This window comes from Bradyrhizobium sp. WSM2793 (assembly GCF_000379585.1).
GTDB lineage: Bacteria > Pseudomonadota > Alphaproteobacteria > Rhizobiales > Xanthobacteraceae > Bradyrhizobium.
The window spans coordinates 165,033-220,820 of record NZ_KB902824.1; the positions used below are offsets into that span (position 1 = coordinate 165,033).

Annotated in this window: 54 protein-coding genes and 1 pseudogene (1 of these 55 cut by a window edge); 33 read left to right on the top strand and 22 right to left on the bottom strand. The window is 64.7% G+C overall.

The genetic code is table 11. The features are described 5' to 3' along the window. Positions 1-40, bottom strand: the start of a protein-coding gene (locus tag A3AS_RS0138325) for an SDR family NAD(P)-dependent oxidoreductase (protein WP_018322724.1). Its footprint begins 704 nt before the window's first position; only the first 40 of its 744 coding nucleotides appear in the window; the start codon lies at positions 38-40; the stop codon falls past the left edge of the window. 144 nt (positions 41-184) lie between these two features. Here A3AS_RS0138325 and A3AS_RS0138330 point away from each other — a divergent pair, with 144 nt between their 5' ends. The 5 genes and pseudogenes from A3AS_RS0138330 to A3AS_RS0138345 all read left to right on the top strand — a co-directional run bounded on the left by A3AS_RS0138330 (position 185) and on the right by A3AS_RS0138345 (position 6,453). After that, positions 185-955, top strand: coding sequence for a methyltransferase domain-containing protein (locus A3AS_RS0138330; protein WP_018322725.1), 771 nt, complete (start codon positions 185-187; stop codon positions 953-955). Between the two features lie 198 nt (positions 956-1,153). Then, the gene (locus A3AS_RS0138335; RefSeq protein ID WP_018322726.1) at positions 1,154-2,155 is read left to right on the top strand and encodes a DctP family TRAP transporter solute-binding subunit; all 1,002 of its coding nucleotides are present in this window, start codon (positions 1,154-1,156) and stop codon (positions 2,153-2,155) included. A 152-nt stretch (positions 2,156-2,307) separates the two neighbouring features. After that, a pseudogene (locus A3AS_RS50255) lies at positions 2,308-2,784 on the top strand (TRAP transporter small permease); the annotation flags it as partial. Positions 2,785-3,003: 219 nt separating this feature from the next. Continuing rightward, positions 3,004-4,284 carry a TRAP transporter large permease subunit gene (locus tag A3AS_RS50260; protein WP_245283392.1) on the top strand — a complete coding sequence of 427 codons (1,281 nt, stop codon included), beginning with the start codon at positions 3,004-3,006 and terminating at the stop codon, positions 4,282-4,284. 240 nt (positions 4,285-4,524) lie between these two features. Beyond that, complete coding sequence (locus tag A3AS_RS0138345; protein WP_018322728.1) at positions 4,525-6,453, top strand: alkyl/aryl-sulfatase; 1,929 nt, start codon at positions 4,525-4,527, stop codon at positions 6,451-6,453. A 103-nt stretch (positions 6,454-6,556) separates the two neighbouring features. Here A3AS_RS0138345 and A3AS_RS0138350 read toward each other — a convergent pair whose 3' ends face one another. Beyond that, positions 6,557-7,627 (bottom strand): glycosyltransferase family 4 protein, encoded by a 1,071-nt coding sequence (locus A3AS_RS0138350; RefSeq protein ID WP_018322729.1) that lies wholly within the window; start codon positions 7,625-7,627, stop codon positions 6,557-6,559. 273 nt (positions 7,628-7,900) lie between these two features. Between A3AS_RS0138350 and A3AS_RS0138355 the strand changes: the two genes are divergently transcribed. The 4 genes from A3AS_RS0138355 to A3AS_RS0138370 are packed head-to-tail and all read left to right on the top strand — an operon-like array spanning position 7,901 to position 13,776. Then, the gene (locus A3AS_RS0138355; RefSeq protein ID WP_018322730.1) at positions 7,901-9,664 is read left to right on the top strand and encodes an ABC transporter ATP-binding protein; all 1,764 of its coding nucleotides are present in this window, start codon (positions 7,901-7,903) and stop codon (positions 9,662-9,664) included. 58 nt (positions 9,665-9,722) lie between these two features. Next, entirely contained in the window at positions 9,723-11,927 is a 2,205-nt protein-coding gene (locus A3AS_RS0138360) for an amylo-alpha-1,6-glucosidase (protein WP_018322731.1), read from the top strand. Between the two features lie 20 nt (positions 11,928-11,947). Continuing rightward, positions 11,948-12,466, top strand: coding sequence for a PRC-barrel domain-containing protein (locus tag A3AS_RS0138365; protein WP_018322732.1), 519 nt, complete (start codon positions 11,948-11,950; stop codon positions 12,464-12,466). A gap of 23 nt (positions 12,467-12,489) precedes the next feature. Further along, complete coding sequence (locus tag A3AS_RS0138370) at positions 12,490-13,776, top strand: MFS transporter (protein WP_018322733.1); 1,287 nt, start codon at positions 12,490-12,492, stop codon at positions 13,774-13,776. 78 nt (positions 13,777-13,854) lie between these two features. Here A3AS_RS0138370 and A3AS_RS0138375 read toward each other — a convergent pair whose 3' ends face one another. From A3AS_RS0138375 to fixL, 4 genes are all read right to left on the bottom strand, one after another. Beyond that, positions 13,855-14,553, bottom strand: a complete 699-nt coding sequence (locus A3AS_RS0138375) for a helix-turn-helix domain-containing protein (protein WP_026202804.1) — start codon at positions 14,551-14,553, stop codon at positions 13,855-13,857. Between the two features lie 103 nt (positions 14,554-14,656). After that, entirely contained in the window at positions 14,657-15,073 is a 417-nt protein-coding gene (locus tag A3AS_RS0138380; RefSeq protein ID WP_018322735.1) for a response regulator transcription factor, read from the bottom strand. 73 nt (positions 15,074-15,146) lie between these two features. Then, positions 15,147-15,764: a response regulator FixJ gene (fixJ, locus tag A3AS_RS0138385; protein WP_018322736.1), complete on the bottom strand. Its 618-nt coding sequence runs from the start codon at positions 15,762-15,764 to the stop codon at positions 15,147-15,149. A gap of 17 nt (positions 15,765-15,781) precedes the next feature. Then, a complete protein-coding gene (fixL, locus tag A3AS_RS0138390; protein ID WP_018322737.1) occupies positions 15,782-17,299 on the bottom strand; it encodes a sensor protein FixL in 1,518 nt (505 codons plus the stop codon). 200 nt (positions 17,300-17,499) lie between these two features. Between fixL and A3AS_RS0138395 the strand changes: the two genes are divergently transcribed. From A3AS_RS0138395 to ccoS, 10 genes are all read left to right on the top strand, one after another. Beyond that, positions 17,500-18,333, top strand: a complete 834-nt coding sequence (locus A3AS_RS0138395) for a universal stress protein (RefSeq protein WP_018322738.1) — start codon at positions 17,500-17,502, stop codon at positions 18,331-18,333. Positions 18,334-18,367: 34 nt separating this feature from the next. Beyond that, positions 18,368-18,793: an HPP family protein gene (locus A3AS_RS0138400; RefSeq protein ID WP_018322739.1), complete on the top strand. Its 426-nt coding sequence runs from the start codon at positions 18,368-18,370 to the stop codon at positions 18,791-18,793. A 220-nt stretch (positions 18,794-19,013) separates the two neighbouring features. Next, on the top strand, positions 19,014-20,663 hold the full coding sequence (gene ccoN / locus A3AS_RS0138405; protein ID WP_018322740.1) for a cytochrome-c oxidase, cbb3-type subunit I: 1,650 nt from the start codon (positions 19,014-19,016) through the stop codon (positions 20,661-20,663). Positions 20,664-20,674: 11 nt separating this feature from the next. Further along, positions 20,675-21,409: a cytochrome-c oxidase, cbb3-type subunit II gene (gene ccoO, locus A3AS_RS0138410; RefSeq protein WP_018322741.1), complete on the top strand. Its 735-nt coding sequence runs from the start codon at positions 20,675-20,677 to the stop codon at positions 21,407-21,409. Positions 21,410-21,422: 13 nt separating this feature from the next. Continuing rightward, a complete protein-coding gene (locus tag A3AS_RS0138415; protein ID WP_018322742.1) occupies positions 21,423-21,587 on the top strand; it encodes a cbb3-type cytochrome c oxidase subunit 3 in 165 nt (54 codons plus the stop codon). Between the two features lie 6 nt (positions 21,588-21,593). After that, positions 21,594-22,469, top strand: coding sequence for a cytochrome-c oxidase, cbb3-type subunit III (gene ccoP, locus A3AS_RS0138420; RefSeq protein WP_018322743.1), 876 nt, complete (start codon positions 21,594-21,596; stop codon positions 22,467-22,469). Positions 22,470-22,581: 112 nt separating this feature from the next. After that, positions 22,582-24,048, top strand: coding sequence for a cytochrome c oxidase accessory protein CcoG (gene ccoG, locus A3AS_RS0138425; protein ID WP_018322744.1), 1,467 nt, complete (start codon positions 22,582-22,584; stop codon positions 24,046-24,048). Between the two features lie 15 nt (positions 24,049-24,063). Further along, positions 24,064-24,555, top strand: coding sequence for a FixH family protein (locus A3AS_RS0138430; protein ID WP_018322745.1), 492 nt, complete (start codon positions 24,064-24,066; stop codon positions 24,553-24,555). A gap of 11 nt (positions 24,556-24,566) precedes the next feature. After that, positions 24,567-26,756 (top strand): cation-translocating P-type ATPase, encoded by a 2,190-nt coding sequence (locus A3AS_RS0138435; protein WP_018322746.1) that lies wholly within the window; start codon positions 24,567-24,569, stop codon positions 26,754-26,756. Then, the gene (gene ccoS / locus A3AS_RS0138440; protein WP_018322747.1) at positions 26,756-26,923 is read left to right on the top strand and encodes a cbb3-type cytochrome oxidase assembly protein CcoS; all 168 of its coding nucleotides are present in this window, start codon (positions 26,756-26,758) and stop codon (positions 26,921-26,923) included. Before A3AS_RS0138435 ends, ccoS begins: the two co-directional genes overlap by 1 nt. Here the strand turns inward: ccoS and A3AS_RS0138445 are convergent. Together A3AS_RS0138445 and A3AS_RS0138450 are read right to left on the bottom strand one after the other, a co-directional pair. Next, positions 26,920-28,122 (bottom strand): MFS transporter, encoded by a 1,203-nt coding sequence (locus A3AS_RS0138445; protein ID WP_018322748.1) that lies wholly within the window; start codon positions 28,120-28,122, stop codon positions 26,920-26,922. The genes ccoS and A3AS_RS0138445 overlap by 4 nt on opposite strands. An 87-nt stretch (positions 28,123-28,209) precedes the next feature. Next, on the bottom strand, positions 28,210-28,692 hold the full coding sequence (locus tag A3AS_RS0138450) for a cupin domain-containing protein (protein ID WP_026202806.1): 483 nt from the start codon (positions 28,690-28,692) through the stop codon (positions 28,210-28,212). 238 nt (positions 28,693-28,930) lie between these two features. On the opposite strand from A3AS_RS0138450, the gene A3AS_RS0138455 reads away from it, so the two are divergent. Continuing rightward, complete coding sequence (locus A3AS_RS0138455) at positions 28,931-29,215, top strand: hypothetical protein (RefSeq protein ID WP_026202807.1); 285 nt, start codon at positions 28,931-28,933, stop codon at positions 29,213-29,215. A gap of 85 nt (positions 29,216-29,300) precedes the next feature. After that, positions 29,301-30,017 (top strand): peroxiredoxin-like family protein, encoded by a 717-nt coding sequence (locus tag A3AS_RS0138460; protein ID WP_018322751.1) that lies wholly within the window; start codon positions 29,301-29,303, stop codon positions 30,015-30,017. Between the two features lie 17 nt (positions 30,018-30,034). Here A3AS_RS0138460 and A3AS_RS0138465 read toward each other — a convergent pair whose 3' ends face one another. Continuing rightward, positions 30,035-30,916, bottom strand: coding sequence for a LysR family transcriptional regulator (locus tag A3AS_RS0138465; RefSeq protein ID WP_026202808.1), 882 nt, complete (start codon positions 30,914-30,916; stop codon positions 30,035-30,037). A 201-nt stretch (positions 30,917-31,117) separates the two neighbouring features. Between A3AS_RS0138465 and A3AS_RS0138470 the strand changes: the two genes are divergently transcribed. Both A3AS_RS0138470 and A3AS_RS0138475 read left to right on the top strand, forming a co-directional pair. After that, positions 31,118-32,254, top strand: a complete 1,137-nt coding sequence (locus A3AS_RS0138470) for a patatin-like phospholipase family protein (protein WP_018322753.1) — start codon at positions 31,118-31,120, stop codon at positions 32,252-32,254. Between the two features lie 91 nt (positions 32,255-32,345). After that, positions 32,346-33,296, top strand: a complete 951-nt coding sequence (locus A3AS_RS0138475) for an oxygenase MpaB family protein (protein ID WP_018322754.1) — start codon at positions 32,346-32,348, stop codon at positions 33,294-33,296. A 198-nt stretch (positions 33,297-33,494) separates the two neighbouring features. On the opposite strand, the gene glgA is transcribed toward A3AS_RS0138475, so the two are convergent. Further along, entirely contained in the window at positions 33,495-34,910 is a 1,416-nt protein-coding gene (glgA, locus tag A3AS_RS0138480; protein ID WP_018322755.1) for a glycogen synthase GlgA, read from the bottom strand. Between the two features lie 193 nt (positions 34,911-35,103). Between glgA and A3AS_RS0138485 the strand changes: the two genes are divergently transcribed. The 8 genes from A3AS_RS0138485 to A3AS_RS0138520 all read left to right on the top strand — a co-directional run bounded on the left by A3AS_RS0138485 (position 35,104) and on the right by A3AS_RS0138520 (position 44,107). Next, positions 35,104-36,300, top strand: coding sequence for a CaiB/BaiF CoA-transferase family protein (locus tag A3AS_RS0138485; RefSeq protein WP_018322756.1), 1,197 nt, complete (start codon positions 35,104-35,106; stop codon positions 36,298-36,300). A 131-nt stretch (positions 36,301-36,431) separates the two neighbouring features. Beyond that, a complete protein-coding gene (locus A3AS_RS0138490) occupies positions 36,432-37,976 on the top strand; it encodes an ABC transporter substrate-binding protein (RefSeq protein WP_018322757.1) in 1,545 nt (514 codons plus the stop codon). Positions 37,977-37,983: 7 nt separating this feature from the next. Next, positions 37,984-38,934 carry an ABC transporter permease gene (locus A3AS_RS0138495; protein WP_018322758.1) on the top strand — a complete coding sequence of 317 codons (951 nt, stop codon included), beginning with the start codon at positions 37,984-37,986 and terminating at the stop codon, positions 38,932-38,934. Beyond that, on the top strand, positions 38,921-39,793 hold the full coding sequence (locus A3AS_RS0138500; RefSeq protein WP_018322759.1) for an ABC transporter permease: 873 nt from the start codon (positions 38,921-38,923) through the stop codon (positions 39,791-39,793). Before A3AS_RS0138495 ends, A3AS_RS0138500 begins: the two co-directional genes overlap by 14 nt. Next, on the top strand, positions 39,790-40,782 hold the full coding sequence (locus tag A3AS_RS0138505) for an ABC transporter ATP-binding protein (protein ID WP_018322760.1): 993 nt from the start codon (positions 39,790-39,792) through the stop codon (positions 40,780-40,782). The genes A3AS_RS0138500 and A3AS_RS0138505 overlap by 4 nt, the downstream gene beginning before the upstream one ends. Next, positions 40,779-41,750 (top strand): ABC transporter ATP-binding protein, encoded by a 972-nt coding sequence (locus A3AS_RS0138510; protein ID WP_018322761.1) that lies wholly within the window; start codon positions 40,779-40,781, stop codon positions 41,748-41,750. The genes A3AS_RS0138505 and A3AS_RS0138510 overlap by 4 nt, the downstream gene beginning before the upstream one ends. Positions 41,751-41,825: 75 nt before the next feature. Then, the gene (locus A3AS_RS0138515) at positions 41,826-42,893 is read left to right on the top strand and encodes an alcohol dehydrogenase (protein ID WP_018322762.1); all 1,068 of its coding nucleotides are present in this window, start codon (positions 41,826-41,828) and stop codon (positions 42,891-42,893) included. 134 nt (positions 42,894-43,027) lie between these two features. After that, positions 43,028-44,107 (top strand): isocitrate/isopropylmalate dehydrogenase family protein, encoded by a 1,080-nt coding sequence (locus tag A3AS_RS0138520; RefSeq protein ID WP_018322763.1) that lies wholly within the window; start codon positions 43,028-43,030, stop codon positions 44,105-44,107. A gap of 66 nt (positions 44,108-44,173) precedes the next feature. Here the strand turns inward: A3AS_RS0138520 and A3AS_RS0138525 are convergent, their stop codons facing one another. The 4 genes from A3AS_RS0138525 to A3AS_RS0138540 all read right to left on the bottom strand — a co-directional run bounded on the left by A3AS_RS0138525 (position 44,174) and on the right by A3AS_RS0138540 (position 47,109). Next, positions 44,174-44,461 (bottom strand): hypothetical protein, encoded by a 288-nt coding sequence (locus A3AS_RS0138525; RefSeq protein ID WP_018322764.1) that lies wholly within the window; start codon positions 44,459-44,461, stop codon positions 44,174-44,176. Positions 44,462-44,564: 103 nt separating this feature from the next. Further along, a complete protein-coding gene (locus A3AS_RS0138530) occupies positions 44,565-45,386 on the bottom strand; it encodes an enoyl-CoA hydratase (protein ID WP_026202810.1) in 822 nt (273 codons plus the stop codon). Positions 45,387-45,658: 272 nt separating this feature from the next. After that, positions 45,659-46,030 (bottom strand): helix-turn-helix domain-containing protein, encoded by a 372-nt coding sequence (locus tag A3AS_RS0138535; RefSeq protein WP_020608151.1) that lies wholly within the window; start codon positions 46,028-46,030, stop codon positions 45,659-45,661. A gap of 29 nt (positions 46,031-46,059) precedes the next feature. Beyond that, entirely contained in the window at positions 46,060-47,109 is a 1,050-nt protein-coding gene (locus tag A3AS_RS0138540; RefSeq protein WP_018322767.1) for a LysR family transcriptional regulator, read from the bottom strand. A gap of 481 nt (positions 47,110-47,590) precedes the next feature. Between A3AS_RS0138540 and A3AS_RS0138545 the strand changes: the two genes are divergently transcribed. Both A3AS_RS0138545 and A3AS_RS0138550 read left to right on the top strand, forming a co-directional pair. Beyond that, positions 47,591-47,857 (top strand): hypothetical protein, encoded by a 267-nt coding sequence (locus tag A3AS_RS0138545; protein WP_018322768.1) that lies wholly within the window; start codon positions 47,591-47,593, stop codon positions 47,855-47,857. A gap of 206 nt (positions 47,858-48,063) precedes the next feature. Next, complete coding sequence (locus A3AS_RS0138550; protein WP_018322769.1) at positions 48,064-48,795, top strand: cytochrome c biogenesis CcdA family protein; 732 nt, start codon at positions 48,064-48,066, stop codon at positions 48,793-48,795. Positions 48,796-48,853: 58 nt separating this feature from the next. On the opposite strand, the gene A3AS_RS0138555 is transcribed toward A3AS_RS0138550, so the two are convergent. From A3AS_RS0138555 to A3AS_RS44410, 8 genes are all read right to left on the bottom strand, one after another. Next, entirely contained in the window at positions 48,854-49,909 is a 1,056-nt protein-coding gene (locus tag A3AS_RS0138555) for an ABC transporter substrate-binding protein (RefSeq protein ID WP_026202812.1), read from the bottom strand. Between the two features lie 4 nt (positions 49,910-49,913). Then, positions 49,914-50,246, bottom strand: a complete 333-nt coding sequence (locus A3AS_RS0138560; RefSeq protein ID WP_018322771.1) for a hypothetical protein — start codon at positions 50,244-50,246, stop codon at positions 49,914-49,916. Further along, positions 50,243-51,001 carry an ABC transporter ATP-binding protein gene (locus tag A3AS_RS0138565; protein ID WP_018322772.1) on the bottom strand — a complete coding sequence of 253 codons (759 nt, stop codon included), beginning with the start codon at positions 50,999-51,001 and terminating at the stop codon, positions 50,243-50,245. Before A3AS_RS0138565 ends, A3AS_RS0138560 begins: the two co-directional genes overlap by 4 nt. Beyond that, the gene (locus A3AS_RS0138570) at positions 50,998-51,804 is read right to left on the bottom strand and encodes an ABC transporter permease (protein ID WP_018322773.1); all 807 of its coding nucleotides are present in this window, start codon (positions 51,802-51,804) and stop codon (positions 50,998-51,000) included. The genes A3AS_RS0138565 and A3AS_RS0138570 overlap by 4 nt, the downstream gene beginning before the upstream one ends. Next, on the bottom strand, positions 51,801-52,622 hold the full coding sequence (locus A3AS_RS0138575) for an ABC transporter permease (protein WP_038947001.1): 822 nt from the start codon (positions 52,620-52,622) through the stop codon (positions 51,801-51,803). Before A3AS_RS0138575 ends, A3AS_RS0138570 begins: the two co-directional genes overlap by 4 nt. 151 nt (positions 52,623-52,773) lie before the next feature. After that, positions 52,774-53,595 carry a FadR/GntR family transcriptional regulator gene (locus A3AS_RS0138580; protein ID WP_018322775.1) on the bottom strand — a complete coding sequence of 274 codons (822 nt, stop codon included), beginning with the start codon at positions 53,593-53,595 and terminating at the stop codon, positions 52,774-52,776. A gap of 165 nt (positions 53,596-53,760) precedes the next feature. Next, positions 53,761-55,218 carry a sensor histidine kinase gene (locus tag A3AS_RS0138585; RefSeq protein WP_049815119.1) on the bottom strand — a complete coding sequence of 486 codons (1,458 nt, stop codon included), beginning with the start codon at positions 55,216-55,218 and terminating at the stop codon, positions 53,761-53,763. Positions 55,219-55,305: 87 nt separating this feature from the next. Further along, complete coding sequence (locus A3AS_RS44410; protein WP_018322777.1) at positions 55,306-55,665, bottom strand: DUF1236 domain-containing protein; 360 nt, start codon at positions 55,663-55,665, stop codon at positions 55,306-55,308. Between the last annotated feature and the right edge of the window lie 123 nt (positions 55,666-55,788).

The following is a 55,788-nucleotide window of genomic DNA, read 5'->3' on the forward strand; positions in this document are numbered from 1 at the left end:
CGGTGACGACTGCGGTTTTCGATCTGAGCCCGAGGTCCATGGTCACACGCTCTCTTGCTGGTTTTTGCTTATTGCTGTCCGCTTCCTGCCCGTCCCGCGGGCCTTGCGAATTGCCTGAGCGGGACGAGCAGTGGTAACCAAGAGCGACCTTGAAGGAAACACGAAAAAGAAAAGGCGTTGAGCGATGGCCTGGGATCCGCAGCAATACTTAAAATTCTCCGGCCATCGGCTCCGGCCCGCCGTGGACCTCTTGATGCGGATTCCGGATTTTGGCCCGCGCGAGATTGCCGATCTCGGCGCCGGCGCCGGCAACGTGACAAAACTCATCAAGGAGCGCTGGCCGGAGGCGAGCGTGACCGGCGTCGAGGGCTCCGCCGAGATGGTTGCCGCCGGCCGCAAGGCTGCACCCGATGTGGAATGGTCCCACGAGGACCTCGGCCAATGGCGCCCCGCCAGGCAATACGACTTGATCTACTCCAATGCCGCACTGCACTGGCTGCCCAATCATGCGGCGCTGTTTCCATCGGTCATGGAGAAGGTGAAGCCTAGCGGCATGCTTGCGGTGCAGATGCCGCGCAACTTTCTGGCGCCGTCGCATGTGCTGATCGGCGAGACCGCGCTCGATGGTCCGTGGCGATCCAAGCTCGAGCATCTCGTGACGCCGCCGCCGGTCGAGGGGCCGGCCTTCTATCACGATCTTCTTGCGCCGATGTCGGCCAACATCGACATCTGGGAGACCGAATATCTGCAGGTGCTCGAAGGCGAGAACCCCGTGAAGGAATGGACCAAGGGGACCTGGCTGACGCGCTATCTCGACGTGCTCGCAGGCGAGGAGAAGATCGCATTCGAAGCCGCCTATGGGATGCGGGTTGCGAAGGCCTATCCGAAGAATGCGGCGGGGCAAACCCTGTTCCCGTTCCGCCGCCTTTTCATGGTTGCGCAGCGCAAGAGCTGATGCTCTGCCGCAATGCGACATAAGCGCTCGTTCCCCTGGACAGAAGCAGGTGCCGGGTTGCGTAGACAGCGCTCGTCAAGATAGCTTGGCTGCGGCAAATTGGGCTTAGGTCTAGTTGTTCGGCCTGCGGATTGCTGCCACTACTCAAACCGGAAAACAAAAAAGCACCCGGTTTGTCGAGGTTGTTGGGAGGTCTTCATGCGCAAACTGCTTCTTGCGGTCGCGGCGGCCGCGCTGATTCTGGCCCCTGCCGCTGCGCTGGCCCAAACTCCGATCGTCATCAAGTTCAGCCACGTCGTCGCCAACGACACCCCGAAGGGGAAGGGCGCACTGAAGTTCAAGGAGCTCGCCGAGAAATACACCGACGGCAAGGTCAAGGTTGAAGTCTACCCGAACTCCACGCTCTACAAGGACAAGGAGGAGATCGAGGCGCTGCAGCTCGGCTCCGTGCACATGCTTGCCCCTTCGACCGCGAAATTCGCGCCGCTCGGCATCAAGGAGTTCGAGGCGCTCGACCTGCCCTGGCTGTTCAAGGACGAGCAGACCTATTCCAACGCGATGAAGGGCACCGTCGGCAAGTGGCTGTTCCAGAAGCTCGAGACCAAGGGCATCACCGGTCTCGCTTACTGGGACAATGGTTTCCACATGGTCTCTTCGAATCGCCCGCTGATGAAGCCGACTGACTTCCAGGGACTGAAGTTCCGCATCTCCGGATCGAAGGTTGCCGACCAATATTTTCGCCTCGTCGGCTCGATCCCGCAGATCATGGCGTTCTCCGAAGTTTACCAGGCGCTGCAGACCGGCGTGGTCGACGGCTGCGAGAACACCGCATCCAACTATCTGACGCAGAAGTTCTACGAGGTGCAGAAGGACATCACTGTCTCCTATCATGCACACCTGCAGTATGCTGTGATCGTCAACTCGAAGTTCTGGTCGGGCCTCCCGCCCGATATCCGCACCCAGCTCGACAAGGCGATGGCGGAGGCGACTGACTACACCAACTCGATCGCCCGCCAGGAGAACGAGGACGCGCTGGCCGAGATCAAGAAGACAGGTAAGACCAATCTGCATTACCTGACCGATGCCGATCGCAAGGCGTGGCAGGATGCGATGCAGCCGACTTATAAATGGGCAAAGGGCCGGGTCGGGCAGGAGGTGCTCGACCTCGTCGCCAAGGAACTCGACGTCAAGATGAACTGACGGCCGCGCCCTAACAAGAATAGCAACGGTCGGGGGTGATCGCACTCCCGGCCGTTTCGCTCTTGAATGGACGAGCCAATGCTGGGGGGACGAAGTTGCTGCGTGTTCTGAATCGTGTGCTCGATCATCTCGAGGAGTGGCTGATCGCGACGATGATCGCGGCTGCGACGTCGCTCATCTTCGTCGCCGTGCTGCACCGCTACGGCGCCGGGCTGTCGATCGATATCGCCAAATGGGCGGAAGCCCGCAATCTGACCTTCCTCGCCGTCCCGGCGCGCGCGGCATTCGTCTGGCTTGCCGCGCTCGATCTGTCCTGGGCGCAGGAACTCTGCATCTACATGTTCATCTGGATGGCGAAGTTCGGTGCCGCCTACGGCGTGCGGACCGGCATCCATGTCGGCGTCGACGTGCTGGTTAATATCCTGCCCGGCGGATCGCGCCGGCGCGTCATCACCTTCGGTCTGTTGTGCGGCGCCCTCTTCACCGCCATCGTCGCCTATTTCGGCGCCGCGTTCGTGGGACAGATGTGGCAGACCGGCCAGCAGTCCAACGATCTGGAAGCACCGATGTGGATGGTGTATCTCACCATCCCGCTCGGCTCCGGCCTGATGTGCTTCCGCTTCCTGCAGGTCGCCTGGTCGTTCCACCGCACCGGCGAGCTGCCGCATCACGACATGGCGGGCGTCGAGGGTGTCGAGGCGGATCCGGTGCATCCGGCGCCGGTCACGCATAGTCAGGTCGTCCGGGACGAGCGCAGCCCGCTCGGCTGGATCCTGATGCTGCTGCCGGTCCTGATCGTCGCGCTGTGCTTCGCGCATGCGGGTCACGTCATCACGCTGCCGCAGGGCCTGCGCGTCCTCATCGTGTTCGCGCTTCTGCTCTCCTTGATGCTGACGGGCATGCCGATCTCGATCGCGCTCGGTCTCACCGTGCTCAGCTTCATGTTCACACTGACCGACGTGCGAACGGAATCGGTGGCGCTGAAGCTGTTCACCGGCATCGAGAATTTCGAGATCATGGCGATCCCGTTCTTCATCCTCGCCGGCAACTTCCTGACCCACGGCGGGGTGGCGCGGCGGATGATCACCTTCGCGACCTCGCTGGTCGGCCATTGGTACGGCGGTCTCGCGCTGTCGGGGGTGGTCGCCTGCGCGCTATTTGCCGCCATTTCCGGCTCGTCGCCGGCGACCGTGGTGGCGATCGGCTCGGTGATCCTGCCGGCGATGGTCGCGCAAGGCTTCCCGAAGCGGTTCGGCGCGGGCGTGATCACGACGTCGGGCTCGCTCGGAATTCTGATTCCGCCGTCGATCCCGATGGTTCTCTACGCCGTCTCCACCAACAGCTCGGTCGGCAAGCTGTTCATTGCCGGCATCGTGCCGGGATTGGTCCTGGCCACGCTGCTCGGCGTCACCACATTTTACCGAGCCTGGCGCAACGACTATCCCCGGATGCCGAAGGCAACGCTGCGCGAGCGCTTCGATGCGTTTCGCAAGTCGATCTGGGGCATCCTGCTGATCGTGATCGTGATCGGCGGCATCTACAGCGGCCTGTTCACGCCGACCGAAGCTGCCGCCGTCAGTGCGGTCTACGCCTTCATCGTCGCGGTGTTCATCTACAAGGACCTGAAGCTGAGCGACGTGCCGCGGGTGCTGCTGTCGTCGGCGAATCTCTCGGCGATGCTGCTCTACATCATCACCAACGCCGTCCTGTTCTCGTTCCTGATGACCTACGAGAACGTGCCGCAAGCGCTGGCGCAATGGATGATCGACCAGGGCCTGGGGTGGATCGGCTTCCTGCTCCTCGTCAACTTGCTGCTGCTGCTGGCGGGCAACGTGATGGAGCCGTCCTCGATCATCCTGATCATGGCTCCGATCCTGTTCCCGGTCGCGATCAAGCTCGGCATCGACCCGATCCATTTCGGCATCCTGATGACAGTCAACATGGAGGTTGGCCTCTGCCATCCGCCTGTCGGCCTCAATCTCTACGTGGCGTCAGGCATCGCAAAGATGGGGATCACAGAGCTCACGGTCGCGGTGTGGCCATGGCTGCTGACGATGCTGGGATTCCTGGTGGTGGTGACGTACTGGCCGGGCCTGTCGTTGTGGCTGCCGCGATTGTTGGGGATGTAGCGACGAGTTCTGAATCCCTCTCCCCTTGGGGGAGAGGGTGGCTGTCGCGCAGCGGCGAGACGGGTGAGGGGTATCTATCCTCGCGGACGCTCTCGCGAGCGGAGAAATACCCCTCATCCGGCGCTTCGCGCCACCTTCTACCACAGGGGGAGAAGGGGACAGCATCCGTGTTGCCGCCGGCGATGGCAATCACCCGCCAGATGCGGTTAGATGCCGCGCAACCGGCGGGGAGGAGCAAGCATGACAGAACCCAGCAGCGAGCCAAAGGACGCGACGCCGTCCGTCATCGCCCAGCAAGCGGCGATGCTGAACGCGCTGCCGTTTTCCGACACGCGGGATTTCGACGACGCCGCGCGCGGCTTCCTCGGCACGATCGAGAATGCGACGATCACGAACCCGCAAGGGCGGACGGTCTGGAGTCTCGCGCCTTACGGCTTCCTGTCCACCGAAGAGGCGCCACCCACGGTCAATCCGAGCCTGTGGCGGCAGTCGCGTCTCAACATGCAGCACGGCCTGTTCGAGGTCGTGCCCGGTGTCTACCAGGTGCGCGGGCTCGACATCGCCAACATGACGCTGATCGAGGGCGACAGCGGCGTCATCATCGTCGACACGCTGACCTCGATCGAAGGTGCCCGCGCCGCGCTCGATCTCTATTTTAGGCATCGCGGCCTGAAGCCGGTCGCCGCCGTCATCTTCACCCACACCCACACCGATCACTGGGGCGGCGCGCGCGGCGTGCTGGAGGAAGACGCACTCGCTACTAGCCGCGTGCCGATCATCGCGCCGAACCTGTTCATGGAGCACGCCGTCTCCGAGAACATCATTGCCGGGCCGGCGATGCTGCGCCGGGCGCAGTACCAGTTCGGGCCGCTGCTCGCCAAGGGGACGCGGGGGCAGGTCGATTGCGGGCTCGGCAAGTCGATGGCGGCAGGCTCCGTCGCGCTGCTGCGCCCGACCGATTTGATCATGGCGACCGGCGACAGGCGCGTCATCGACGGCGTCGAATTCGAATTCCAGATGGCGCCGAACAGCGAAGCACCGGCGGAGATGCATTTCTTCATCCCACGCTACAAGCTGTTGAACCTCGCCGAGAACTGCACGCACAATTTCCACAATCTGCTGCCGTTCCGCGGTGCCGACGTGCGCGACGCGCTCGCCTGGTCAAAATATCTGGGCGAGGCCTTGCAGCTCTGGGACGGCAAGGCGGAGGCGATGTGCGGCCAGCATCATTGGCCGGTGTGGGGAGCTGAGCGCATCGGCACGATGATCCGGCAGCAGCGTGACCTCTACAAATTCGCGCACGACCAGACCATCCGCCTGATGAATCACGGCCTCACCGCGGCCGAGATCGCCGAGACGATCCAGCTGCCGAAGAGCCTGGAAGGCGCTTGGCACGGCCGCGGCTATTACGGCCACATCCGGCACAATGTGAAGGCGATCTACCAGAAATATCTCGGCTGGTACGATGCCAACCCGGTCAATCTCGATCCGCTGCCGCCGGTGGAGTCAGGCAGGAAATACGTCGAGTATATGGGCGGGGCGGATGCGATCCTGGCGCGGGCGCGTGCGGATTTCGACAAGGGGGAGTTTCGCTTCGTCGCTCAAGTGCTCGGCCATCTCGTCTTCGCCGAGCCTGACAATGCGGCGGCGCGCGCGTTGCTCGCCGACACGCTGGAGCAGCTCGGCTACGTCGCCGAGAGCGCGACCTGGCGCAACGCCTATCTGTTCGGTGCGCAGGAATTGCGCCAGGGCATGCCGAAGGTGCCGGCGCGCCCGCCGATGCCGCGCGAGACGCTGGCGGCGCTGCGCACCTCGCAGCTCTGGGACGTGCTCGGCATCCGCCTTAACGGCCCCAAGGCCGAGGGAAAGCACATCGTGCTGAACTGGAGTTTTTCCGATACCGGCGAGACCTTCGTGCTCAATCTGGAGAACTGCGCGCTGACCTACACCGAGGGCGTCCAAGTGGAGGGCGCCGATGCCAGCTTCACGCTGACGCGCGCAACGCTCGACGAGGTGATCGCCAAGCTGACGAGCTTTCCGGAAGCCGTCGCTGCAGGGAGGGTCAAGCTGTCGGGCAACCCGATGAAACTCGCCGAGCTGATGGACCTGATGGACGAATTCCCGCGCATGTTCGAGATCGTGGAGCCGAAGCGGGCGGTGGTGAGGTAGGGAAGGCCGTGTTGACGCGCTGAGGACGTCACACTCCGCTGTCGTCCCCGCGAACGCGGGGACGACACTGTTGATTGGTCTGCGACGCCGTTGGTTGGCTAGCTTACTCCGCGCTGCTCACCAGCTTGATCCGCGGCGACTGTTCCTCAGCGAGGCTACGGTAGGCGGCGAGGTAATCCAGCGCCATTCGCCGCGCCGTGAAGCGCGTCTCGAACTGTTTGCGAATCGCGGTGCGGTCGAGTTGCGGAAGGCGATTGACGACGCCGGCTGCGCTGAGGATGTCCTCGACGACGAAGCCGGTCAGCCCCTCGTCGATGATCTCCGGCACCGAGCCGCGGTTGAAGGCGACCACCGGCGTTCCGCAGGCCATGGCTTCGATCATCACGAGGCCGAACGGCTCCGGCCAGTCGATCGGCAGCAGAAGGCCGAGCGCGCCGCTCAAAAAGTCCGACTTCTCGTGATCGCTGATCTCGCCGATGAACTCCACCAGCGGATTGTTCTCGATCATCGGCCGGATCAGCTCGTCGTAGTAATCCTGGTCGGCACGATCGACCTTGGCCGCGATCTTCAGCGGAATGCCGCAATGGGTCGCGATCTTGATGGCGCGGTCGACGCCCTTCTCGGGCGCGATGCGGCCGAGCACGGCGAGATATTCCTGTTTCGCCGGCTTCGGCGTCAGCAAATTCTCCGGAAGACCGTGATGAATCGTCGTCACCCAGTTCGCCTGCGGCACCGGCCGTCGCTGCGCATTGGAGATCGAAATGACGGGCATCTTGGAGAAGGTGTTGAACACCGGCTGATGCTCCGGCAGGTCGAGCCGGCCGTGTAGCGTGGTCAGGAACGGCGTCGGCTGGCGGTGGAACAACGACCACGGATAATAGTCGAGATGGAAGTGGAGGAAGTCGAACTCCTCGTCGTCACATTTTTGCCGCACGCGCTCCAGCAGCACCATGTGCAGGGCGTTTGGATCGCGCACGGAACCGTCGAGACGGAGCGCCCTCGGCCACAGTGCATCCAGCTTGGCCGAGGTCTGTGAATCGCCGCTGGCGAACAAAGTCACGTCGTGCCCAAGGGCTACCAACTCTTCCGTCAACCAATGCACCACCCGCTCGGTGCCGCCATACAGCTTGGGTGGAACAGCCTCCGTCAACGGAGCTACCTGCGCGATGCGCATCTCACTATCTCCTTGCGATCATAAAGGTTGAAACCCCCCGCCAGTACGGCACCGGCATGCCAGACAAGGGAACGTTCCCGCACTTGCGAAGTTCCTTCCTCCGAACGTTACATCTTCGACACGTCCGCGGGTCGTCTCGATGCTGCCACGACATCTTCTCAGATCGTCCGCATCCGCATGTCGTGATCGCCCGGCCCGGGAACCGAGGCGACGAGGTCGATGTTCAGTCGATCAGTAACAAAACGAAAATCAGCATAACGGGGCGATAGCCATATGGATCATCTTTCTGGATACGCGCGCAGGCCATTTGCCTTTGTCTTGCGCTATCTTCGGATGCGAATCGCATCGCATCTGGTGATCCTGGCCGCGGTCGTTGCAGCGGTTGCCTGCTCCGTAGGCACCCAATACGGGGTCAAATCGCTCGTCGACGCCTTGTCAGCGGGTCCTTCGCAAGGCGGCGGCGTATGGCTGGCATTCATTTTACTCATGTCGCTGATCGCCGCCGACAACTTCCTGTGGCGGATCGCGAGCTGGACGGCGAGTTTCACCTTCGTTCGTGTCACGGGCGATTTACGGCGTGACATATTTCGTCATCTGACCGGACACGCGCCCAGCTACTTCTCGGACCGGATGCCCGGCATGCTGACGAGCCGCATCACCGCGACGTCGAACGCGGTGTTCACGGTCGAGAACATGTTCGTCTGGAACGTGTTGCCGCCTTGCATTGCCACAATTGCGGCAATCGCCCTGATTGGAACCGTCAGTCCTTACATGGCGCTTGGCCTGATCGTGATTGCCGGCGGCATGGTGGTTGCGATGTTCCGTCTCGCCGCCGCAGGCAAGCCGTTGCACGACGACTTCGCCGACAAGGCCGCCGTGGTCGACGGCGAGATGATCGACGTCATCAGCAACATGCCGCTGGTCCGTGCCTTCTGCGGTATCGGCCACGAGCACGAGCGGTTCGACGCGACGGTGAACCGGGAACTGACCGCGCGGAGCCGCAGCCTGCGTTATCTGGAAAAGCTGCGGCTGTTGCATGCCGCCGTGACCGTGCTTCTGACGATCGCGCTGATGGCCTGGGCAGTCACGCTCTGGCAGCAGGGCGAGGCGACGACCGGCGACGTGGTGCTGGTCTGTACGCTCGGTATCTCCATCCTGAGCGCGACGCGCGACCTTGCGGTGGCGCTGGTCGACGTCACCCAGCACGTTGCGCGACTGACCGAGGCGATCGCCACGCTGCTGGTGCCGCACGATCTGCGCGATCACCCCGACGCCGAGCCGCTGGTGAAGAGCGGCGCGGCGATCGCGTACAATAACGTTACCTTCGGCTATCCCGGCGGCGAGAAGATCTTCGAGCGCTTCAGCCTGCGGCTCCAGCCCGGCCAGCGCGTCGGCCTGGTTGGTCAATCCGGCGGCGGCAAGTCTACGTTGTTCACGCTGCTGCAGCGCTTCTACGACACCGATGAAGGCAGCATCACGATCGACGGACAGGACATTTCGAAGGTCACGCAGCTCAGCCTGCGCGAGGCGATCTCCGTGGTGCCCCAGGATATTTCCCTGTTCCACCGTTCCATCCGCGAGAACATCCGCTATGGTAGGCCGAACGCGACCGATGACGAGGTACTGCGCGCGGCGATCGCGGCGCGCTGCGATTTCGTCGAGAGCCTGCCTGATGGCCTCGACACCATGGTCGGCGACCGCGGCGTCAAGATGTCCGGCGGTCAGCGCCAGCGCATCGCCATCGCGCGCGCGTTTTTGAAGGATGCGCCGATCCTGCTGTTGGACGAGGCGACCGCCGCGCTCGACAGCGAATCGGAGGAGGCCATCCGCGAGGCGCTGTCCCGCCTGATGCGCGGCCGCACGGTGATCGCGATCGCGCATCGGCTGGCGACGCTGCGCAATTTCGATCGCGTGGTGGTGTTGAGGGCCGGCAAGATCATCGAGGACGGCGCGCCCGACCGACTGATGCAGGGTCACGGTCCCTACCGTGAGCTGGTGACGCAGGAGATGAGCCGGCTCGCGAAGTTCGCCGCGTAAACCCAACAGTCGCGTTCGCGTTGGTTGCGTTTCGAAACAAGGCGCAGGGGAGCAGCTCATGGCAGCCGAAGCCGTAACCAAGATCATCTCCGTATCGCAGACGGTGGAGGCCGTCGCGGAGCAGACGTTCTACATTCCGATGACGGGGCCCGCCGCGCGGCCGCGGCGGTCCCTGAAACATGACGACACCTTTATCGTGCTCGACAGCCATGGCGACATCGGCGCGTCGGCCGGCGGGCCGGACGGCCTGTTTCACTACGACACCCGCTATCTGGCGCGGCTGGAGCTCGTGCTCGACGACCTCCAGCCGCTGCTGCTCGGCTCCAACCTGCGCGACGACAATTCGGCGCTCACCGTCGATCTCACCAATCCCGACATCTACCGGCAGGGCCGCCTCGTCTTCCAGAAGGACCTGCTGCACATCGTGCGCACGATTTTCCTGTGGCGCGGCACGGCCTATCAGCGCATCGGCGTGCAGAACCACGGCGACGGCCGCGCCAGTTTCGAGCTGACGCTGCTGTTCGACAACGACTTTGCCGATCTGTTCGAGGTCCGCGGCGAGCGCCGTCCGCGCCGCGGGACCGGCACGAGCAAATTGCTCGGGCCGACCGACGTGCTGTTCGAATATCGCGGCCTCGACGACACCGAGCGCACTACGGGCCTGCATTTCGACCCGCGTCCGACGCGGCTGTCGGTGAATGCCGCGACCTGGCAGCTCGAGCTTGACCCTCATGAATCGAAATCGCTGTTCGTAGCCGTATCCTGCAACCGTCCGGTCGCCGAGAAGCCCGCACGCTTCTTCAGGGGCTTGCTCGCCCATCGCCGCGAGATGCGCCGGTCCACGATGGGCGCCGCCAGCATCGAGACCTCTAATAACATCTTCAACGAGGTGCTGTGCCAGGCCATGGCCGACCTCAACATGCTGATGACGGAGACGCCGCAGGGGCGTTATCCCTATGCCGGCATTCCCTGGTACTCGACGACGTTCGGCCGCGACGGCCTGATCACCGCGCTCCAGATGCTGTGGGTCGATCCGCGCATCGCCAAGGGCGTCTTGCGCCGGCTCGCGCATTTCCAGGCCAAGGCGACAGATCCGCTCGCCGATGCCGCGCCGGGCAAGATCCTGCATGAGATGCGCGGCGGCGAGATGGCGGCGCTGCGCGAGGTGCCGTTCGCGCAATATTACGGCAGCGTCGATTCGACCGCGCTGTTCGTCCTGCTCGCCGGGAGCTATTTCGAACGGACCGGCGACGAGAAGACCTTGATCGAATTATGGCCGGCGATCGAGGCGGGGCTGGCCTGGATCGACGGTCCCGGCGATCCCGACCAGGACGGCTTCGTCGAATACCAGCGCGCCACAGAGAAGGGACTCGCCAACCAGGGTTGGAAGGATTCCTACGACGCGATCTTCCATGCCGACGGCCAGCTTGCGGAAGGCAACATCGCGCTCGCCGAAGTCCAGGGCTACGTGTACGCCGCCAAGCTGCTCGCCGCGCGTTGCGCGCTGCGGCTCGGCAAGCCGGACCGCGTGCGCAAGCTCGAGGCCGAAGCCAGGACGCTGGCCGAGCGCTTCGAGAAGGCATTCTGGTGCGAGGAGCTCGGCACCTACGCGCTCGCCCTCGACGGCAGGAAGCGGCCCTGCAAGGTGCGGACTTCGAACGCCGGCCAGGTGCTGTTCAGCGGCATGATCCGCGAGGACCGTGCCCGCCTCGTCGCCGCCGATCTGATGCGGCCGCATTTCTTCTCGGGCTGGGGTATCCGCACCGTCGCGCAGGGCGAAGTGCGCTATAACCCGATGTCATATCATGACGGGTCGATTTGGCCGCACGACAACGCGCTGATCGCGCTCGGGCTCGCGCGCTACGGCCTGAAGCATTCGGTCGCGCATGTCTTCAAGGGGCTGTTCGACGCCGCCACTTATATGGACCTGCGCCGGTTGCCCGAATTGTTCTGCGGCTTCCGGCGCGAGAAGCGGCGCGGCCCGACGCTCTATCCGGTCGCCTGCGCGCCGCAGGCCTGGGCCAGCGCGACGCCGTTCACGCTGCTGGAGGCGGCGCTCGGCATCGAGTTCGACGTGGCGCGCAGCGAGATTCGCCTGCGCAACCCGCATCTGCCGGCGTTCCTCAACGAGGTGATCCTGCGCGATCTCAGGCTCGGCGATTCCAGCGTCGATCTTCGCGTCAGCCGCCACGGCGACGACGTGGCGCTGGAAGTCTTGCGCACGCGCGGCCAGATCCAGGTGTCGATCGTGCTGGCGCGCTAGCGGCGCGCGGGGAGAGTGTCATGCGTGCGATCGGAGCGTTGTTCCTTGGCATAGCCATCGTCGCGGGCCTGGCGGCGGCCACGTCGCGCGCTGCAGAGGAGCCGCCTGCAGGGCAGAGCGAGGCGAAAGCGCCGACGGCACCGTCGCCGACCTCGGCCGTCCCTGTCACGCCGAAGGACGCCGCGCCGCCGCCGTCGGTGACCATCATCGGTGCGAGCGAGGCCCATGGCGTGCTCGGCCGCGACGTGCGTAGCGCCGCGGATGAAGACATGGGCCGCATCGTCGACGTCATCGTCGACCGCGGCGGCCATGTCCGCGCCGCAGCCATCGATTTCGGCGGATTTCTCGGCGTCGGCAGCCGCAAGATCGTGGTGGATTGGAACGCATTGCGCTTCGGCAAGATTGCCAACAAGAAAGACAGCATCACGCTGGAACTGACCAAGGCGCAGGTCGCGGCCGCGCCCGAATACAAGGAAGACACGCCGATCGTCGTGCTCGGCGCATCCGGCAGCCTTCAACCGCTGCAAGCGATCCAGTGAGGTGCCGGGAGGGCTGACCGCCTGTGCTGTTGTCGAGGAAGCCGAACCATGCAGATCGTGACGGCCGCGCCGAGCAGGACAACGTCGCCGCGCCATCGGCCGCGGGCATTCCTGCGCCGTCGCGCCAGAGCCTGCGCGGCCTCGACTGGTTCATCTTCTTCCTCGCCGACGTGCAGACCGGATTCGGTCCCTTCATCGCGGTCTATCTGACGACCCAGAAATGGACCCAGGTCGAGATCGGCCTCGTGCTGTCGATCGGTGGTATCGTCGCGTTGATCGGGCAGATGCCGGGCGGGGCGATCATCGATGCCGCGAAATCGGAGCGACTGGTCGCCGCCCTCGCGATCGCGACCATCGGCGCTTGCGCGCTGGCCTATGCGGCGATGCCGATCTTTCCCGTGGTGGTGGCCGCGGCCACCTTGCACGCGGCGGCGAGCTGCGTGCTGGGGCCGGCGATTGCGGCGATCAGCCTTGGTCTGGTCGGCCCGTTCGCGATCGGCGAGCGGCTCGGCCGCAACGCGCGCTTTGCCTCCCTCGGTAATGGCGTTGCCGCGGCGGTGATGGGTACCGCGGGCTATCTGTTGTCGAGCCGCTCGGTCTTCCTGGTCACCTTCCTGCTCGCGATCCCCACCCTGATCGCGCTCTCGCGCATCCGTGAGAATGAGGTCGACATCGCCCGCTGTCATGGCGAGATGCCGCGCGAATCGGCGGATCGCGGCGACACCAACATCTGGCACCTGATCCGGCAGCGTCCGCTCATCGTCTTCGCGCTCAGCGTGCTGCTGCTGCAACTCGCGAATGCCGCGATGATGCCACTGATGGCGAGTGCAGTGACGGCGCGGTCCGCCCAATGGGCGACAGTGCTCGTCGCCTTTTGCATCGTCGTTCCGCAAGCGATCGTGGCGCTGCTGTCACCGACGGTCGGCCGCAAGGCGCAAGCGTGGGGCAGGCGGCCGCTGCTGCTGATCGGGTTCGGTGCGCTGGCGATTCGCGGCCTGTTGTTTGCGACCGTGCGCGATCCGTATCTGCTGGTCGCCGTGCAGGTGTTTGACGGCATCACCGCGGCGGTGTTCGCGGTGATGATTCCGCTGATCGTGGCCGACGTCGCCTTTGGCAGCGGCCATTTCAACCTGGCGCAGGGCATCGTCGGCACCGCAACCGGCATCGGCGCGTCGCTGAGCACGGTGCTCGGAGGCTATGTCAGCGACAAGTTCGGCAATGCGACCGCCTTCATCGGGCTGTCGGGTGTGGCCGCGACCGGGCTCTTGCTGATTCTCTTCGTGATGCCGGAGACGCGGCGCACGGCATGACTCGAGGCCCAAAGAAAAAGGCCGGCCGAAACGCGTTCGGCCGGCCAAGTGGGTAGGAGGAGGAAGATCAGGCGAAGCTCAAGCGTCGAGATGTTGCAGGCGCTGGCGGTTGCGCAGCACGATCTGGCGGGCGCCGGAGAAGCCCAGAATTCCCTGGGCGTGGAGCTGCGACAGCGCGCGCGACACGGTTTCGAGGGTGAGGCCGAGATAGTCGCCGATGTCGCGGCGGCACATCGGCAGCGCCATCATGCCGGCAACGGCGAGGCGGCGGTCCATTTCGAGCAGGAAGGTCGCAACGCGCTCCATCGCGGTCTTGCGGCCCAGCAGCAGCATGTGGTCCTCGGCATGGCGCAGCTCGGAGGCGGTCATGGCCCAGAGCTTGCGGGCGACCTGGACGTCGGTGCCTGCGGCCTTCTCGAGGCTGGCGCGCTTCACGAGACGCACGGTGGTGTCGATGATGGCTTCGGCAGCAAGGCGGTGAGCGGGACCGGATTCGAGGCCGAACACGTCGCCGGGAAGATGGAAGGCGCCGATCTGGCGGCGGCCGTCGGACAGGAGCTTGTAGCTGCTTACTGCGCCGGACACGACCTGGTAGACATATTCGGCCGGCTCGTCCTCGCCATAGATCTCCTCGTCCTTGCGGTAGGAGAACTCGGTGGCGACGAGGCCGACATGGCCGGTGATGGCGCCGAACTGGTCGGTGACGGGATGGCCGGGGGCGATCTTGCCAACAATCTGGGTGTTGATCGCCTGGGTGTTGAGGGTCTGGGTGAGCATCTGCGCCATCTCCGTTGTGATGACGCTTTGGTACGCGGTATCGGGGGCTTCGAAAATTTCGAGCGATATCTTAAGGGGGTCTACCTACGTAGAATCCCGTAGGTCACGCGCGGGGGCGGTCCTGAATGGCGCGGCGAATGCGCTTGATCAGGGTTTCGTCGAGAAGCGGCTTCAAAACCACGTCCTTGACGCCCGCCGCAGCCGCACGGGTCGAGATGTTCTCGTCCGGATAGCCGGTGATCAGGATCACGGGGGCGCCGCGGTCGGCCTCGCGCAGGCGGCCCGCAAGCTCGATGCCGTTGATGTCGGGCATCTTGTAGTCGATCACGTAGCAGTCCGCCCCGCGCGCGCCGCCGGCGTTGAGCAGCGCGGTGCCGCTCCTGAAGGTCCGCACGGCAAAGCCGTCGGTTTCCAGCAGGAACCGCAGAGAGCCCAGGACGGCGGCATCATCATCGACCACGTAGACGGTGGGGAGCGCTGAGGACGACGGCCGCTCGTGATGTGAACCGACCTCGATCATGCTGCTTGGCTAGCACGGCGCCGGGAAGGGGCCTTGACTTGGCTCAATCCCGTTTGCCCCTATCCGACGTGCCTCAATCGTTGAGCATGCCGGCGCGCATTGCGAGGCGGACCAGCTCCGACAGGCTGTTGGCTTGCATCTTGGTCATGACGTTGGCGCGGTAGACTTCGATGGTGCGCGGGCTGATGTCGTATTCGCGGGCGATCAGCTTGTTGGACAGGCCCGCGATCAGCCCCTCCATGACCTGGCGCTCCCGGGGGCTCAAGGAGGCGACGCGGGCGGCGATGTCCTGGGTGACGGCGTCGCTCTTGGCGGCGGGCTCGGCCTGGCGGATCGCCGATTCGATCATGGTGGTGAGGCGGTCGTCCTCGAACGGCTTTTCCAGGAAGTCGACCGCGCCCAGCTTCATCGCCTCGACCGCGAGCGGCACGTCGCCATGACCGGTCATGATCAGGATCGGAAACGGGCTCTGCTGCGCCTTCATCCGCTTGAGCAGCTCGATCCCGTCGAGTCCCGGCATGCGCACGTCGGAGACGACGCAGCCGAAGGCGAGGCCGGGCAGGGCGTCGATGAAGCTCTGCGCATTGTCGAACAGTGTGACGCCGAAGCCGGCCGAATCCAGCAGGAAGTTCAGCGAATCCCGCATCGCCGCATCGTCGTCGATGACGTAGATATGTCCCTTGGTGGTCATGAATTGGTTCTCGTCAGTCAGTTCTCGGCGGTCGCCGGCAAGGTGAAGCGGAATGTCGCGCCGCCCGATGCATTGCTCTCGGCCCACATGCGGCCGCCGTGAGCTTCGATGATCGAGCGGCTGATGGACAGTCCCACGCCCATGCCGGTTTCCTTGGTGGTGAAGAAGGTCTGAAACAGGTTTGGAATGACGTCGCCCTGGAAGCCGGAGCCGGTGTCGGAGACCTCCACCTCGATCATGTCGTCGGCGACGCGGGTGTTGGCGACGACGAGCTCGCGGCGCGACGACTGCGCCATCGCCTCCAGCGCGTTGCGGAACAGATTGACCAGCACCTGCTGGATCTGCACCCGGTCGGCGAGGACGAGATCGGCGTCGGGATCGAGGCTGAAGCGGAGCTGCACGTTCTGCTCGCGCGCGCCGGCGAGCCCGAGCGCGCCGGCCTCCTCGATCAGCTTGGACAGGCTCTCGACCCGCTTCTCCGACTCGCCGCGCGAGACGAAGTCGCGCAGGCGCCGGATGATCTGGCCGGCGCGCAAGGCCTGCTCCGCCGCGCGATCCAGCGCGCTTTCGATCTTCGGCGTGTTCGCGTCGGTGCTGCCGGCGAGCAGCCGCCGCGATCCCTTCATGTAATTGCTGATCGCGGCCAGCGGCTGATTGAGCTCGTGGGCTAGCGCGGAGGCCATTTCGCCCATCGCGGTCAGTCGCGAGACGTGGACCAGCTCGGATTGCAATTCCTGGAGCCGGGCCTGGGTCTGCTGGTGCTCGGTGAGGTCGCGGACGAATCCCGTGAAATAGGGCTCGCCGGCGGATTCCATCTCTCCGATCGACAGGTGCATCGGAAAGGTCGTGCCGTCGCGGCGCTTGCCGGTCACGATGCGGCCGATGCCGATGATGTGCGGATCGTTCGTGGAGCGGTAGCGGGCGATGTAGCCGTCATGGCGGGTGCGATCGGGCTCCGGCATCAGAATGCTGACGTTCTGACCGATTGCCTCGTGCTCGGACCAGCCGAACAGGCGCTCCGCAGCCGTGCTGAACAGCTGCATAATGCCGTGGCCGTCGATGACGATCATGGCGTCGGGAATAGTATGGAGAATCGAGCGGAGGTGGGTCTCGCGCGTGCGCAGCGCCTCCTCGACCTGCTTTTCCTCGTCGATGTCGAGAAAGATGCCGCTGAGATGACGCGCCGTGCCGGCTTCGTCCCGAATGAGTCCGGCCCGGGCGCGGATCCATTGCCCGTTGCCTGAGGTGTTCGCGACCTTGAAAGACACGTCGAAGCTGCCGCCACGCTCGGAAACGCGCTTGATTGCGCTCTCGACCCGCTCCCTGTCCGTCGGTTGAAGCCGCGACAGGAAGAGATCGTAGCTCGCCGGCTGACCCGGCTCGACGCCGAGCAGGGCTCTGGCGGTATCGGACCAATCCAATTCCCGTGTCGCGAGGTCGAGATCCCAGGTGCCGACGCCAAACCCTTCGATCCGAACGCGAAAACGTTCGCCCCCACCGTCGTCCTGCGAGTGCGTTACGCGGGTCGGCGACAAATGATGTTCCTCATCCTGATGCGGCGGCTCCGGACGCGGTTACCGCTCCCCTAATGTCGCCTAAGGCCGGGCCGGAGGCAAGTTCTGTCGGCTTGCCGATTGACGGCAAGTCGGGCGCCGGCGCCCTCCTTGATCTATCTCATCCCGATGTGCGGAGGCAGGCGTAAATTTTACCAAAGTCTTTGCACTGGAGAATACCGATGACATACGCGACGGTGATGGTCAGCCTGGCGCTCGACCAATCCAACGAAGCGCGCCTTCAGGTCGCGGGCGAACTCGCCGAACGATTCGAGGCCACGCTCGTCGGGGTTGCTGCAGCCCGGTTTACGCCGCCGCTTTATTTCACCGACGGTGCGGAGGCCCAGCGCCTGATCGATCAGGAGGAGGCCTCAGTCAAGCGGTGTCTGGGCGATCTGGAGGCGGAATTCCGCGCCGCGACCCGGACTCGCGGCGGGCGCGTGGAATGGCGCTGCGCCACGGATTTTCCCACGCGGTTCGTCCTGGCTCAGGCGCGCTGCGCCGACATCATCGTCAGCGGCGGGCAGAGTCCGGCCTTCTCCGATGCCTTTTCGCTCGCAAGCCCCAGGGACTTGGTGATGCAGGTCGGCCGACCGTTGCTGGTGGTGCCTGATCGAATCAACTGGCTCGATCTGCGGAATGTGCTGGTGGCGTGGAAGGACACGCCGGAGGCGCGGCGGGCGGTGGCCGATGCGCTTCCGATGCTGCGCAAGGCAAGAGACGTCACCATCGCCACAATTCCGGAACGCGACGACGACCGTTCGGTCGTGATGGCCGGCGTCACCGACGTTGCCGCCTGGCTCGCCCGCCACGGCGTCACCGCGGCCGCGCGGGTCTGCGAAGGCGCCCGGAACGAAACCGCCGCCGCGCAATTGGAGAAAGTCGCCGGCGACGTCGATGCCGGACTGATCGTTGCGGGTGCCTATGGTCATTCGAGGTTTCGTGAATTGATCCTGGGAGGCGTCACCCAATATCTGGTCACGCAGACCGCCCGCAGCGTGCTGCTGTCGCACTGACGGCCGGCCAGAATCGAATCGAGGAGGACGCGCCGTGTACAGATTTCTTGAACAGACCGTCGACGGCTACATGACACGCAACGTCAAGGCGGTGCAGCGCGACCGTGACCTGCTCGAGCTCAGCCAGATGTTCGAGACCGACGATTTCAACTCCTATCCGGTCGAGGACGACGGGCAGGTGGTCGGCATCGTCACCAAATTCGACATCCTGAAGTGCTTCGCCTTCACGCCGAGCCAGATGCTGCCGCGCTATCACGACCTGATGAGCCGCAAGATCGGCGACGTCATGACGCCCGAGTTCATCTATGTCAGCCCCGACACGCGGCTGACGCGCGTGCTCCAGATCATGGTGGAGCACCGCATCAGGAGCATCATCGTGCTCGATGGTGCGCAGAAGCTGGTCGGAATCATCGCCCGTGAGGATGTCATCGCGGCGCTGAAGGAGACGGCGCGCGACTGACGCACTATCCCTGATCGATTTCATTGTCGCCTCCGTGATCATACGGAGGTTATTCCCGCTTGCGGCGTCACGCCGGGCGGCCTGCTCGTGCGTCGAGATTTTGAAGGGAACCAGCGGGATCGCCTGCTCCGAAGAACTTAAATGCCGCTCTTGATTTCAATCAATTCCGAGTGAGGATGAATGTGGTTTCTGGCGCTGTGTTCTTTCAGAGAGAATCCGCATGAGCCAGCCCTCCATCTCCAAATCCATGACCATCGGTGAAAGCGGCCTGGCTGTCGTGTTCGCAGTCACCGCTTTCCTCTGCGTGGTCGCTTCGGCCAAGGCGCTCGATGCGCCGTTCGCCTTCCACGCCGCGCTCAGCGCGGCGGCGAGCCTTGCTGCGGTGTTCGTCATCGTCAACCGCTACCTCGACCGTCCGGTGGCGCTGCCGCCACAGGAGATCAACGGGCGCCCGAACTACAACATGGGCCCGATCAAATTCTCCTCCTTCATGGCGATGTTCTGGGGCATTGCCGGCTTCCTCGTCGGCCTCATCATCGCCTCGCAGCTGGCATGGCCTGCGCTGAACTTCGACCTGCCCTGGACCAGCTTCGGCCGCCTGCGGCCGCTGCACACCTCCGCCGTGATCTTCGCCTTCGGCGGCAACGTGCTGATCGCGACCTCCTTCTACGTGGTGCAGAAGTCCTGCCGCGCGCGCCTCGCCGGCGACCTCGCGCCGTGGTTCGTCGTGGTGGGCTACAATTTCTTCATTCTGATCGCCGGCACCGGCTATCTGCTCGGCGTCACTCAATCGAAGGAATATGCCGAGCCGGAATGGTATGCCGACCTGTGGCTGACCATCGTCTGGGTCGTCTATCTGCTCGTCTTCCTTGCCACCGTCATCAAGCGCAAGGAGCCGCACATCTTCGTCGCGAACTGGTTCTATCTCGCCTTCATCGTGACGATCGCGGTGCTGCATCTCGGCAACAACCCCGCGCTTCCCGTCTCGGTGTTCGGCTCGAAGTCCTACGTCGCCTGGGGCGGCATCCAGGACGCCATGTTCCAGTGGTGGTACGGCCACAACGCGGTCGGCTTCTTCCTGACCGCCGGCTTCCTCGCCATCATGTACTACTTCATCCCGAAGCGCGCCGAGCGGCCGATCTATTCTTACCGGCTGTCGATCATCCACTTCTGGGCGCTGATCTTCCTCTACATCTGGGCAGGTCCCCACCATCTGCACTACACGGCGCTGCCGGACTGGACGCAGACGTTGGGCATGACCTTCTCGATCATGCTGTGGATGCCCTCCTGGGGCGGCATGATCAACGGCCTGATGACGCTGTCGGGTGCCTGGGACAAGCTGCGCACCGATCCCGTGCTGCGCATGCTCGTGGTCTCCGTCGCCTTCTACGGCATGTCGACCTTCGAAGGCCCAATGATGTCGATCAAGGTGGTCAACTCGCTCAGCCACTACACCGACTGGACCATCGGCCACGTGCACTCCGGCGCGCTCGGCTGGGTCGGCTTCGTGTCCTTCGGCGCGCTCTACTGCCTGGTGCCGTGGGCCTGGAATCGCAAGGGACTCTACAGCCTGAAGCTCGTCAACTGGCACTTCTGGGTCGCGACCCTCGGCATCGTCCTCTACATCTCGGCGATGTGGGTGTCCGGCATCCTCCAGGGCCTGATGTGGCGCGCCTACACCTCGCTCGGCTTCCTCGAATATTCCTTCATCGAGACCGTCGAGGCGATGCATCCCTTCTACATCATCCGCGCCGCCGGCGGCGGGCTGTTCCTGATCGGCTCGTTGATCATGGCCTATAACCTCTGGATGACCGTTCGCGTCGGCGAGGCGGAAGTCCAGATGCCCGTCGCTCTTCAGCCGGCGGAATGAGGAGCTCCACCATGTCGTTCTGGACACGCCACCAAATCTTCGAAAAGAACTCGATCATCCTGATCGTCGGCATCCTGCTGGTGATCGCGATCGGCGGGCTCGTCGAGATCACCCCGCTGTTCTACCTCAAGAGCACGATCGAGAAGGTCGACGGGGTCAGGCCCTACACGCCGCTGGAGCTGGCGGGCCGCAACGTCTATGTCCGCGAGGGCTGCTATCTCTGCCACTCGCAGATGGTCCGCCCGCTGCGCGACGAGGTCGAGCGCTACGGCCACTTCTCGCTCGCCGCGGAGAGCATGTACGACCATCCGTTCCAGTGGGGCTCGAAGCGCACCGGTCCCGACCTCGCCCGCGTCGGCGCAAAGTATTCCGACGACTGGCACGTCACCCATCTGACCAACCCGCGCGCGATCGTGCCGCAGTCGGTGATGCCGGGCTATCCGTTCCTCAGCCAGACCGAGGTCGATCCGGACACGATCGCCGACCACATGCGCACGCTGAAGGCCGTCGGCACGCCTTATACGGACGACCAGATCGCCAACGCGGGCGCCGACATGAAGGCCCAGGCCGACCCGGACAATTCCGGCGGCGACGCCTTCAACAAGCGCTACGCCAAAGCCGTTGTGCGCAATTTCGACGGCAAGGCCGGCACGCCGACCGAGATGGACGCGCTGGTCGCATACCTGCAGATGCTCGGCACGCTGGTCGACTTCAAGATCTACAACGAGAAAGCCAATCTTCGCTGAGAAGGCATGAACGATGAAAGCTATCCTGTCAGTCCATAATCTAGCGTCCGAGCTCGTGACGACGATCTGGACCCCGGTGTTCGTCGCGATCTTTCTCGCGATCATCGCCTACGCATTTTGGCCCCGTAACAAGGCTGTCTTCGACGAAGCAGCGCACCTGCCGTTGCGGGAGGAGTGAGAGACCATGACCGATCATCATAGCGACATCGACTCCGTCTCCGGCAAGTCCACGACTGGACACGAGTGGGACGGTATCAAGGAGCTCAACACACCGCTGCCGCGCTGGTGGGTGATCTCGTTCTACCTCACCATCATCTGGTCGATCGGCTACTGGATCGTCTATCCGGCCTGGCCGCTGATCTCCAGCAATACCACGGGCATGTTCGGCTACTCCTCGCGCGCCGACGTCGCGGTCGAGCTCGCCAACCTCGAGAAGATCCGAGGTGACAAGATGGCGGCGCTGGGCGTCGCCTCGCTCGCCGACATCGAGAAGGACCCAGCCTTGCTGGCGCTCGCCCGCGCCAAGGGCAAGACCGTGTTCGGCGACAATTGCGCGCCTTGCCACGGCTCCGGCGCCGCCGGCGCCAAGGGCTATCCGAACCTGAACGACGACGACTGGCTGTGGGGCGGCACGCTCGACCAGATCATGCAGACCATCCAGTTCGGCGCGCGCTCCGGTCATGCCAAGACCCATGAGGGCCAGATGCTCGCCTTCGGCAAGGACGGCGTGCTGAAGGCCGACGAGATCGTCACGGTCGCCAATTACGTGCGGTCGCTGTCGGGCCTTTCGACCCGCAACGGCTTTGATGCCGCCAAGGGCGAGAAGATCTTTGCGGAGAATTGCGTCGCCTGCCACGGCGACGGCGGCAAGGGCAATTTGGAAATGGGCGCCCCGAACCTCACCGACAAGATCTGGCTCTACGGCTCCGACGAAGCGGCTCTGATCGAGACCATCAGCCAGGGCCGCGCCGGCGTGATGCCGGCCTGGGAAGGGCGGCTCGATCCCGCCACCATCAAGGCGATGGCTGTCTACGTCCACTCGCTGGGCGGTGGAAAATAGCAGATCTCGCTGCAGACGGGGGTGAACAAAAATGCCCCCGTTTGCGCTGGATCAACTGACGCGGCGGTGTCGGGTCTAGGTTCAATCGCACCTTTTCGAGAAGCTCCAGGCGATGAACAAGACCGTGAACCCCAAAGACCTCACATCGGAAGATGACGTCGGGCCACTCTACGCAGCCCACAAGAAGGTCTATCCCCAGAGCGTCTCCGGCACGTTCCGCCGGATCAAATGGAGCCTGATGGCGATCTGCCTCGGCGTCTATTATTTCCTGCCGTTCGTGCGCTGGAACCGCGGTCTCGGCGCCCCCAGCCAGGCGGTGCTGATCGATCTTCCCAATAGCCGCTTCTACTTCTTCTTCATCGAGCTGTGGCCGCAGGAGGTCTACTACTTTACCGGCCTGTTGATCGTGGCCGCGGTGGCGCTGTTCCTGATGAACTCGGTCGGTGGTCGCATCTGGTGCGGCTATCTCTGTCCGCAGACGGTCTGGACCGACTTGTTCTATGCCGTCGAACGCCTGGTCGAGGGTGACCGGCGCGAGCGGATGAAGAAGGACAAATCGTCCGACCCGTTGAAGCTCGAGCGGATCTCCGAGATCGTGCTCAAGCATTCGATCTGGCTCATGATCGCCTGGTGGACCGGCGGCGCCTGGGTGCTCTACTTCAACGACGCGCCAACCCTGGTGAAGGAGCTCGTCACCTTCCAGGGCCCGATGATTGCCTATGTCTGGATCGGAATCCTCACGGCGACGACCTATCTGCTCGCCGGCTACATGCGCGAGCAGGTCTGTACCTATATGTGCCCGTGGCCGCGCATCCAGGCCGCGCTCACCGACGAATGGGCGCTGAATGTCACCTACCGCTACGATCGCGGCGAGAAGCGCACCTCGGTCAAGAAGGCCGCCGAACTGCGCGCGCTCGGCGAGCAGGTTGGCGATTGCGTCGATTGCTACCAATGCGTCGCGGTTTGCCCGACCGGCATCGATATCCGCAACGGACCGCAGATGGAATGCATCCAGTGCGGCCTGTGCATCGACGCTTGCGACAACGTCATGACCAAGATCGGCCGGCCGAAGCGACTGATCGGTTACGACAACGACATCAACATCCATCGCCGCCAGGAGGGCAAGGCGCCGATCTACCGGATCGTCCGGCCCCGCACCATCGTCTACAGCGCGATCATCGCGGCCATCGGCGGCTTCATGGTCTACACGCTGGCGACGCGCCGCCTGCTCGACGTCAACGTGCTGCATGATCGCAATCCGGTTGCGGTCAAGCTCAGCGACGGCTCGATCCGCAACGCCTACACGGTGCGCCTGCTGAACAAGAGCGGCTACGACCGCGCTATCGCCATCGACGTGGAGGGGCCAGCCAACCCCACGATGCATGTCGTCGGCGTCGATTCGGTGACGCCGGACCGGCCGATCATCGTGATTCCGCGCGACTCCACCAGTGAGCTGCGGCTGCTCGTCACCGCGCCAGCCGAGAACAATCCGGAGAAGTCGATTCCCGTCCGCTTTCACGTCATGGACATCGGACTAGGCGTCGCCGCGAGCGCCGTCGACAATTTCGTCGCGCCGTAGATCCAGGAGACTATCATGGCATCCGCCCCGAAGCCGCTGACCGGAACCAAAGTCTTCCTGATGCTGGTCGCCTTTTTCGGCCTCGTGATCGGCGTCAACGTCACGATGATGAAGCTCGCGATCGCGACGCTGCCCGGCACCGAGGTCGACAGCCCCTATGCCGCGGGACTGACCTATGATCGCGAGATCTCGGCAGCGCAGGACCAGACCGCGCGCAAATGGAAGGTCAACGCCCATATCGAGCGCCGCAGCGACGGCGGTGCCTTGCTTCAGGTCGAAGCACGCGATGCCGGCGGCCAGCCGATCGCCGGACTTAAATTCGGCGGCCGGCTGGAGCGGCCGACCGACAAGCGCGCCGATCTCGCCGTCGAGCTCACCGAAACCGGCATCGGCCTCTATCGCGGCAATGCCGCCTCCGTCGCGCCCGGGCAATGGGATCTGGTGATCGAGGGCGAGGCGCGGGGGACGCGCGTGTTCCTGTCGCGTAATCGCGTGATCCTGAACTGAAGGATTTCGACATGCACGTCACGCGGGACTTTTCGCACTACGTCCGGGCTGCGGCCGAGGGCGTCCAGCACATCGATCTCGCGGTCGAAGGCGTTCATTGCGCCGGATGCATGGCCAAGATCGAACGCGGCCTGTCCGCCATTCCTGACGTCACGCTGGCTCGCGTCAACCTCACCGACCGCCGCGTCGCGCTGGAATGGAAGGCTGGCACGCTCGACCCAGGTCGGTTCATCGATCGCCTCGAGGAGCTCGGCTACAAGGCCTATCCGTTCGAGACCGAGAGCGCGGAGGCGTCCGAGGTCGCCGAATCGCGTTTCCTGCTGCGCTGCCTCGGCGTCGCCGCCTTTGCCACCATGAACGTGATGATGCTATCGATCCCGGTGTGGTCGGGCAACGTCTCGGACATGCTGCCCGAGCAGCGCGACTTCTTCCACTGGCTGTCGGCGCTGATCGCATTGCCGGCGGCGGCCTATGCCGGCCAGCCGTTCTTTCGCTCGGCCTGGCGTGCGCTGTCGGCGAAGGCGACCAACATGGACGTGCCGATCTCGATCGGCGTGATCCTCGCGCTCGGCATGTCCGTAGTCGAAACCATCCACCACGCCGAGCACGCCTATTTCGACGCGGCGATCATGCTGTTGACCTTCCTGCTCGTCGGCCGCTTCCTCGACCAGAACATGCGGCGGCGGACCCGCGCGGTCGCGGGCAATCTTGCCGCGCTGAAGGCGGAGACGGCCGCGAAGTTCGTCGGCTCCGACGAGATCTCGCAGGTGCCGGTGGCCGCGATCCATCCGGGCGACATCGTGCTGCTCAGGCCCGGCGAACGCTGTGCGGTCGACGGCACCGTGATCGAGGGCCGTTCGGAGATCGACCAGAGCCTGATCACCGGCGAGACGCTCTATGTCACGGCCGGGCAGGGCACGCCGGTCTATGCGGGCTCGATGAACATCTCCGGCACGTTGCGGGTGCGAGTCTCGGCGGCGTCCGAGGCGACGCTGCTCGCCGAGATCACGCGGCTGCTCGACAACGCGCTGCAGGCGCGCTCGCGCTACATGCGGCTTGCCGACCGTGCTTCGCGTCTCTACGCGCCGGTGGTGCATGCGACCGCGCTTCTGACCATCCTCGGTTGGGTCATCGCCGGCGCGTCCTGGCATGATGCGATCGTGACGGGCGTTGCCGTGCTGATCATCACCTGTCCCTGCGCGCTGGGGCTCGCCATTCCGACCGTGCAGACGGTCGCCTCCGGCGCGATGTTCAAGTCCGGGGTGTTGCTCAATTCCGGCGATGCGATCGAGCGGCTGGCCGAAGCCGATCATGTCATCTTCGACAAGACCGGCACGCTGACGCTGCCCGATCTCGAAGTGATGAATGCCGCTAACATCCCCGCCGACATCTTCGAGCTCGCCGGCCGGCTCGCGCTGTCGAGCCATCATCCGGTCGCCGCCGCGGTCGCGCAGGCGGCCGGCGCCAGATCGCCTGTTGTCGGTGCGGTCGAAGAGGCCGGGCAGGGCGTCCGTGCGACCGTGGAGGGCGTCGAGCTTCGCCTCGGCCGCCCCTCCTTCTGCGGCGCCGAGGCGTTGGTTGGAAGCGCCGTTGTCGATCCCGAAGCTTCCATCGTCGCTTTCAGCAAGGGCAGCGAAAGGTTCATCCTCTCGGTCCGCCAGGGCCTGCGTCCGGATGCGCAGGCCGTGATCGCGGCGCTGAAGGCGCGCAACATCGGCATCGAGATTCTATCCGGCGATCGGGAGCCGGCAGTGATCGCGGCGGCCCATGCGCTGGGGATCGCTGAATGGCGTGCCGGCGTCACGCCGGCCGACAAGATCGCGCGGATCGAGGAATTGAAGCGGCGCGGCGTCAAGGTGCTGATGGTCGGCGACGGCATGAACGACGCGCCTTCGCTGGCGGCAGCCCATGTTTCGATGTCGCCGATCTCGGCCGCGCATCTGAGCCAGGCCACCGCCGATCTCGTCTTCCTCGGCCGGCCGCTGGCGCCGGTGGTTGCCGCCATCGACGCCTCGCGCAAGGCGCTGCATCTGATGCGGCAGAATCTCTGGCTTGCGATCGGCTACAATGTGCTCGCGGTGCCGGTTGCGATCAGCGGCGTCGTGACGCCCCTGATCGCGGCGGCGGCCATGAGCGGATCGTCGATCCTGGTGATGCTGAATTCGCTGCGCGCGCGTAGCGCCTCGCGGGAGATCTTGTGATGGAGATCCTGGTCATCCTGGTCCCGCTGGCGCTGATGCTCGGCGGCGCCGGTCTCGTCGCCTTCCTGTGGTCACTCAGAAGCGGCCAGTACGACGATCTCGACGGCGCCGCCTGGCGCGCCATCGCCGACGACGAACCGCCGCAGGAAGTGCCGGCCAAGCGTTAGCGCTTCAAGTTCAGTGCGAGCAGGCCAGCGGCCGCAAGGGCTATGCCCACGCCAGTCACGCAAGCGTGCCAGCCAAAGGCATCGAACAGTCGGCCGAGCACGGCGGTGCCGACGAGCCCTCCACAGAAGTAGCACGCTAGATAGGTGCCACTGGCGACGCCGCGGTGCTCGGTCGCGGTCTGCCCGACGAAGCCGGTCGCTGCCGCCTGTGCAAAGAAGGTCCCGGCCGCGACCAGCACCATTCCGGTGAGCACTTCAGGCAGCCGCCCAGTCAGCATCAGCGGCAGGCCGATGCCGGCAACGGCGAGCGAGCCCCAGATCGTCGGGCGTGCTCCGATGCGTGAGGTAACCCGCCCCGCCAGCAAGGTCGTGACGACCGAGGGCAGGAACACCAGATAGACAAGGCCAAGATCCATCATGCCGAGCGACAGCGGCGGCCGGACCAGAACGAAATTGACGAAGGTGAAGGTGCCGATGAAGGCGAACAGGATGCAAAAGCCAATGCCGTAGGCCGCGCGCAATTGCGGATTGCGCCAGTGCGCGATGGTGGCTTTGAGCGGCGAAGCCGCCGGCGCCGCCGCATGCATCGGCGGCACGCGCCTGATCGTGAAATAGACCAGCACTGCGCCGGCGAGATTGAGCGCTGCGAACAGATAGAAATTCCAGGCGAGGCCCAGGCCGTCGGCAATTGCGGCCGAGATCAGCCGGCCGACGAGGTTGCTGGCGACATTTCCGGTGATGTAGGCGGCAAAAGCGCCGCCCGCATCTATCGCGCTGCATTGCTCGCCGAGATGAGCCAGTGTCAGCGCGAAGGCAGAGGCCATGCACAGGCCCTGCGCGACGCGCAGGGCGGTGAAGACGGCGAGATTTGGCGCGATCGCCAGCAGGCCGGTCGGAAGCGCGAGCAGCGCCAGGCTGAGCAGGATGCCGGTCCGGCGGTCGATATGCGGGCTGAGAAAGCCAATCACGAGGCTGGCTGCGGCCATGCCGAACGTGCTGGCGTTGACGGCAAAGCTCATCGCCGCGGGCGTGACATCGTAATGGCGCGCCAGGGAGGGCAGGATCGCCTGCGTTGCGAAGAGATCGACGACGGTCAGGAACGCGGTGAGGCCGATCACGAGCGAGCGTAGCGCCAGACCCGGCGCCCGCGCCTCCATCGTCATGGCGGCCGGTTTGATCGGCGCGGAAAGATCGGTCATGGCGATTGTCCTGTAGGGATGCGGCGCCCGGGGAAAGTCCGGGCGCCACCTCTCGTAACGAAATGCGATGGGGCCGGGGGCGCTCGGTTACATGTGGTGGTCGTTGGGATCCTTGCGGACATCGCCGACATAGAGAATGACGGTCTCCTTGCCGAGGTTCTTCCACCAATGCGAGGTGCCGTGAACCTCGGGGCGGATGTCGCCGGCCTTGTGCACGATCGGATCGACGCAGTTGGAGGCGTATTCGACGATCTCGCCCTGTTGCACGAAAATGAGAGCGGGGCGGTCGTCATGGCTATGCCAGGGCACGATGCCGCCGGGCTCGATGGTCAGCTTGCGGAAGCGCAGCTCGCGGCCCTCGATATGCGCCGGCTGCTTGCCGAGGTCGATCGCGCCCAGCGTGACGTCGGTCACCCCGACGGGTTTGTAGTCGACCATCTGCTGGGCGTTCGGCTTGATCTTGCCGGCCGGACATTCGCCGGCAACGACCGGCTGCGCCGAGAGCGTCAGCGCGCCGACGATGGCAAGGCCCGGCCAGATCAGACGCGACAAGGCATGGCTCTTGGACATGGAAAGGTCTCCTGTGTTGGCCGCAACCCCGCTGGTCGCCGGCGATGACGGGAGCTTCATCGAGATCGCGTCCATCCTGAAATGCCGGCTTGCTCTCGATGCGATAGCGGCGCGCTATGTCGATGCGCAGCGGCTATCGATCCGATTGCGCAATGGCATTTCCGCTTTCGTAGCATCCGGCGTTCGATGACAGGGCGCCCCATTGGCGGGCGTTCACGTCAATTTGGAGGAGCACCCCATGCCGAAATTGTCCAAGACCCTGATCGCCACCGCTGCGTTTGCGGTCATCGCCACCTCGGCCTTTTCGGAGGCCGCCTGGGACTTCAAGGCCGGGATGGCCTATGTCTATGGCGGCCCCGGCAAGATGTCGGCGATGGCCATGGCGCCGGCCGAGAAGAACCACGAGGCGATGATGAAGAACGCCAAGAAGGTGCCCGACAACACCGTCTTCTTCATGAGCAATGGGTCGATGTACACCACCTCGGGACGGCTCGATCCGACCGGCAATTTCTACGTGAACTGAACGGGCCCTGGCATCGTGGCCGCCCCCTTGCGGGCGGCCGAACCGGGAAACTAATATTCGCCGAAGGGAATGCCGGAGCAGAAAGATGACAGCTCTCTCGCCAGCCGACGCGGAACAGCTCAGGCTTGCCTTCCAGCGCTGCCGCGACATGGACGGTACGCTGAACGATCAGCTCCGCGCCTATGCCGATGCCAGCCGTGCGGTCTTTCCGGCGTATGGTGAGGCCGTCGATCGACTGGTGGCGAGATTGGGCGGGAACGGCGGTGGTGAAACCGCGCCGCGCCCGAGCGATGCGATGCCGCCGTTCATGCTGCCGGACGAGTCCGGGCGTCTCGTCACGTTGCCGTCGCTGCTGGAGCGCGGTCCGCTCGCCGTGATGTTCTTCCGCGGCCATTGGTGTCCCTATTGCCGGCTCAATGTCCGCGCGGTGGTTCAGGCGCTCGATCGCATCGAGGCCATGGGTGCGCAGATCGTTGCAGTGATGCCGGAGACGCAGGAATACACGAGGCAGCTCAAGGCTGAATCCGGCGCGCCGTTTCCGATCCTGACCGATCTCGACAACGGCTATGCGCTGTCGCTCAATCTCGCGATCTGGCTCGGCGCCGAGATCCAGGACCTGTTGTCCTACCAGGACATGGCGAAGTTCCACGGCAATGACGGCTGGATGCTGCCGATCCCGGCCGTGTTCGTGGTCGGCCGCGACGGAATCGTGAAGGCCCGCTTCGTCGATCCCGATTTCCGCAAGCGCATGGAGATCGATGATCTGCTCGCAGCGCTGGAGAGCGCGGGCAGGGAGAACTGAGCGCTCGCGACGCGGGCTTATCCTGCAGTTTCCCGCCAGTCGGCGCCGCGCAGCATACGCATCACGGCGTTGGCGACCGCCGTGCGTTGCCGGCCGGCGACCCCGTAAAGGCTGACGGTGCGGCGGGCGTCGAGCCCGGCGACCGTGGCGCGCGTCAGTGTCTGCGGCAGGGGCGAAGTGTGCGGCATCATGGCGACGCCGATGTCGGCCTCGACCAGCTCGATCACGTCGCGCTCGCTCGAAATCTCGTGGCCATGCTCGATGCCGTGCTCACGCAGGCTGGCGGAGATGCGGCGCGAGTGCTCGCAGAACGTCCGGCCCAGCAATTGCTCCGAGCGCAGATCGTCCAGTTCGATGCTGCTGCGCCCGGCCAGCCGATGCCCGTCGCCAACGACGAGCTCGAAGCTCTCGGTGAACAGCGGCCAGGCGTCGAGCCGGTCCCAGGCCTCGTCGATCTCGGCGGCGATGCCGAGCTCGGCCTCGCCCTTCTTGAGGAATTCACCGACCTCGCGGCTCGTCCCGCGCAGGAAGCGAAGCTCGAGCCGGTTGAACTGTCGCCTGATCTCGTTGAGATGGGGAATCAGCAGTGCGAGGTCGATCGAATGCGTCAGCGCGATACGGAGCGCGCCGACCTCTCCGCTTTTGAACGAAGAGGCGAGCGAGCGCGCGCCGGCGGCGGCGTCGAAGCATTGCTTCAGGAGCGGATGCATGCGCTGGCCGAGCTCGGTCAGTTGCGCGGCCGGCCGCTCGCGGCGGAACAGGTCGCCGCCAAGCTCGGCCTCGAGCTGCTTGATCGCGCGCGTCAGCGAGGGCTGCGTGACGTTGCACTCCTCCGCCGCGCGCGTGAAATTGAGCAGCTGCGCTACCGCGAGGAAATAGCGGACCTGATGCATTTCCATGGATCGGCTCCCGGCGAAATCGGCCCCAAATCTAACCGATCGGAGCGGGAAATGACATCCCGGCGGCGATAGCGCGGACGTATGGACTTGGAAGCCAGCTGGCATTTCAAAAGATCCCGCCATCTCTTAAAATGATCGCGGGTAACAATGCCGCCGCGTCCGACGAAAATTCGACCGGTGCAGGCTCACCAGGAGCGAACCATGAACGGCATGAAGGGCAAAGGTGCGGATATCCCAGGTCAGGTCGTCCTCGTGCTGCAAGGCGGCGGTGCGCTCGGCTCCTATCAGGCGGGTGTCTACCAGGCGCTGCATGAGGCCGGCATCGAGCCGGACTGGGTCATCGGCACCTCGATCGGAGCCATCAATGCGAGCCTCATCGCAGGCAACGCGCCGGAGCATCGGGTCGCTCGCTTGAGGGAATTCTGGAAGCGGATGGAGCAGAATCCAGTCTGGGACTGGCGCGCCGCGTTTCCAGGCTTCAATGAGAAGCTGGCTTATTGGTCGACGGTCACTCACGGCATTCCAGGTTTCTTTCGGCCCAATCCGCTGGCGCATGCCGGCGATTCCTATCCGCTCGGTGCCGACAATGCGGGCTATTATTCGACCGTACCGCTGGAGAAGACTCTGAGCGAGCTGGTCGATTTCGACCTCGCCAATCGCTGCGCGCCGCGCCTGACGGTCGGTGCGGCCCATGTCGGGACCAGTGAAATGCGCTATTTCGACAGCCGCGACGGCGAACTGACGGTCAAGCATATAATGGCGTCGGGCGCGTTGCCGCCGGCTTTCCCGGCGGTGCGCATCGACGGCGAGCTCTACTGGGACGGCGGCATCCTGTCGAACACGCCGACGGAAGCGGTGTTCGATGACAACCCGCGCAGGGATTCGCTGATCTTCTCGGTGCATTTGTGGAATCCCGTCGGGGCCGAGCCGAGCACCATGGCGGAGGTGCTGAACCGGCACAAGGACGTGCAATATTCCAGCCGCATTTCGAGCCAGATTGCGCGCCAGCAGCAGGCCCATCGTCTGCGTCATGTCATCAACCAGCTCGCGGCACGGCTTTCGGAGGTCGAGCGCAACGATCCTGCTGTGAGGGAGTTGACGAGCTACGGCTGTCCGACCCGCATGCACGTGGTGCGGCTGCTCGCGCCGCAGCTCGAGCGCGAGACCCATACCAAGGATATCGACTTCAGCCCGTCGGGAATCACGCGGCGTTGGCACGCTGGTTATGCGCACACGAAGTCGGTGCTTGCGCGCAAGCCTTGGATCGGCGAATTCGATCCGCTCGCCGGCGTGGTGCTGCACGAGCATATGGAGGAGATGCCGATTGCGGCGGAGTGAGGGCCTTGCGCGTTGTTGTCTGGCGCAGTGACGATTTCCCGACGGAGCGGTCTGGGCTATTGTTGCGCCGTCTTCGTCGCGAGGCTTGCAATTGGTCGCTGAAAAGGATCTCGAGGCAACGCTCGATCTGGTCCGCGCCAACGCGGCGGGGCCGGTGGCGGGCGTGTTCGGTCCTGAGACGCTGACCTGGCGGATCGACCGGGAGGCCGTCATCTTTCTCGGCGCCGGCCGCGCCTTGTTGCTGCAACTGGCGCATCCCTGGGTCGCCGCCGCCATCGCCGAGCATTCGAAAACCCTGGCCGACCCGATCGGCCGCTTCCATCGCACCTTCGATATCGTCTTTGCCATGGTGTTCGGCTCGCTCGACCGTGCCTTGCGCTCGTCCCGGCAGCTGCACCGGCGGCACAGCATGATCGTCGGAGAGATGCCCGATACGGTCGGCCCCTTTGCGGCAGGCTCGCGCTACTGCGCCAACGATATCCCCTCGCTGCGTTGGGTCCATGCGACGCTGGTCGAGACAGCACTGATGGCGCACGAGCTGGTTCTACCGCCATTCTCGGTGGAGGAGCGCGAGCGCTACTGGACCGAGAGCCGGATGTTCGGTGCGTTGTTTGGATTGACGGCGGATGATCTGCCCGCGGACTGGGCCGGCTTTACGGCCTACACCGCGGCGATGGCGCAGTCGGATACGCTGACCGTGAGCCCGGCGGCGCGCGAGATCGCGGCGCAGATTTTTGACGGCGCGCGTCCGTGGTTGCGGCCGCCGCGATGGTATCGCGCGCTGACGGCGAGCCTGTTGCCGGAACGATTGCGCGCCGGCTTCGGGTTTGAGCTCGGCGAGCGGGAGGTCAGATCGGCCGACAACGCGCTACGTTGGATCCGGCGGATCTATCCGACATTGCCGGACAGGCTGCGCTATGTCGGCCCCTACCAGGAAGCGCAGGCGCGGCTGCGAGGCGAAGCGCAGCCGGACTGGATGACGCGCTGCCTCAACAGGGCGTGGATCGGGCGGCCGCAAATGGATGTGCGCGGGAGAGGGTGAGGGTCGCCGCCTGTAGCCCCGTCATCCTGAGGTGCGAATGGCGCGATGCAAAAGCATCGCGCAGGGAGCCTCGAAGGATGCACGGCCCCGCTGCTGCAGCCGGGCCGTCGCCCTTCGAGGGCCGCTGAAGAAGCGGCCACCTCAGGGTGACGGGGAGAGATAAGCCTCGCAATGACCGAGCGTGCGGAAGCGCCTCTCTCACACCGAAGCCAGCTTCCGGTACAGCGCGCTGTAGCTCCCCGCCGAGATGCTCCAGGAGAACGACCGTCCCATGGCGCTGCGGCGCATGGTGTCGAGCTGGTCCTGGGCCATGAAAGCGGAGAAAGCCCGGCGGACACCGCCAAGGAAGGACTCGCGCGAGGGCCTCGAGAACAGGAAGCCGGTCTCGCCGTCGGTGATGGTTTCGGCAAGGCCGCCGGTCTGGTGACCGATCGGCAGCGAGCCGAAGCGCTGGGCGTACATCTGGCTGAGCCCGCACGGCTCGAAGCGCGAGGGCATCAGGGTGAAATCGCTGCCGGCAAAGATACGGCGCGCCTGGGCATCGTTGAAGCCGATCACCACCCCGATGGCGTCGGGGCGGCGACGATGCGCGTCGATCAGAGCCTGCTCCAGCGCCGGCTCGCCGGAGCCGGTGACCACGATCTGTCCGCCGGCATCGATGATCTCGTCGGCCGCTGACAGCACGAGGTCGATGCCCTTCTGGTGCACGAGACGCGCGACGATGCCGAACATCGGGCCGCGCGAGACCGCTAAGCCGAACTGCTTGCGGACGTAATCCGCATTGGCCCTCTTGCCGACCCAGTCGCCGGCGCCGAACTGCTGGGCGAGCTGGGCACAGGAGCGCGGGTCCCAGCTCTCGTCGATGCCGTTGAGGATGCCGGTGAGCTCGGATGCGTCCGAGCGCAGGCGGAGCAGGCCCTCCAGGCCGCAGCCGAACTCGGCCGTGGTGATCTCGCGCGCATAGGTGCCGCTCACGGTGGTGAGGTGCGAGGCGTAGACGAGGCCGGCCTTGAGGAAGGAGAGCTGGTCGTAGAACTCGACGCCGTCGATGTGGAAAGAGCTTTCCGGTGCGCCGATCCGCCGCAACGAGTCCTTCGGGAAGAGGCCCTGGTAGGCGAGGTTGTGAATGGTCAGGATCGAGGGCAGCTTGGAGCCGCGCCAGGCGAGATAGGCCGGCACGAGCGAGGCCTGCCAGTCATTGGCATGGATCAGGTCTGCTGCCCAATTCTTGTCCAGGTTGCCCATGGCCAGCTCAGCGGCGGCCGAGGCAAAGCGCGCGAAGCGGATGTCGTTGTCCGGCCAGTCACGCCCGGACTCGTCGCCATAGGGGTTACCGGGCCGGTCGTAGAGTTGCGAGCAGAGCAGCACGTAGACCGGCAGGCCGTCCTTGGTCGCTGCCCGTCCGAGCGAGCAGGCCGGCATCTCCGCGAGCGCCGGGCAGCGCCCAACGATCTGAATATGCGTGAGTTGCTCGATGATGTCGCGATAGCCGGGCAGCATGATCCGGATATCGGCAAAGGAGCGAAGGGCGCGGGGCAGCGCAGCGGACACCGCTCCAAGGCCGCCTACGCGGACGAAGTCGTCCAACTCCGTGGTGACGAACAAGACCCTCAAGAACAGCTGCCCTCTGTCGATCCCGTTCGCTTGCTATGCAAGAACGGGTCCAGTTGTCCGGGAATTCTTAAAGCCCGCCTACGCGGCGCATCGGTTCGGTAAACACTTTCCTACTCGGCCGCCGCCCTCTAGGGTCGCCGCATCAACAACAGAGAACTTCGAGAGTTCCTGAGACCCAAGGACGTGAGCAGGCATGCAGCTAGCAGATAAGCATGAGGGGACGACGACAAAAGCCTTCGCCGGGCTCAGGGTCCTGGATTTTTCGACCACCATCGCCGGCCCGCACTGCGCGCGGATGCTTGCCGACATGGGCGCCGAGGTCATCAAGATCGAGACCGACGGCGGGGAGACGATGCGGACCCGGCCGCCGCTGCGCAAGGGGTGCAGCACCGCGTTCGGCCAGCTCAATGTCGGCAAGAAGAGCGTCGTGCTCGACCTCAAGTCCGAGGAGGGCAAGGAGGCGGTGCGCCGTCTGGCCGCGACATCAGACATCCTGGTCGAGAACTTTCGTCCCGGCGTGATGCACCGACTGCGGCTCGACTACGATAGGCTGCGCACCGTCAACCCGAGGCTGATCTACTGCTCGATCTCAGGCTACGGCCAGACCGGCCCCTCGGCCGAGCTGCCGGCTTATGCTCCGGTGATCCATGCGGCCTCCGGCTATGACATGGCGCATCTGGCCTACCAGCCCGGCCGCAATCGTCCTGATTATTGCGGCATCTATCACGCCGACGTCGTCACCGGCACCTATGGCTTCGGCGCGATCGCTTCGGCGCTCTATCAGCGGACCGTGACCGGCCTTGGCCAGCACATCGATGTGTCGATGCTGGAATCGATGCTGTCACTGACGCTGACCGAATTGCAGAGCGCGCAATTCGCCGTGAAGCCACCGCCGCGCCCGATGTTCGGCCCGACCGAGACGGCAAGCGGCTATGTCATGATCACGGTCGCCAGCGAGAAGACGTTCCAGGGATTGATGGGCGTGATCGGTCACCCCGAATGGATCTCCGATCCGCGCTTTGCGACCTATGCCGCGCGCCGCGAGAATTGGGCGGAGGTGATGGATGGCGTCGAAGCCTGGTCGCGGGAACTCACGACCGATGCGTGTCTCGCAGCGCTAGGGGCTGCCGGCGTGCCGGCGTCGGCCTATCGTACCGTGTCCGAGGCGCTGGCCGATCCGCAGCTCGCGCACCGGCAGGCGCTTTCCGAGGTGCGGGACGAGGGCGGCTCCTTTCAGGTGCTCAACCTGCCATTTCGGATGTCGGGTGCCGATACCACGCCGGCCAAGACGATGGCCGTGCTCGGCGAGCATACGGATGCGCTGCGCGAGGAGATCAGCCTCGGCGATGATGCATCAATTCCGACAGGCAAAACTGCCGCGACAGGCTGAGCACCATTACGCCGCACGTGCGGCGTGTGATCTGTCGCGCGTTCCTCTTGCCGTGGCGAGCTTTTGTCGCCAATCTCGTCCCCAGTCATTCAACGATCCGAAACATCGGACGAGGGATCCCGGGAGGAACCATGACGAACATCGCTGCCGCAGCGCGCAAGCACGCGCCGATTTTCCTTGTTGCGGCATTTGCCCTCCTTCCGCTGGCCGGGCCGGTGCAGGCACAGAAGCCGGGCGGCAGCATCACAGTCGGCCAGGAGCTGGAGATTGCGGGCTTCGATCCGCTCAAGGTCGGTGTCTACGACACCTCCACCTTCACCGCTGCCGCCGCGATCTTCGATACGCTGACCACGCTCGACGACAAGGGCGAAGCCGCGCCAAAGCTCGCGATGTCCTGGACTCATTCCGACGATTACAAGAGCTGGACCTTCAAGCTGCGCCAGGGCGTGACATTCCACGACGGCACGCCGTTCAATGCGCAGGCCTTCAAGGAGAATTTCGACCGACAGAAGGACCCCGCCAACAAGTGCCGCTGTGCCTTCTACATCACCAACGTCAAGGAGGTGCTGGCGCCGGACGAAACCACCGTTGTCTTCAATCTGACCGATCCCTCGGTGAACTGGCCGGCGGTGATCACAATCCAGAGCTCCAACAACGTCATTCATTCGCCGACGGCGTGGAAGACCAAGGGTGACGACTACAATCGCAATCCCGTCGGCACTGGTCCCTACATCCTGAAATCATGGACCGCAGGCGACCGCATGGTGCTGGAGAAGAATCCCAATTACTGGGACAAGGGCCGGCCCTATCTCGATCGCATCATCCTGAAGCCGCTGCCCGATGCACAGTCGCGCTTCGCCTCGCTGCAATCGGGCGAGGCCGACATCATCTGGGACGACGAGAACGACGCCGACAACATTATGAGGGCGCAGAAGGACTCCAAGCTCACGGTGCACACCTACAAGGGCTCGGGCGCCCAGGTCTACGCCTTCAACACCAAGGTCGCGCCGTTCGACGATGTCCGCGTGCGTCAGGCGCTGGTGATGGCGCTCGACCGCCCGAAAATGTCGCAGGCGATCAGCAACGGCCTGAGCCGGCCCGCGACCAATCCCTATGGCGATGGCTCCTGGGTCAAATGCAAGGACGACGGCGCGCTGCCGTTCGACGTCGAGAAGGCCAAGGCGCTGATCAAGGAGTACGGCAAGCCGGTCGAGTTCAAGATGCTGGTGACCGCGACGCCGCGCGGCCGCATGATCGGCCAGGTGCTCCAGCAATTCTGGAAGCGCGTCGGCGCCAGCATGGAGATCGAGCAGGTCGATCAGGCCACCATTCCCTCGCGCGCCTTTACACGCCAGTTCCAGATGACGCCATGGCGCATCGTCGATCTCGCCGATCCCGACCCGCAGATGTACGCGAATTTTCGCAGCGGCAGCCCGCTGGCACTGGCCGGTTTCTCGAATCCCGAGCTCGACAAGCTGCTGGACCACGCGCGCGTCACCGCCGACCTCGGCCAACGCACCGAGGATTACTGCGCCATCAGCCGCCTGATCAACAAGGAGGCAATCTGGTTCTGGACCTTCCAGAATACTTACTACGCGCTATCGAGCGCCAAGCTGAAGGGCTTCCCGAAGATCTACAATGGCGTGATCGACGTTTCGACGACCTGGCTGGAATGATGGCGCGATGCTGAACTTCGTCGTTCGGCGGCTGCTTGCCATGCTGCCGGTGCTGCTCGCCGTCTCGCTGCTGACATTCCTGATCGCCTCGCTGCTGCCGGGTGATCTTGCTCTCGTCATCCTCGGCGATCAGGCGACGCCGGAGAATGTCGCGGCGCTACGCCGGGACATGGGGCTCGACCAGCCGCTGTGGTGGCGTTACCTGAGCTGGCTCGGTCACGTCTTGCAGGGCGATCTCGGCCGCTCGTTCCGTACCGGGCAGACGGTGCTTCAGGCGGTCGCCGAGCGCATTCCGGTCTCGCTGCAATTGATGCTGATGGCCGAGTTCATCGGCCTCTTGATCGGCGTCCCAGTTGCGATCGCCTGCGCCGCGCGCGCCGGCGGCGCGTTCGACCGCTTCATGACGGGCAGTGCGTTTGCGATGCTGTCGATGCCGTCGTTCCTGGTGGCGATCCTGCTGATCTATCTGTTCGCGGTCGAGCTGCACTGGCTGCCGGCGACCGGCTACGTGCCGTTCACCGAGGAGCCGCTCAGCAATCTGCGCTTCTTCGTGCTGCCGGCACTGACGCTGGCACTGGCGGAATGGCCGGGAATCATGCGGGTGCTGCGCTCCGACATGATCGCGACCTTGCAGGAGGATTATATCGCGCTCGCCAAGGCCAAGGGTCTCAAGCCCGCGCGTATCCTGTTCGTGCATGCGCTCAAGCCCTCGTCGCTGACGCTGGTGACGGTCACAGGCATCAATATCGGCCGCCTGCTCGGCGGCACGCTGATCGTGGAATCGATCTTCGCGCTACCGGGCATCGGCCGACTTCTAGTCGGGGCGATCTATACCCGCGACCTCGTCATCCTCCAGGGCGTGGTGCTGCTGGTCGCCTGCGGCTTCGTCATCGTGAATTTCATCGTCGACATGCTCTACGCCGTGCTCGACCCCAGGATCCGCCATGGCCACGCTTGAGCTCTCGATGCAGGACGAGGCGGTGCCCGTGCCGGTCGGCCGCAAGCGCAGGCTCGGCCTGTTGTTCTGGATCGCGAGTGCCTGGCTCGCAATCATCCTGACGCTCGCGATCCTCGCGCCGGTGCTGCCGCTGCAGAACCCTGTAGACATGGACATGCTGGAGCGCCGTGCGGCGTTTTCTTCCGAGCACTGGCTCGGCACCGATGGGCTCGGCCGCGACGAGCTCTCCCGCCTGATTTTCGGGGCGCGGGTGTCGCTGACTGTCGGGCTGATCGCGCCGATGATCGGCCTTACGCTCGGCGGCGCGCTTGGGCTGCTCGCCGGCTATTTCCGTGGCCGGTTCGAGACATTGGTGGTGGGCAGCATGGACGTGCTGCTCGCTTTTCCGCCGCTGATCTTCGCGCTCGCCGTGACCGCCTATCTCGGCCAGTCCGTTCCCAACCTCACCTTGATTCTCGGTGTGCTCGGCATTCCCGCGTTTATGCGCGTGGCGCGCGCGGCGACGCTGAGCTTGGCTCGCCGCGAGTTCGTGATCGCGGCCGAGGCATTAGGTGCCAGCCATGCGCGCATCCTCATGCGCGAGCTGTTGCCGAACGTGATCCTGCCGCTGCTGGCCTTCTTCCTGCTCGGCGTCGCCGTCACCATCGTGGTCGAGGGTGCGCTGTCCTTCCTCGGTCTCGGCGTGCCGCCGCCGATGGCGAGCTGGGGCAGCATGATCGGCGAGGGGCGCGACAGCCTCGACGTCGCGCCGCGGCTGGCGTTCCTGCCGGCGGCCGGACTGTTCCTCACCGTGCTGGCCTTCAATCTGGTCGGCGACACCTTGCGGGCACTGACCGACCCGCGTCAGGGGGCGCTGTGAGCGCTGCGCTGCTGACCATCGAGGACGTTGCAGTCGAGCTACCGACGCCTCGCGGCAATCTGCGCGCCGTGGATCATGTCGACCTGTCGCTGGAGGCGGGCCGCACGCTCGGGATCGTCGGCGAATCCGGTTGCGGCAAGACCATGCTGTCGCGCGCGGTGCTTCAACTGCTGCCGAAAAAAGCAAGGCTCACGGGACGCGTGATGTTCGACGGCCAGGACCTGGTGCGACTCGATGCGGAACGCTTGCGTCGCTTGCGCGGGCGCGATCTCGCAGTCGTGTTCCAGGACCCCATGACCTCGCTCAACCCGGTGCTGACCATCGGCACGCAGTTGATGGAGACGATCCAGGAGCATCTCGAGCTCGACGTCTCCGCGGCACGGAAGCGCAGCATCGAGCTGCTGGCGGCCGTCGGCATTCCCGCGCCGGAGCAGCGGCTCGCGCAATATCCGCATCAATGTTCCGGCGGCATGCGCCAGCGCATTGCGATTGCGATCGCGCTGTCCTGCGAGCCGAAGCTCTTGATTGCGGACGAGCCGACCACGGCGCTCGACGTCACCATCCAGGCGCAGATCCTCGATCTGCTCGCGCGCGAGCAGCGCCGCCGCCACATGGCCATGATCATCATCACCCACGATCTCGGCGTCGTCGCCGGCCGGGCCGACGAGGTCGCGGTGATGTACGCGGGCAGGGTGGTGGAGCGCGCGCCGACGCAAGCCTTGTTCAAGCGTATGCACATGCCCTACACCGAAGCGCTGCTGGCGGCGATCCCGAAGCTGGATGCCGCGCCGCATACGCCGCTGCCGGCGATCTCCGGCCGTCCGCCCGATCCGACACGACCGCCCAAGGGCTGCTCCTTCGCGCCGCGCTGCCGCTATGCCGCTAGCCGCTGTCATGAGGCCAAGCCCGACCTGAAAAGCGCTGAGAGGCCCGATCATCTCTATGCCTGCTTCCATCCGATCCAGATGGCGGAAGGAATCGGCGCATGATGCAGCTTGCCGCGCGCGTCGAGCCGTTGCTGAACGTCGACAATCTCGTGGTCGAATATGGCCTCGGCAACAAGACGGTGCACGCCGTCTCCGGCGTCAGCCTCCAGGTCGCGCGCGGCGAGACGCTCGGGCTGGTCGGAGAATCCGGCTGCGGCAAGTCGACGCTGGGGCGCGCCGTGTTGCAATTGCGCCGCGCCAAATCCGGCCGGGTGCTGTTCGACGGCGAGGACCTGACCGCGATGGAGGGCGAGGCGCTGCGCAAGATGCGGCGCCGCGTGCAACTGATTTTTCAGGATCCGATCGCCTCGCTCAATCCGCGCCGTCGCATCGGCGACATCGTGGCCGAACCGCTGAGCATCGCCGGCGTCAGGGATGCCGCCGAGCGCAAGCGTCGGGTTTACGAGGTGCTCTCTGCGGTCGGGCTCGATCCCGATCTCGTCGCGGGCCGCCTGCCGCATGAGTTCTCCGGCGGGCAGTGCCAGCGCATCTGTATCGCGCGATCGCTGGTGCTTAACCCCGAGTTCATCGTCTGCGACGAGCCGGTCTCGGCGCTGGACGTCTCCATCCGCGCTCAAATCCTCAATTTGCTGGAGGAGATGAAAGCGCGCTTCGGCCTGACGCTGTTGTTCATCGCGCATGATCTCGCGGTGGTCAAAGCGGTCAGCGACCGCGTCGCGGTGATGTATCTCGGCCGGCTTTGCGAGGTCGGTCCGTCGGAGCAATTGTTTGCAAATCCGGCGCATCCCTATACCGGGCTCTTGTTGCAGGCGATCCCGGTGCCCGATCCGGATATGCGTCCCGCCGAGAGTGTGGCAGCGGGTGAGCCACCATCGCCGATTGCGCCGCCGTCCGGCTGCCGCTTCCGCACCCGTTGCCCGCGGGCCGACCAGCGATGCAGCGCTGAGATACCGGAGTTGCGCGAAATCGCACCCGGCCAGTTCGCGGCTTGCCATCATCCGCTGGCCTGAACTAAGACCGGTTTGTCTCGCCTTGCCGGCCATGGCATGGTGGCGCGGCGACAAGAAGAATGCGGGAGGACGCCGATGAAGAGTTTCAAGGTTGCCGATTTCAAGGCGCCGCTGCAGGAGTTCGACGAGGCGACGCCGCAGCCGTCGGGCACGCAGGTGCTGATCAAGGTGAAGGCCGCCGGCGTCTGCCACAGCGATCTCCACATCTGGGAGGGCGGCTACGATCTAGGCCACGGCCGCAAGCCGCTGTCGCTGAAGGACCGCGGCATCAACCTGCCGCTGACCATGGGTCACGAGACGGTCGGCGAAATCCTGGCCTTCGGCCCCGACGTGAAACCGACCGACCAGGGCGACCTCAAGCTCGGCGAAGTCGGCCTGGTCTATCCCTGGATCGGCTGCGGCAAATGCGCGACGTGCCTGGCCGGTGACGAGAACATGTGCCTGACGCCGCGCTCGCTCGGCGTCTATTGCGACGGCGGCTATTCCGATCACATGCTGGTGCCGCATCCGCGCTACCTGCTCAATCTGAAAGGGCTCGACCCGGCGACGACCGCGCCCTATGCCTGCTCGGGCGTCACCACCTACAGCGCGCTCAAGAAGGTCGAGCAGCATTTCGACACCCCGATCGTGATGTTCGGCGCGGGCGGGCTTGGCCTGATGGCGCTGTCGCTGCTGAAGGCGATGGGCGGCAAGGGCGCGATCATGGTCGATATCGATGCCAGGAAGCGTGAGGCGGCGGAGAAGGCCGGCGCGCTCGCCACCGTCGACCCCAAGGCGCCGGATGCGCTGGAGCAGCTTGCCAAGAAGGCGGGCGGGCCGATCCGCGCCGTGATCGACCTCGTCGGCAATGCCGCGACGACGCAGCTTGGATTCGACTGCCTGACCAAGGGCGGCAAGCTCGTGATCGTTGGCCTGTTCGGCGGCGGCGCGACCTGGGCGCTGCCGCTGATTCCGATCAAGGCAGTGACGATTCAGGGCAGCTATGTCGGAAACCTGCGCGAGACGCAGGAATTGCTCGATCTCGTCCGCACCAAGAAGGTGCCGCCGATCCCGGTGACGACGGCACCGCTCGCCAAGGCCAACGACGCGCTGGTGCAATTGCAGCAGGGCGCGGTGGTCGGGCGCACAGTGCTGACGCCGTAGTGAACACTCTCTCCTCCGTCATTGCGAGGAGCGAAGCGACGAAGCAATCCAGACTGCCTCTGCGGATGGATTTCTGGATTGCTTCGCTTCGCTCGCAATGACGACTTGGCTAGCTCCTTTCCTTGAGGCCCTAAATGTCCGCAAACAACGCCTTCCACATTGCCGTGCTCGCCGGTGACGGCATCGGTCCCGAAGTCATGGCGCCGGCCCTCGAGGTGCTGCGCAAGATCGAGCAGAAATCGGATTTGCGCTTTCGCTTCACCGAGGCACCCGCCGGCGCCAACAATTATCGTGCCACCGGCAAGTCGATGCCTGACTCGACCATCAAGCTGTGCGAGGAGGCGGACGCAATCCTGCTCGGCGCCTGCGGCCTGCCGTCCGTGCGCTACCCCGACAATACCGAGATCGCGCCGCAGATCGAGCTGCGCTTCATCTTCGATCTCTATGCCGGCGTGCGGCCGGCGCGCCTCATTCCGGGCGTGCCGAGCCCGATCGTCGGCGCTGATGCGCGCGGCATCGATCTCGTCGTAATCCGGGAATCGACCGAAGGCCTGTTCGCCTCGATGGGCAAGGGTGTCGTCACCCATGAGGACGCGCGCGAGACCATGGTGATCACGCGCAGGACCTCCGAGCGCCTGTTCGACTTCTCGTTTCGCCTCGCCGAGCGGCGCAAGGCGCGCGGCAAGCCCGGCGCGCTTGCCTGCGTCGACAAGGCGAACGTGTTCAAGGCGTTCGCGTTCTTTCGCGGCATTTTCGACGAGATCGCGAAGAAGCATCCGGAGGTGAAGACCGACCGGCTCTATGTCGATGCCTGCTCGGCGATGCTGGTGAAGCGGCCCTGGGATTTCGACGTGATGGTGATGGAGAACATGTTCGGCGACATCGTCTCCGACATCACCGCGAGCCTGATCGGCGGCCTCGGCATGGCGCCGTCGGCGGACATCGGCGACAAATATGCCGTGTTCCAGCCCTGCCACGGCACCGCGCCCGACATCATGGGGCAGGGCAAGGCCAATCCCACCGGCATGATCCTGTCGGCAGCGATGATGCTGGACTGGCTCGCCGACAAGCACGGCGTCGAGAGCGCGGCGGAAGCCGGCGAGACGATCGAGCGTGCGGTGGATCAGATCTATGCCGGCGGCGTCAAGCCGATGGAGTTCGGCGGCAACAACGGCACCGCCGATATCACGAAGGCGGTGCTAGGGGCGCTCTGAGAAGCAGCCGAGTCGCGGCGCCAGTTCATCTCAAAAGAAAAAGGGGCCTCGCGGCCCCTTTGTCGTTCACCAGCGGCGCCAATGATGGTGGCGATGGCCCCAGCCCCACGGGCGCGGGCCGTAGAAGCGTCGCGGGCCGCCGTAATAGCCGTAGGCGCCGTAATAGTTCGGACGCCAGAAGCAGCGGCCCCAGGGGTTGCATACCCAGCGCACCTGATCGACGTCAGCGGCCGGACCGCTTGCAATCTTGTCCGCCTGCGGGATGCCATTCGGCATGGCTGCGAACGCCTCGCCCGACGCGAGCGTCACACCGCCGATGGCAACCAGAGCAAGAACAGCAGATTTCAGTGTCATCGCGATCTCCCTCGTTGTGGCGGGAGAACTTTCGTCAGATCAACTGGTTGCAACCGCGCGGAGTTGCACGAGGAATTTAATCTTCCTGAACGTCGGTTCAGCTTCAACGCCCCTGGAACTGCGGTCTGCGCTTTTCCATGAAGGCCTGCCGGCCCTCGCGAAAATCCCGGGAATCCATGCAGGCGTTGCCGATCGCCTTGATCGCGTCCATGTCGCGCTGGCTCTCATCCTTCAGCACCTGTGCGATGGTGATCTTGGCGGCCTTGATCGCGAGCGGGGCGTTATGCGAGATCGTCTCGGCAATCGTCATGGTCTCGCCCCAGAGCTCGTCGACCGGGAACACGCGCTCGATAAGGCCAATGCGCAGCGCTTCGGCGGAATCGATGCGCATGCCCGTGTACATCAGGAGCCGCGCCCAGGACGGGCCGACCAGCGACACCAGGTGGCGGAGGCCGTCAAAGCCATAGGCGATGCCGAGCTTGGCCGCGGGAATGCCGAACTGGCTGCCGTGCGCGGCGATGCGGATGTCGGCGAGCATCGCGACCTGCATGCCGCCGCCGAGGCAAAAACCCTCGATGCAGGCAATCGTCGGCTTGGGATAGTCTGCGAGCAGTGCGCGCTGGGCGGCGCTGCGCCTGGCATATTCCTCAGAGGCCGCCGCGTTGTGCCGGGTCTTCTCGAACTGGCTGATGTCGGCGCCGGAGACGAAGGCCTTACCGCCGGCTCCGCGCAGGACCACGACGCGCACCGTCTCGTCGTCGCGCAAGGCGGTCAGCGCCTCGCCAAATCCCTCCCACATCTCCAGCGACATCGCGTTGCGCTTGTCGGGATTGTTGAAGGTGATCACGCCGACGCCGTCGGTGGTGTGCTGGAGAATCTTGCCGTCCGCGTAGGGGGTACCGGTCGTGCTGAATATGTCGGACATCGCGCGCTCGCTCGTCATGTGCGAGGGGCAATGTGCTGCGGTGGCGCTTCCGGGGTCAACCGCGGCAGGGTGGGCGAGTCTGCATCCGCCTGTACCGGGATTGCATGGCGCGTCGTCCCGAGTGGCGCGCGTGCAAAGAAAAGGGGCGGTCGTGCCGCCCCGCAAAGGCCGCGCGCAAGCGCGCGAGCCGGAATATGATCGTTCAATCCGGCCGCGTCCCCGCGACGCGGCGGATTGAAGATCGGCCGTAAAGGCCAGACCGTCGACCGGTCTCAGCTCTCGTTCGCCGCGATCGATTCCATCAGCGAGACCAGCTGACGCTGCACGGTCTGGTCCTTAATCTTGCTGTACGCGCGCAGCAAGCGGAGGCTAAAGGCCGAATCGAGGAACAGCAGGCTCTCGACTTCGCGCGCCTTGTTGTCACCGTCGTAGAAGAAGGTCACGGGCACGTCGAGGGCGGAAGCGATCTGCTGCAGACGAGCCGCGCCGACGCGATTGACGCCCTTCTCGTATTTCTGGACCTGCTGGAAGCTGACGCCAAGCTTCTCGCCGAGCTCGGCCTGCGAGATCTTCATCTCGACGCGCCGCAGACGAATCCGCTTGCCAAGCTCGATGTCCGGCTTGCCAGCGCTGCGCTGCTTCATTCTTTTCGCCGCTGCTTTCATCTTCGTTTTCACCTTTGTTCTTCGGTTGAAAATCCCCCGAAGAGCTGGGTCAGGGGTTCGCCCATATACGAGTCCTTGAATTCATGCGGATGCACGAACTCTTCCTTAAACCACGGGAAGCGAGCCGGACTGAAAGCTTCGATCAGCCAATCAATCATGTGCCGCACGCGCGGAATACGGCCGCTACCGGGATGGTAGGACAACCAGATATCCAGCGGTCGGTTCAACTCGACCTCCAGTGGAATCAACTTCCCGCCAAGCGCAATGGCGTAGCTCGGAAAGACGCCGATGCCGGCGCCATTCGCGACCGCCCAGTAGTTGGCGCTTGAGACGTTGGTCTTCATGACCAAAAGGTCACGTTCCGACACGCCCGGGAAGAAGCTCTCGAAGGATTCCTTGGCGGCAAGCTGGTCGGCGAATTGCAGCACCAGGCGATGCTTGATCAATTCCGCCGCCGTGCGCGGCGCGCCATGCTTCTCGATGTATTTCTCGGAGGCCCAGAACATCAGATGCATGCGGCCGAGCCGCACCAGCTTGATGTCGAGCGCGGAGGGACGCGACAGATGGATGGCGACGTCGGCCTCGTGGCGCGAGACGTCGGCCGAGCGCATCGCGCAATGCAGGTCGACCAGGATCTTCGGATAGGCCTGCTGGAATTCAACTAGGCGCGGGGCGAGCCAGAACGTGCCGAGCCCCTCGGTGACGGCGACGCGCACCTCGCCGGACAGGGCGTTGGCCATCGAATCGCTGGCGCGCAGCACGTCGAAGGTGGCGGCCTCCATGCGCTCGACGGCGGAGACCACCAGCGCGCCTTCATCGGTCAGATGGGTGCCGTGGACGTCACGCGTGAACAGTGTGGTGCCGGTCTGGCGTTCGAAATCGTCGATTCGCCGGCGCACGGCGTTGATCGACAGCGACAGGCGCTCAGCCGCCGATCGGAAACTTCCGCACCGGACGACTTCAAGGAATATGCGAGCGGCATCCCAATCAGAGAGGCCGCTGAGATTTGTCTTTGGGCGTTCCGCCACAGGAACGCCCCTTTCCGCCAAGGAGTGCATACAATTTCCTTCGGGTGGCTAAACTGGCAGAATCTGGCGCAAACCACAACTACTGCGAGTTGGGGGATGATGAGTTTTGAACGTCATCCTTACTACGTCGTGGGTGGTATCTGAATGCTGCCAAGGCTGGGAATCGGGCGGACCATCGCCCGGATGAGGGGTGTGGCGTGAGTTCCGTTGCGAGCCGTGAAATGGCTGCGGGATTGCAGGCGCTGTCCGTAATGAATGTGCTTGCGCGAAAGCCGGCGCCGTCTCCTTCAATGGATCAATCACAGCGGGCCGGGCGTTTGCTCTCGGACTGCTTCGATCGCGGCCAACGGCGCAGCGCGGCGAAGTTAGCCAGAACCGCTGTTCCGCGGCAGAAACCCACTGAAATCAGGTTCAGAGGCGCTGTGGCCTCGTGCTATCCTCCGTATTCCATGGGGGCCGAAGGGGTCGTCACCAACACGTCTCGCAGGCCGAATTAACGGAAAGAACGCCGGTGTCGCATTCAGACGAACAATTGCAGTCGGTGCTGGAAACGCTCGAGGGGTGCCGCAGGGTTCTCAACGCGTGCGACAGCCGTGAGTCGGCCGAGCTGCTGTCGATTGTCATCCTCGACGTCAGGATGAAACTCAAAGGAATTGACAGTGCCGAACTCAAGGCACTGTGCGACGAAATGTTGCGGAGCGCTGCGAGCGAGCCGCCATCCCCTTCCAAGCAGACGCAGGACCAGCCCCGGCGTCCGCTGCTCCGCGTGGTGAAGTAGCCACGCCGCCGAATCTCGCTTTTTGGCGAGGTTTGTGCGCGTCCCGATGCCGCACCTGTGATCGCAGGCGGCATCGGGAGGAGCCCTGGTTTGGTGCGCCTCTGTTGCGCATTCTCCGGCATCGGTTACACCAGAGCCGGTTCGGCTCCGGGCCGCGCGCATTCCCGGCGCGCCGCACCGGTGCCTGAGATGGCTCAGACGGCATCATGCAAAATGTTTCGATCCCGGCGGCGCTGATTGCCGGCCTCGTCAGCTTCCTCTCGCCCTGCGTCCTGCCCCTGGTCCCGCCCTACTTGATCTATCTGACGGGCGCCACGATCGAGCATGTCGAGAGCGACGAGCCGGGCTCGGCCTCCAAGCGCGCGATCATGATGTCGGCGCTCCTGTTCGTGCTCGGCTTCTCCACGGTGTTCGTCGCCCTCGGCGCCAGCGCCTCGCTGATCGGCGGGCTGATCCGTGCCTGGTCGGCGGAGCTGTCGATCCTCGCCGGCATCGTCATCATCATCATGGGCCTGCATTTCCTCGGACTGACCCGCATCGGCCTGTTGATGCGCGAGGGACGGCTGCCGATCCCCAAGCCGGTCGGCCTGTGGGGCGCCTATATCATGGGGCTCGCCTTCGCCTTCGGCTGGACGCCCTGCATCGGCCCGATCCTCGCCGCGATCCTGTCGATCGCCGCCGCTGAGGCAACGGTGGCGAAGGGCGCGGGCCTGCTCGCGGTCTATTCGGCCGGTCTCGGCATTCCCTTCCTGATCGCCGCGCTGATGATCGAGCAGTTCTCCGCGCTGTTCGCGCGCATGAAGGGACATCTCGTCAATGTCGAGCGCGCCATGGGCGTCCTGATGGTGATCACCGGCATCGGCTTTCTCACCGGCGCGGTCTCGAATGTGAGTATCTGGCTGCTGGAGACGTTCCCGGCGCTGCAGACCATCGGGTAGGGCGTGATCCGGAAAATGCCGGCGCGCTGATCGCGCCGGCCTCGTCGTGTGCAGCTGCTCAGGGTTTGAACACGTAGCCCGGCGAGATCGCCGCCGTCTCCGGGATCGGCGGCAGATCGGCGAACAGTTCGGGACGATCCTTCATGACCTTGAGAATGTGCTTCGGCTCGATATGCGCATTGACGTCGAAGGTCGATTTGAGGATGCCGAGGCGGGAGAGCCGATCCTCGGCGCTCCACAGCGCGCGGTAATTGTTCGCTGACAGCCGGCGGTCCGCCTGCTGAATGTTGAACTGCATCGCAGCCTCGGCGACGTCCTGCTTCAGCCCCGGAATCCAGCGCGTGGCGACTTGCGCCGCCTGCTTCGGGTTCTTGCGCATCCATTGATCGGCTTCGGAGACCGCGGCGAGGAATTTCTCGATGGTCTCGCCGTTGGCCTGCACCCAGGGGCGAAGCGCGACGTTGAATCCGATATAGGAGATCACGTCGCCGCCCCTGATGATCTCGACCGCGCCGGGAACATCCTTGCCTGCAACGATCGGCCAGGGATCCCAGCCCGAGAACGCGTCGATGCCCTTCGCGAGCAGGGCGACGGTCATGTCCGGCGGCGGCGTGTTGACCAGCGTCACGTCATCGGGCTTCAGCCCGGCCTTCTCCAGCGTCGCCAGGATGTAGAGGTGATTGATCGTGCCGAAGGAGGCCGCGATCTTCTTGCCCTTGAGCGTTGAGAGGTCACCCTTGACGATGCCTGAACCTTCACGCGCAATGATCGCCATGGTGGCATCGGAGCCGGCCTTGGTGGCGTTGCCGCTGTAATTGCCGAGTGCGACAAGGTCCATGCCGCGCAGCACGGCGCCGATCATGGGCACGCCGACCTGCACGATCTCGCTCTCGCCGGCCTGCAATGCGTTCAGCGCGTCGACGCCGGTCGCGTAGGGGCGTGCGATCGTGACATCGAGCCCGTACTTCTCGAAGAAGCCGCGCTCGAGTGCGATCGGCAGGCCGATCTGGTCGATGCCGGTGACCATGCCGGCCTTCAGTTTCGTCGGGGTCTGGGCGCTCGCCGGCACCATGCCGGCCAAGAGCGCGATTCCGAGCAGCAAGAGTCGTCTCATATTCTCAGCCTCCCTCTTTTATCGGCCCCACCGCCGTCACCCAATAGGGGCGGGCGACGGCGTTGAGGTCCGTTCGTTTGACACCGCGTAGTTCGATCGAATGCTCGTCCGTTCCCGAGACGCGTCCATATTGCTGGAATGCGAGCACGTGGAAGCGCTCCGGCGTGAACGGCAGCTCGATCTGCACGTTCACTTTTTCCGAGGTTCCCGTGAGCTCCGGCGAGATTTTTCCCGGCGCGGCGACCGTCAACCAGAGTTGAAACAGCGCCCATGCGGCAATCGTGCCGAGCACGATGCGGCCCTTGGGCGAGCGCAGGGCGTCGGAAGCGATGCTCATGCCGCGCGCACCATCTGAAGCACGCGCGTCGAGAGCTGCTTGAAGCGGTCGTCCTTGACGAGGTCGTCCCAGACGCGGGGACGCGGCAGGTCGACCGCGATCTCGTCGAGCACGCGTCCCTTCGACAGCACGACCACGCGGTTGGCGAGAAACACCGCTTCCGGCACGTCATGGGTAATGAAGATCACCGTCGGCTTGCGCTCCTGCCAGATCCGGGTCAGCTCCTCCTGGAGCGTCATACGCGTCTGCGCGTCGACGCTGGCGAACGGTTCGTCCATCAGCAGGACGTCGGGATTGTTGGCGAGCGCGCGCACCACGCCGACGCGCTGCTGCATGCCGCCGGAGAGCTCGTTGGGATAGCGGTGCGCCGCATGCGACAGCCCCGCCAGCGCGAGATATTCGCGCGCGATGCGGTCGCGCTCGGCCTTCGGCACGCCACGCATTTTTGGGCCGAAGCCGACATTGTCGAGCACAGTCTTCCAGGGAAACAGCGCGAACGACTGGAACACGACGCCACGCTCGGGGCCGGGCCCGTGCACCGGCTTGCCGTCGAGCAGGATGTCCCCCTTCGAATAGGGGATGAAGCCGGCGATCATGTTGAGGATCGTCGTCTTGCCGCAGCCGGACGGGCCGACCACCGAGATGAACTCGCCGGGCTCGACGTCCAGCGAGACGTCGTGAACGGCGGTGACATGCGCGCCTGCGTAAGGATCGAAATAGGTCTTGCCGAGATTGCGCAGCGAAAGCGTCTTCATGATGTCACCAATCCCCAGCGTTGGCCGGTCACGCGCTCGAGCGGCGCGAGGACCCAGGCGTCCACGATGTACCAGAGCAATCCGAGAATGATCATGCCGAGCAGAATCTCGACGGTGGAGCCGGCGCGGCGGGCATCGAACATCATGAAGCCGATGCCCGATGTGCCGACGATCATCTCGACTGCAATCAGCGCGCGCCAGCCATAACCGAGGCCGTTGCGCAGGCCCGTGATGATGTTGGGCAGCGCGCCCGGCAGCGTCACCTCCCAGAGCACCCGCGCGCGCGAGGCACCGAGGCTCAGGGCGGCGCGCGCGAGGTCGCGCGGCACGGATTCGACCCCGAGCACGGTGTTGAGCACGACCGGGAACAGCACAGTGTAGACGATGACGAAGGTCATCGTCGTCAGTCCGAAGCCGAACCAGATCAAGAGGATCGGCAGCCAGGCGATGTCGCCGATCGCCTGGAAGAACAGCAGCACCGGCCAGCAGATCCGGTGCGCCCAGCGGCTCGTGCCGATCAGGATGCCCAAGGGAATGCCGAGCGCCATGCCGAGGGCGGCGCCGGTCGCGAGCCGGATCAGGCTGTCCTGGAGATAGTCGGGCAGGATCCCCTTGTAGGTGAGCGTGAAGAACGCGCGTACCACGTCGGCGGGGCCCGGGAAGAACGCGCGCGGAAACACCCCGGCCTCGCTGACCGCGGTCCACAGCGCGAGCACCGGGATGAAGGGAATGATGGCGGCGATCCCCGGCCAGCGCCGGGTCAGGCGGGTGTAGCCGCCCCAGATTTGCAGCAGCAGGTTCATGCGCGCCTCACCAAGCCCCAGCGTTCGATGGTCGCCCGTTCCAGCGGGACCAGCAGTAGACGGTCGATCAGTAGCCAGAGCACGCCGATCACGATCATGCCGAACACGATCACCTCGGTGCGGTAGAAGTCGCGCGCCACGAACAGCATGTAGCCGAGCCCGACATTGGTCGCGATCATCTCGGCGGCGATCAGGCCGCGCCACGCAAAGCCCAGGCCGGTGCGGATGCCGGTGACGATGTTGGGCAGCGCGCCCGGCAGCAGCACTTCGGTCAGTAGCGCCCAGCGGCCGGCGCCGAGCGAGGCGGCAGCATTGCGCAGCGTGTGTGGAATGGTCCTGACGCCGAGCAGGGTGTTGTAGGCGACGACGAAGAACACGGCGTTGAAGATCACGAAGACAATCGCGCCGAAGCCGTAGCCGAACCACAAGGTTGCGATCGGGATCCAGGCGATGCCGGCGAGCACCGAGAAGAAGCGGAACAATGGCGTGAGAAAAGCCGCCACCGTCGGGCTCACGCCCATGGCGATGCCAAGCGGTACGGCGGTGGCGATGCCAATCAGCGTGCCGAGGCCGACGCGAAGCAGGCTGGCGCCGACATGGGCGAACAACGTGCCGTCGCGGATCGACTCCATGGCGGCCGCGCCGACCGCACCGACCGAGGGAAACACGCGCGGATTGACGTTGAACAGCGGGACCACGATCGCCCAGATCGCCACCAGCGCAAGCAGCGGTGCGACGAACATCGCAGCGCCCGCCAGCGAATTGACGCTGCGGATCAATCGCGACGATCGACCTTTCAGACTGCCCGTCACCTGCATTTGACCTCCCTGACGTTCAGCTATGCCTGTGCCGGCATTTCACGCTGATCATTCCTGACATCGTCGCCGTGTCTCGCGCGATCGCGGCTGCCCGTCGGTTGCCACGACCGCGACCTCGGGCGGAGCGAGGATGTGGGACGAGCCCTTCCTGTCATGGTCCACGACGTTGCCTCCTGCTCTTGACGCTCGACGTCCTGGTCGCGCGCACGGCCGATCCGTCCGTTTTCCGAGTTGCCGCGGCGATGACTGTCTTCCGGTTCGAGAGCTTCAACCGGGTGTAGCCGAGCAGGCGTTCCATCGCGGCGCGCGCCTTCTCCGGGTTGGCGCTCTCGATGGCCCGCGCCGCCGCCACGTGGTTCGGCAAATTGTCCTTGAACCAGCCGCCGGGGCTTCCGACGGCAACGGTGAAGACGGTGCTCAGGATGGTGTCGATCGCGCTGCGAAAGCCCTGCAGTACCGGGTTGTGGGTCGCATCAAGGATGGCAAGATGGAAGGCCTTGTCGGCCGCCAGGGCACTGGCCTGGTCCTTTGCGGTCTGCATGGCGGCCAGGGCCGTATCGATCCGCCAGCGATCGTTCCTGGTCGCGCGTTCGGCCGCAAGCGCTGCGGCTGCAGGCTCGATGATCGAGCGCACCTCCTGGATTGCCAGCAGAAGGTCGCGATCCGGTTCGTCCTGGCCGACGAGCCAGCTCAGCACGTCGCGATCGAGCAGGCTCCATTCGTGGCGCGGCAGTACTTGCGTGCCGTGGCGCGGCCGCACGCTGACGAGGCCCTTTGCGGCGAGCGTCTTGATCGCCTCGCGCACCACGCCGCGCCCGACGCCGAAACGGGCTTCGAGTTCCGGCTCCGGCGGCAGGGTGGTGCCGACGGGAATGAGATCCTGGGCGATCTCGCGGCCAAGCGTCGTCAGCACGGCGCGGATGCGGCCGGGCTTGATCAGTTTGTCGGCTGGGCTCGGCCGCGCTCTTGCCACCGGTTTGTTTCTCCCCGCCGGCCTGTCCCGGCCGGTTCATTGGTCTCGGCTGCCCGCCGGGCAGCACAATCATCCGATGTTTAACATCGGATGATTGCGTGGGGCGAGCGCAATTGTCGCAGGATGCGTCGTATTGCGCTGCGATATGGCCCGGGCCCGGAGCGGCTACCGCGCCTCGTCCAGCGTACAGACCACCGTGCAGACCACGCCGCGCGGCAGGAAGTCGACGGTGGCCTCGCCGCCGAGCTGGTCGCGTGCGCTGCGCTCGATCAGGCGCGAGCCGAAGCCGCGCTGTACCGGCGCGGTCACCGGCGGTCCGCCGATCTCGGTCCAGATCAGGCGCAGCCGCGGTTTCGGAGCATCGGCGACGATCTCCCAGTCCAGCGTCACCCGGCCGGTCTCGTTGGACAGCGCGCCATATTTCGCGGCGTTGGTGGCGATCTCGTGCACGATCATCGACAGCACCACGGCGAGCCGCGGCGACAGCGGTACGGCGGGTCCGGCCATGCGGATGCGGTCGGGACTGTTCATCAGGAACGGCTGAAGCGCGCGGGCGATCACCTCCCGCAGCTCGGAGCCCGCCCATTTCTCCTGGCTCAGCAAATTATGTGCTTCGGCCAGTGCGCCAAGCCGTCCCTCGAACTTCATCCGCTCGTCCCGGCTGGCGCTGCGGAAGGTCTGCACGGCGATCGCCTGCATCAAGGCCAGCGTGTTCTTGACGCGATGGTTGAGCTCATCGATCAGGAGATTGTGCAGCATCTCGCCGCGCGCGATCGTGGTCGCCATCCTGACCGCGAAGGTCAGGCCGGTCAGCAGCAGGATGCCGCCGATCAGGCTGGTGATCGCGATATTGCGCCAGAGCGGCGCGATCAGCGAGCTTTCGTCGACGCCGGCGGCGATCGTCCAGCCCGTCAGCCGCGATCGTGTGTAGGCTGCGGCCAGAGCGACGCCGTCGAGCGACACCGTCGGAAGCGATGCCTCGCTGCGGCGGAACATCTCGGCATAAAGCGAGGGCGAGGCGCGCTTGCCAAAGGTCTCGCTGGGGTTCGGCGCGCGCGCAAACACGATGCCCTTGGTGTCGAGCAGAGTCACGGTCCAGAGCGGGTCGGGCCGTTGCTTCTCCACCAGCTCCTGAAAGATACTGATCGGCGGGCTGAAGCAGAGGTCGTAGATCACCTCGCCGTCGCGGAACACCGGAACCTCGACGGTGAGCACCTGCCGCCCGTTGATCGCGCCGGTGAACAGGTCGGAATATTGCGGCGACCTGGTCGCAAAGACCTTTTCGATGATCTCGAGATGGCCGCGTGGCGGCAGGCTTGCGGTGTCTTCCGTTGCGGAGGAGAACAGCAGCTGGCCCTTGCGATCGGAGATCAGCACCAACCCGCCCTTGCCATATTGGTCGACGAAGCCGAGCGCGATGCGGCGGAAGTTCTGGAAGTCGTCGTTACGCAGCGAATTCGTCAGTGCAAGGACTTGCAAGCCGCCGGTCATCCGCTGCACCTCGGAGTCGAGCACGAGGCGCATGCTACGCACGTTCTCCAGCACCCGGCGGGTCGCGTCGCTTCGATCCTGTTTGTAATTGTAGAGCACAATGCCAACCGCAAAGACGATCAGCGGCAACATCGTTCCCGTCACCAGAAGAGCGAGCCGGACCGGCAGGGTGAGCTTTGACAAACGCGGGCGTCCCGGTTCCGGCGCAGCGGCGCCGGATTATGATTTTGGGCAGACCATACGTGCGGGACTTGCGCGGCGCCATGTTTTTCGCAGATGGCGAGCGGTTCGGAAACGCGATGTTGCAGCGCAGTTCGGGATGTCCGCGCTCCAATCGGACGGCACGGCCTCCAGCTCGACGTCGGTCGGCACGGTCGCGCCGACGATGATCTTTTCCTTTGTCGTGACCGGACGAAGGTGATGTTCGGTGACGTAGGATTTGATCCTGGTCCGGTATTGCGGCTCGATCTGAACAGCTGCCTCGTGACCGGTTCCGGTGGTTGTCACCACGGTGGATTGCGCAAACGCACTGGTCGAGATCAGAACCGCCGCGGCGGATAGCAGGAGCAGCTTCTTCATCTTTGTCCTCCTCACGAGAATAAGCGCCGCGCGGCCGACGAATTCTACGTCGTGCAGGACGTCAAGACGAAGAAGTGCACTCGTCGACAAGAAGCCGACGGACACGTCGATGACCGTCGTCAG

Excerpts from the sequence above, each read along its gene's own strand:
- A3AS_RS0138330 (WP_018322725.1), top strand. The coding sequence starts at position 185 with ATGGCCTGGGATCCGCAGCAATACTTAAAATTCTCCGGCCATCGGCTC.
- A3AS_RS0138335 (WP_018322726.1), top strand. The coding sequence starts at position 1,154 with ATGCGCAAACTGCTTCTTGCGGTCGCGGCGGCCGCGCTGATTCTGGCC.
- A3AS_RS0138345 (WP_018322728.1), top strand. The coding sequence starts at position 4,525 with ATGACAGAACCCAGCAGCGAGCCAAAGGACGCGACGCCGTCCGTCATC.
- A3AS_RS0138350 (WP_018322729.1), bottom strand. The coding sequence starts at position 7,627 with ATGCGCATCGCGCAGGTAGCTCCGTTGACGGAGGCTGTTCCACCCAAG.
- A3AS_RS0138355 (WP_018322730.1), top strand. The coding sequence starts at position 7,901 with ATGGATCATCTTTCTGGATACGCGCGCAGGCCATTTGCCTTTGTCTTG.
- A3AS_RS0138360 (WP_018322731.1), top strand. The coding sequence starts at position 9,723 with ATGGCAGCCGAAGCCGTAACCAAGATCATCTCCGTATCGCAGACGGTG.
- A3AS_RS0138365 (WP_018322732.1), top strand. The coding sequence starts at position 11,948 with ATGCGTGCGATCGGAGCGTTGTTCCTTGGCATAGCCATCGTCGCGGGC.
- A3AS_RS0138375 (WP_026202804.1), bottom strand. The coding sequence starts at position 14,553 with ATGCTCACCCAGACCCTCAACACCCAGGCGATCAACACCCAGATTGTT.
- A3AS_RS0138380 (WP_018322735.1), bottom strand. The coding sequence starts at position 15,073 with ATGATCGAGGTCGGTTCACATCACGAGCGGCCGTCGTCCTCAGCGCTC.
- fixJ (WP_018322736.1), bottom strand. The coding sequence starts at position 15,764 with ATGACCACCAAGGGACATATCTACGTCATCGACGACGATGCGGCGATG.
- A3AS_RS0138395 (WP_018322738.1), top strand. The coding sequence starts at position 17,500 with ATGACATACGCGACGGTGATGGTCAGCCTGGCGCTCGACCAATCCAAC.
- ccoN (WP_018322740.1), top strand. The coding sequence starts at position 19,014 with ATGAGCCAGCCCTCCATCTCCAAATCCATGACCATCGGTGAAAGCGGC.
- ccoO (WP_018322741.1), top strand. The coding sequence starts at position 20,675 with ATGTCGTTCTGGACACGCCACCAAATCTTCGAAAAGAACTCGATCATC.
- A3AS_RS0138415 (WP_018322742.1), top strand. The coding sequence starts at position 21,423 with ATGAAAGCTATCCTGTCAGTCCATAATCTAGCGTCCGAGCTCGTGACG.
- ccoP (WP_018322743.1), top strand. The coding sequence starts at position 21,594 with ATGACCGATCATCATAGCGACATCGACTCCGTCTCCGGCAAGTCCACG.
- ccoG (WP_018322744.1), top strand. The coding sequence starts at position 22,582 with ATGAACAAGACCGTGAACCCCAAAGACCTCACATCGGAAGATGACGTC.
- A3AS_RS0138430 (WP_018322745.1), top strand. The coding sequence starts at position 24,064 with ATGGCATCCGCCCCGAAGCCGCTGACCGGAACCAAAGTCTTCCTGATG.
- A3AS_RS0138435 (WP_018322746.1), top strand. The coding sequence starts at position 24,567 with ATGCACGTCACGCGGGACTTTTCGCACTACGTCCGGGCTGCGGCCGAG.
- ccoS (WP_018322747.1), top strand. The coding sequence starts at position 26,756 with ATGGAGATCCTGGTCATCCTGGTCCCGCTGGCGCTGATGCTCGGCGGC.
- A3AS_RS0138445 (WP_018322748.1), bottom strand. The coding sequence starts at position 28,122 with ATGACCGATCTTTCCGCGCCGATCAAACCGGCCGCCATGACGATGGAG.
- A3AS_RS0138450 (WP_026202806.1), bottom strand. The coding sequence starts at position 28,692 with ATGTCCAAGAGCCATGCCTTGTCGCGTCTGATCTGGCCGGGCCTTGCC.
- A3AS_RS0138455 (WP_026202807.1), top strand. The coding sequence starts at position 28,931 with ATGCCGAAATTGTCCAAGACCCTGATCGCCACCGCTGCGTTTGCGGTC.
- A3AS_RS0138460 (WP_018322751.1), top strand. The coding sequence starts at position 29,301 with ATGACAGCTCTCTCGCCAGCCGACGCGGAACAGCTCAGGCTTGCCTTC.
- A3AS_RS0138465 (WP_026202808.1), bottom strand. The coding sequence starts at position 30,916 with ATGGAAATGCATCAGGTCCGCTATTTCCTCGCGGTAGCGCAGCTGCTC.
- A3AS_RS0138470 (WP_018322753.1), top strand. The coding sequence starts at position 31,118 with ATGAACGGCATGAAGGGCAAAGGTGCGGATATCCCAGGTCAGGTCGTC.
- A3AS_RS0138485 (WP_018322756.1), top strand. The coding sequence starts at position 35,104 with ATGCAGCTAGCAGATAAGCATGAGGGGACGACGACAAAAGCCTTCGCC.
- A3AS_RS0138490 (WP_018322757.1), top strand. The coding sequence starts at position 36,432 with ATGACGAACATCGCTGCCGCAGCGCGCAAGCACGCGCCGATTTTCCTT.
- A3AS_RS0138495 (WP_018322758.1), top strand. The coding sequence starts at position 37,984 with ATGCTGAACTTCGTCGTTCGGCGGCTGCTTGCCATGCTGCCGGTGCTG.
- A3AS_RS0138500 (WP_018322759.1), top strand. The coding sequence starts at position 38,921 with ATGGCCACGCTTGAGCTCTCGATGCAGGACGAGGCGGTGCCCGTGCCG.
- A3AS_RS0138510 (WP_018322761.1), top strand. The coding sequence starts at position 40,779 with ATGATGCAGCTTGCCGCGCGCGTCGAGCCGTTGCTGAACGTCGACAAT.
- A3AS_RS0138515 (WP_018322762.1), top strand. The coding sequence starts at position 41,826 with ATGAAGAGTTTCAAGGTTGCCGATTTCAAGGCGCCGCTGCAGGAGTTC.
- A3AS_RS0138520 (WP_018322763.1), top strand. The coding sequence starts at position 43,028 with ATGTCCGCAAACAACGCCTTCCACATTGCCGTGCTCGCCGGTGACGGC.
- A3AS_RS0138525 (WP_018322764.1), bottom strand. The coding sequence starts at position 44,461 with ATGACACTGAAATCTGCTGTTCTTGCTCTGGTTGCCATCGGCGGTGTG.
- A3AS_RS0138530 (WP_026202810.1), bottom strand. The coding sequence starts at position 45,386 with ATGTCCGACATATTCAGCACGACCGGTACCCCCTACGCGGACGGCAAG.
- A3AS_RS0138535 (WP_020608151.1), bottom strand. The coding sequence starts at position 46,030 with ATGAAGCAGCGCAGCGCTGGCAAGCCGGACATCGAGCTTGGCAAGCGG.
- A3AS_RS0138540 (WP_018322767.1), bottom strand. The coding sequence starts at position 47,109 with ATGCACTCCTTGGCGGAAAGGGGCGTTCCTGTGGCGGAACGCCCAAAG.
- A3AS_RS0138550 (WP_018322769.1), top strand. The coding sequence starts at position 48,064 with ATGCAAAATGTTTCGATCCCGGCGGCGCTGATTGCCGGCCTCGTCAGC.
- A3AS_RS0138555 (WP_026202812.1), bottom strand. The coding sequence starts at position 49,909 with ATGAGACGACTCTTGCTGCTCGGAATCGCGCTCTTGGCCGGCATGGTG.
- A3AS_RS0138560 (WP_018322771.1), bottom strand. The coding sequence starts at position 50,246 with ATGAGCATCGCTTCCGACGCCCTGCGCTCGCCCAAGGGCCGCATCGTG.
- A3AS_RS0138565 (WP_018322772.1), bottom strand. The coding sequence starts at position 51,001 with ATGAAGACGCTTTCGCTGCGCAATCTCGGCAAGACCTATTTCGATCCT.
- A3AS_RS0138570 (WP_018322773.1), bottom strand. The coding sequence starts at position 51,804 with ATGAACCTGCTGCTGCAAATCTGGGGCGGCTACACCCGCCTGACCCGG.
- A3AS_RS0138575 (WP_038947001.1), bottom strand. The coding sequence starts at position 52,622 with ATGCAGGTGACGGGCAGTCTGAAAGGTCGATCGTCGCGATTGATCCGC.
- A3AS_RS0138585 (WP_049815119.1), bottom strand. The coding sequence starts at position 55,218 with ATGTTGCCGCTGATCGTCTTTGCGGTTGGCATTGTGCTCTACAATTAC.
- A3AS_RS44410 (WP_018322777.1), bottom strand. The coding sequence starts at position 55,665 with ATGAAGAAGCTGCTCCTGCTATCCGCCGCGGCGGTTCTGATCTCGACC.